Origin of the sequence: Butyrivibrio sp. AE2015 (assembly GCF_000420825.1) — a bacterium.
Taxonomy (GTDB): domain Bacteria; phylum Bacillota; class Clostridia; order Lachnospirales; family Lachnospiraceae; genus Butyrivibrio.
Map to the genome: position 1 here is coordinate 1 of NZ_ATVR01000024.1, position 52,271 is coordinate 52,271.

The 52,271-nt window shown below is 41.6% G+C and carries 51 protein-coding genes and 1 pseudogene; 12 read left to right on the forward strand and 40 right to left on the reverse strand.

What is annotated here, in order from left to right:
• Window positions 1–1,027: 1,027 nt before the first annotated feature.
• The 4 genes from G585_RS0111490 to G585_RS0111505 form a co-directional block, all read right to left on the reverse strand.
• A complete protein-coding gene (locus tag G585_RS0111490; protein WP_022775144.1) occupies window positions 1,028–2,305 on the reverse strand; it encodes an O-acetylhomoserine aminocarboxypropyltransferase/cysteine synthase family protein in 1,278 nt (425 codons plus the stop codon).
• Between the two features lie 11 nt (window positions 2,306–2,316).
• On the reverse strand, window positions 2,317–4,353 hold the full coding sequence (locus G585_RS19020; protein WP_022775146.1) for a SpoIIE family protein phosphatase: 2,037 nt from the start codon (window positions 4,351–4,353) through the stop codon (window positions 2,317–2,319).
• Between the two features lie 15 nt (window positions 4,354–4,368).
• On the reverse strand, window positions 4,369–5,355 hold the full coding sequence (locus tag G585_RS0111500; protein WP_022775147.1) for a diaminopimelate dehydrogenase: 987 nt from the start codon (window positions 5,353–5,355) through the stop codon (window positions 4,369–4,371).
• Between the two features lie 66 nt (window positions 5,356–5,421).
• Entirely contained in the window at window positions 5,422–7,008 is a 1,587-nt protein-coding gene (locus tag G585_RS0111505) for a hypothetical protein (protein WP_022775149.1), read from the reverse strand.
• Between the two features lie 150 nt (window positions 7,009–7,158).
• On the opposite strand from G585_RS0111505, the gene G585_RS0111510 reads away from it, so the two are divergent.
• Complete coding sequence (locus G585_RS0111510) at window positions 7,159–8,070, forward strand: tRNA 2-thiocytidine biosynthesis TtcA family protein (protein WP_022775150.1); 912 nt, start codon at window positions 7,159–7,161, stop codon at window positions 8,068–8,070.
• On the opposite strand, the gene G585_RS0111515 is transcribed toward G585_RS0111510, so the two are convergent.
• A complete protein-coding gene (locus G585_RS0111515) occupies window positions 8,049–11,360 on the reverse strand; it encodes a tetratricopeptide repeat protein (RefSeq protein ID WP_022775151.1) in 3,312 nt (1,103 codons plus the stop codon). The genes G585_RS0111510 and G585_RS0111515 overlap by 22 nt on opposite strands.
• 214 nt (window positions 11,361–11,574) lie before the next feature.
• On the opposite strand from G585_RS0111515, the gene G585_RS19025 reads away from it, so the two are divergent.
• From G585_RS19025 to G585_RS0111530, 3 genes are all read left to right on the forward strand, one after another.
• A complete protein-coding gene (locus tag G585_RS19025; protein WP_022775153.1) occupies window positions 11,575–12,426 on the forward strand; it encodes an AraC family transcriptional regulator in 852 nt (283 codons plus the stop codon).
• The gene (locus tag G585_RS0111525; RefSeq protein WP_022775154.1) at window positions 12,416–15,175 is read left to right on the forward strand and encodes a glycoside hydrolase family 2 TIM barrel-domain containing protein; all 2,760 of its coding nucleotides are present in this window, start codon (window positions 12,416–12,418) and stop codon (window positions 15,173–15,175) included. The genes G585_RS19025 and G585_RS0111525 overlap by 11 nt, the downstream gene beginning before the upstream one ends.
• Before the next feature lie 118 nt (window positions 15,176–15,293).
• The gene (locus G585_RS0111530; RefSeq protein WP_022775155.1) at window positions 15,294–15,890 is read left to right on the forward strand and encodes a 5' nucleotidase, NT5C type; all 597 of its coding nucleotides are present in this window, start codon (window positions 15,294–15,296) and stop codon (window positions 15,888–15,890) included.
• Between the two features lie 65 nt (window positions 15,891–15,955).
• Here the strand turns inward: G585_RS0111530 and G585_RS0111535 are convergent, their stop codons facing one another.
• From G585_RS0111535 to G585_RS0111560, 6 genes are all read right to left on the reverse strand, one after another.
• Window positions 15,956–17,638: a flavocytochrome c gene (locus tag G585_RS0111535; protein WP_022775157.1), complete on the reverse strand. Its 1,683-nt coding sequence runs from the start codon at window positions 17,636–17,638 to the stop codon at window positions 15,956–15,958.
• A gap of 134 nt (window positions 17,639–17,772) precedes the next feature.
• Window positions 17,773–19,308 (reverse strand): GGDEF domain-containing protein, encoded by a 1,536-nt coding sequence (locus G585_RS0111540; protein ID WP_022775158.1) that lies wholly within the window; start codon window positions 19,306–19,308, stop codon window positions 17,773–17,775.
• Window positions 19,309–19,421: 113 nt separating this feature from the next.
• Window positions 19,422–20,843, reverse strand: coding sequence for a carbon starvation CstA family protein (locus G585_RS0111545; protein ID WP_022775160.1), 1,422 nt, complete (start codon window positions 20,841–20,843; stop codon window positions 19,422–19,424).
• A 144-nt stretch (window positions 20,844–20,987) separates the two neighbouring features.
• Window positions 20,988–21,440: a PaaI family thioesterase gene (locus G585_RS0111550; RefSeq protein WP_022775161.1), complete on the reverse strand. Its 453-nt coding sequence runs from the start codon at window positions 21,438–21,440 to the stop codon at window positions 20,988–20,990.
• 176 nt (window positions 21,441–21,616) lie between these two features.
• Window positions 21,617–22,606 carry a DUF4003 family protein gene (locus G585_RS0111555; RefSeq protein ID WP_022775162.1) on the reverse strand — a complete coding sequence of 330 codons (990 nt, stop codon included), beginning with the start codon at window positions 22,604–22,606 and terminating at the stop codon, window positions 21,617–21,619.
• A 49-nt stretch (window positions 22,607–22,655) separates the two neighbouring features.
• Window positions 22,656–22,826 carry a hypothetical protein gene (locus tag G585_RS0111560; RefSeq protein ID WP_022775164.1) on the reverse strand — a complete coding sequence of 57 codons (171 nt, stop codon included), beginning with the start codon at window positions 22,824–22,826 and terminating at the stop codon, window positions 22,656–22,658.
• Between the two features lie 271 nt (window positions 22,827–23,097).
• Between G585_RS0111560 and G585_RS0111565 the strand changes: the two genes are divergently transcribed.
• Complete coding sequence (locus tag G585_RS0111565; protein WP_022775165.1) at window positions 23,098–24,141, forward strand: DMT family transporter; 1,044 nt, start codon at window positions 23,098–23,100, stop codon at window positions 24,139–24,141.
• A 190-nt stretch (window positions 24,142–24,331) separates the two neighbouring features.
• On the opposite strand, the gene G585_RS0111570 is transcribed toward G585_RS0111565, so the two are convergent.
• The 3 genes from G585_RS0111570 to G585_RS0111580 form a co-directional block, all read right to left on the reverse strand.
• Window positions 24,332–24,721: a DUF4342 domain-containing protein gene (locus tag G585_RS0111570; protein ID WP_022775166.1), complete on the reverse strand. Its 390-nt coding sequence runs from the start codon at window positions 24,719–24,721 to the stop codon at window positions 24,332–24,334.
• 166 nt (window positions 24,722–24,887) lie between these two features.
• Window positions 24,888–26,000, reverse strand: coding sequence for a glycoside hydrolase family 88/105 protein (locus G585_RS0111575; RefSeq protein ID WP_022775168.1), 1,113 nt, complete (start codon window positions 25,998–26,000; stop codon window positions 24,888–24,890).
• A 98-nt stretch (window positions 26,001–26,098) separates the two neighbouring features.
• On the reverse strand, window positions 26,099–27,031 hold the full coding sequence (locus G585_RS0111580) for a DUF1848 domain-containing protein (RefSeq protein ID WP_022775169.1): 933 nt from the start codon (window positions 27,029–27,031) through the stop codon (window positions 26,099–26,101).
• 193 nt (window positions 27,032–27,224) lie between these two features.
• Between G585_RS0111580 and G585_RS0111585 the strand changes: the two genes are divergently transcribed.
• Complete coding sequence (locus G585_RS0111585; protein ID WP_022775171.1) at window positions 27,225–29,711, forward strand: EAL domain-containing protein; 2,487 nt, start codon at window positions 27,225–27,227, stop codon at window positions 29,709–29,711.
• Between the two features lie 38 nt (window positions 29,712–29,749).
• Window positions 29,750–30,946, forward strand: a complete 1,197-nt coding sequence (locus G585_RS0111590) for an MFS transporter (protein ID WP_022775172.1) — start codon at window positions 29,750–29,752, stop codon at window positions 30,944–30,946.
• Between the two features lie 12 nt (window positions 30,947–30,958).
• Here G585_RS0111590 and G585_RS0111595 read toward each other — a convergent pair whose 3' ends face one another.
• The 6 genes from G585_RS0111595 to G585_RS0111620 all read right to left on the reverse strand — a co-directional run bounded on the left by G585_RS0111595 (window position 30,959) and on the right by G585_RS0111620 (window position 34,691).
• Window positions 30,959–31,339 (reverse strand): DUF1284 domain-containing protein, encoded by a 381-nt coding sequence (locus G585_RS0111595; protein WP_022775173.1) that lies wholly within the window; start codon window positions 31,337–31,339, stop codon window positions 30,959–30,961.
• Window positions 31,340–31,387: 48 nt separating this feature from the next.
• Complete coding sequence (locus G585_RS0111600; RefSeq protein ID WP_022775175.1) at window positions 31,388–32,800, reverse strand: transglutaminase domain-containing protein; 1,413 nt, start codon at window positions 32,798–32,800, stop codon at window positions 31,388–31,390.
• A 174-nt stretch (window positions 32,801–32,974) separates the two neighbouring features.
• A complete protein-coding gene (locus G585_RS0111605) occupies window positions 32,975–33,559 on the reverse strand; it encodes an SOS response-associated peptidase (RefSeq protein WP_022775176.1) in 585 nt (194 codons plus the stop codon).
• A 17-nt stretch (window positions 33,560–33,576) separates the two neighbouring features.
• Window positions 33,577–33,876, reverse strand: coding sequence for an HNH endonuclease (locus tag G585_RS17985; protein ID WP_022775178.1), 300 nt, complete (start codon window positions 33,874–33,876; stop codon window positions 33,577–33,579).
• Window positions 33,877–33,898: 22 nt separating this feature from the next.
• A complete protein-coding gene (locus tag G585_RS0111615) occupies window positions 33,899–34,162 on the reverse strand; it encodes a hypothetical protein (RefSeq protein WP_155827817.1) in 264 nt (87 codons plus the stop codon).
• On the reverse strand, window positions 34,146–34,691 hold the full coding sequence (locus G585_RS0111620; RefSeq protein ID WP_026663958.1) for a prolyl-tRNA synthetase associated domain-containing protein: 546 nt from the start codon (window positions 34,689–34,691) through the stop codon (window positions 34,146–34,148). The genes G585_RS0111615 and G585_RS0111620 overlap by 17 nt, the downstream gene beginning before the upstream one ends.
• A gap of 191 nt (window positions 34,692–34,882) precedes the next feature.
• Here G585_RS0111620 and G585_RS0111625 point away from each other — a divergent pair, with 191 nt between their 5' ends.
• Window positions 34,883–36,883, forward strand: a complete 2,001-nt coding sequence (locus tag G585_RS0111625) for a glycoside hydrolase family 3 protein (protein ID WP_022775182.1) — start codon at window positions 34,883–34,885, stop codon at window positions 36,881–36,883.
• Window positions 36,884–36,919: 36 nt separating this feature from the next.
• On the opposite strand, the gene G585_RS0111630 is transcribed toward G585_RS0111625, so the two are convergent.
• The 6 genes from G585_RS0111630 to G585_RS0111655 all read right to left on the reverse strand — a co-directional run bounded on the left by G585_RS0111630 (window position 36,920) and on the right by G585_RS0111655 (window position 40,410).
• A complete protein-coding gene (locus G585_RS0111630; RefSeq protein ID WP_022775183.1) occupies window positions 36,920–37,312 on the reverse strand; it encodes a hypothetical protein in 393 nt (130 codons plus the stop codon).
• Between the two features lie 77 nt (window positions 37,313–37,389).
• Window positions 37,390–37,923, reverse strand: a complete 534-nt coding sequence (locus G585_RS17990) for a hypothetical protein (protein WP_022775184.1) — start codon at window positions 37,921–37,923, stop codon at window positions 37,390–37,392.
• Window positions 37,924–38,052: 129 nt separating this feature from the next.
• Entirely contained in the window at window positions 38,053–38,724 is a 672-nt protein-coding gene (locus tag G585_RS0111640; protein ID WP_022775186.1) for an HAD family hydrolase, read from the reverse strand.
• A 26-nt stretch (window positions 38,725–38,750) separates the two neighbouring features.
• On the reverse strand, window positions 38,751–39,080 hold the full coding sequence (locus G585_RS0111645; protein WP_022775187.1) for a putative quinol monooxygenase: 330 nt from the start codon (window positions 39,078–39,080) through the stop codon (window positions 38,751–38,753).
• Window positions 39,081–39,189: 109 nt separating this feature from the next.
• On the reverse strand, window positions 39,190–39,645 hold the full coding sequence (locus G585_RS0111650; RefSeq protein WP_022775189.1) for a flavodoxin family protein: 456 nt from the start codon (window positions 39,643–39,645) through the stop codon (window positions 39,190–39,192).
• A 45-nt stretch (window positions 39,646–39,690) separates the two neighbouring features.
• Entirely contained in the window at window positions 39,691–40,410 is a 720-nt protein-coding gene (locus tag G585_RS0111655) for a sulfite exporter TauE/SafE family protein (protein WP_022775190.1), read from the reverse strand.
• 195 nt (window positions 40,411–40,605) lie between these two features.
• Between G585_RS0111655 and G585_RS0111660 the strand changes: the two genes are divergently transcribed.
• On the forward strand, window positions 40,606–42,099 hold the full coding sequence (locus G585_RS0111660; RefSeq protein WP_022775192.1) for a hypothetical protein: 1,494 nt from the start codon (window positions 40,606–40,608) through the stop codon (window positions 42,097–42,099).
• A gap of 106 nt (window positions 42,100–42,205) precedes the next feature.
• Here the strand turns inward: G585_RS0111660 and G585_RS0111665 are convergent, their stop codons facing one another.
• From G585_RS0111665 to G585_RS0111730, 14 genes and pseudogenes are all read right to left on the reverse strand, one after another.
• Complete coding sequence (locus tag G585_RS0111665) at window positions 42,206–42,559, reverse strand: arsenate reductase family protein (protein WP_022775193.1); 354 nt, start codon at window positions 42,557–42,559, stop codon at window positions 42,206–42,208.
• A 55-nt stretch (window positions 42,560–42,614) separates the two neighbouring features.
• Entirely contained in the window at window positions 42,615–42,956 is a 342-nt protein-coding gene (locus G585_RS0111670; protein ID WP_022775194.1) for an arsenate reductase family protein, read from the reverse strand.
• A gap of 378 nt (window positions 42,957–43,334) precedes the next feature.
• Window positions 43,335–43,838, reverse strand: coding sequence for a GNAT family N-acetyltransferase (locus G585_RS0111675; protein WP_022775196.1), 504 nt, complete (start codon window positions 43,836–43,838; stop codon window positions 43,335–43,337).
• A gap of 42 nt (window positions 43,839–43,880) precedes the next feature.
• On the reverse strand, window positions 43,881–44,426 hold the full coding sequence (locus tag G585_RS0111680; protein ID WP_022775197.1) for a GNAT family N-acetyltransferase: 546 nt from the start codon (window positions 44,424–44,426) through the stop codon (window positions 43,881–43,883).
• Window positions 44,427–44,544: 118 nt separating this feature from the next.
• Entirely contained in the window at window positions 44,545–44,916 is a 372-nt protein-coding gene (locus tag G585_RS0111685) for a YccF domain-containing protein (protein ID WP_022775198.1), read from the reverse strand.
• A gap of 189 nt (window positions 44,917–45,105) precedes the next feature.
• Complete coding sequence (locus G585_RS0111690) at window positions 45,106–45,618, reverse strand: nitroreductase family protein (RefSeq protein WP_022775200.1); 513 nt, start codon at window positions 45,616–45,618, stop codon at window positions 45,106–45,108.
• A gap of 16 nt (window positions 45,619–45,634) precedes the next feature.
• Window positions 45,635–46,114, reverse strand: coding sequence for a YbaK/EbsC family protein (locus G585_RS0111695; RefSeq protein ID WP_022775201.1), 480 nt, complete (start codon window positions 46,112–46,114; stop codon window positions 45,635–45,637).
• A 573-nt stretch (window positions 46,115–46,687) separates the two neighbouring features.
• Window positions 46,688–47,107, reverse strand: coding sequence for a DUF523 domain-containing protein (locus G585_RS0111700; RefSeq protein ID WP_022775202.1), 420 nt, complete (start codon window positions 47,105–47,107; stop codon window positions 46,688–46,690).
• 16 nt (window positions 47,108–47,123) lie between these two features.
• Window positions 47,124–47,603 carry a MazG nucleotide pyrophosphohydrolase domain-containing protein gene (locus tag G585_RS0111705; protein ID WP_022775204.1) on the reverse strand — a complete coding sequence of 160 codons (480 nt, stop codon included), beginning with the start codon at window positions 47,601–47,603 and terminating at the stop codon, window positions 47,124–47,126.
• Between the two features lie 4 nt (window positions 47,604–47,607).
• Window positions 47,608–47,985, reverse strand: a complete 378-nt coding sequence (locus G585_RS0111710) for a zinc ribbon domain-containing protein (RefSeq protein ID WP_022775205.1) — start codon at window positions 47,983–47,985, stop codon at window positions 47,608–47,610.
• Window positions 47,986–48,074: 89 nt separating this feature from the next.
• Window positions 48,075–48,377: a Dabb family protein gene (locus tag G585_RS20120; protein WP_026663959.1), complete on the reverse strand. Its 303-nt coding sequence runs from the start codon at window positions 48,375–48,377 to the stop codon at window positions 48,075–48,077.
• A 27-nt stretch (window positions 48,378–48,404) separates the two neighbouring features.
• A pseudogene (locus G585_RS20125) lies at window positions 48,405–48,671 on the reverse strand (DUF4298 domain-containing protein); the annotation flags it as partial.
• Between the two features lie 29 nt (window positions 48,672–48,700).
• Window positions 48,701–49,801 carry a DNA/RNA non-specific endonuclease gene (locus tag G585_RS0111720; RefSeq protein WP_022775208.1) on the reverse strand — a complete coding sequence of 367 codons (1,101 nt, stop codon included), beginning with the start codon at window positions 49,799–49,801 and terminating at the stop codon, window positions 48,701–48,703.
• A gap of 442 nt (window positions 49,802–50,243) precedes the next feature.
• Complete coding sequence (locus G585_RS0111730; RefSeq protein ID WP_022775210.1) at window positions 50,244–50,444, reverse strand: hypothetical protein; 201 nt, start codon at window positions 50,442–50,444, stop codon at window positions 50,244–50,246.
• 740 nt (window positions 50,445–51,184) lie between these two features.
• Between G585_RS0111730 and G585_RS0111735 the strand changes: the two genes are divergently transcribed.
• The 3 genes from G585_RS0111735 to G585_RS19395 all read left to right on the forward strand — a co-directional run.
• On the forward strand, window positions 51,185–51,403 hold the full coding sequence (locus G585_RS0111735; protein ID WP_022775212.1) for a hypothetical protein: 219 nt from the start codon (window positions 51,185–51,187) through the stop codon (window positions 51,401–51,403).
• A gap of 7 nt (window positions 51,404–51,410) precedes the next feature.
• Window positions 51,411–51,860: a cysteine hydrolase family protein gene (locus tag G585_RS19030; protein ID WP_081644828.1), complete on the forward strand. Its 450-nt coding sequence runs from the start codon at window positions 51,411–51,413 to the stop codon at window positions 51,858–51,860.
• A gap of 187 nt (window positions 51,861–52,047) precedes the next feature.
• Window positions 52,048–52,271: helix-turn-helix domain-containing protein (locus G585_RS19395; protein ID WP_022775214.1), on the forward strand; the 224-nt coding region annotated here is incomplete at its 3' end.

Genomic DNA, 52,271 nt, shown 5'->3' on the forward strand with positions numbered 1-52,271 from the left:
TAAAAATCAGAGGTGGCTGGAAGCTTTATAAAGCGCTATATGCCCAGAATAACTATCTCCATTAAATATGGACTGTTATACGGACGGAATGATATGGATTGAATGAGCATAATGATCCATACAAATGTTTAAGAATTGCAATATATTAGGTAGGATTGAAGGGAAATCGTAATATGAAAGCGTGAGCAGCAATTTACAAGCAATTGATGTCTTATATATATGGGATTATAGCGGGATTAACTGAGATGTGGGATAAGATCAAAAAAACTGTAACGTTTATCCTATTATGTCATAGCGATCATGCTGCGATGTAGGATAACAGCAAAAGATTTGTAATACTTATCCCACTCTATCCAAGCCGAAAAAATAGAACTACACATCCATTGGATGAGTGATTCGAGACAATCAATCATCTATAAAAGGATGTGTAAACTTCAAATATGCCGTATATACCCAAAAGCGCAAGTCAAAAACATTGGCGAGGGATGTGGTAATCTTGGAAAACAGGAAATATGCCCAAATCACGTTTTATTGCGTGGGGCCGAGCTATTTAAAACAAGCTATATGTCAAAGCAATTCTGTAACGCTTTGTATGCAGCATGCGAAAGCTGCGTCCATGGAGCCTTGAAAGTAGCCGCCCCTACTGTTCTCGGATTCAGAGCCTGAGGCAATTAAAAGCAGCCACACCGAAGGTGCTTGCCATTGACGGGTTCTGAGGGAAACGCTAAAATGCTGAATTCGACGGTGCATGAATCTAACTACTGTTCCCATCATCCTCACCGTCGGCGAGGTATAGACGGCGTTTCCATCAGGCTCAGTCAATGGTGGCGTACGGAGCCGCAACTTCAGCTTTTCTAATAAATGAACTATTGCTCCTGATACATATATCTGTTTTCACCAATTTTTTGATCTGTTTAATAAATGATGAACCGACAACTGAAGTATGCTCACACTAATCCACAACATAAAAGCAGCTGTGAAAAATGAGAAAACATTTTTCACAGCTGCTTTTATGTTTTTTCCTTTATCACTCCAGTGCCTGAGCGATGTCTGCGATAAGATCTGCAGAGTCTTCAAGTCCGCAGGAGATTCTGATAAGGCCTGCAGGGATACCTGCTGCCTCAAGCTGTTCATCAGTAAGCTGACGATGTGTAGATGTTGCAGGGTTAAGGCAACATGTTCTTGCATCGGCAACGTGAGTTTCTATTGCAGCTATCTTAAGTTTCTTCATGAAACTTTCTGCTGCAGCTCTTCCGCCTTCAAGTTCAAATGATACTACGCCGCAACCACCGTTTGGTAGATACTTCTTGGCAAGCTCATAGTACTTGTCAGATTCAAGTCCCGGATAATTAACCTTAACGACTTTCTTATGACCTTCAAGGAATTTAGCTACTGCAAGTCCGTTTTCAACATGCTTTGGCATACGAACATGCAAAGACTCAAGTCCAAGGTTAAGGATAAATGCATTCTGTGGAGACTGGATGCATCCAAAGTCTCTCATAAGCTGTGATGTACACTTTGTAATAAATGCGCCTTCTTTTCCGAATTTCTCTGCGTAAACAATTCCGTGATAAGACTCATCAGGCTGTGTAAGACCCGGGAACTTATCTGCATGAGCCATCCAGTCAAACTTGCCGGCATCAACAATTGCTCCTCCAACTGCTGCCCCGTGGCCATCCATATATTTAGTTGTAGAATGTGTTACTATATCAGCTCCCCACTCAATAGGTCTGCAGTTAACAGGAGTTGGGAAAGTATTGTCTACGATAAGTGGCACTCCATGAGCATGTGCAACCTTCGCAAATTTCTCGATATCAAGAACCGTAAGAGCAGGGTTTGCAATTGTCTCTCCAAACATTGCCCTTGTATTTTCCTTAAATGCTGCGTTAAGTTCATCCTCATCAGCATCAGGTGAAACAAAAGTAACTTCAATTCCCATCTTAGCCATTGTTACAGCGATAAGATTAAAAGTTCCGCCATAGATTGAAGATGATGCTACGATGTGGCTTCCGCACTCGCAGATATTGAACAGTGCAAAAAAGTTAGCTGCCTGGCCTGAAGAAGTGAGCATTGCTGCGCTTCCGCCTTCCAAAGCTGCAATCTTGGCAGCAACGTGGTCATTAGTAGGATTCTGAAGTCTTGTATAAAAATATCCTGAAGCCTCAAGATCAAATAACTTACCCATATCTTCGCTTGTGTCATACTTAAATGTTGTTGACTGAATAATAGGTATCTGACGAGGTTCTCCGTTTCCCGGTGTGTAGCCCGCCTGCACACATTTTGTTCCAATTTTCTGGTTGTTCATACTGTCCTCCGTTATTGTTTTCCAAAATATCTAAATGCCAGCATAGTTATGTCATCAAACTGAGGTGCCTCCCCGACAAACTCATCTATCGCCAGCTTCATATTTTCTAATATTTCTGCAGAATTGCTATCTTTATTCCTGTTGAGAGCTTCAAGCATCCGCTCATTTCCAAAGAGTTCATTCTCTGAATTTGTAGCCTCAGGTACTCCATCCGTATACACAAAAATGTTGTCCCCCGGGTGAAGCTCAAATTCATGCTCCTTAAAATGTAAACCTTCAATTGTAGCCACGGCAGGTGAATGTCGATACTCCACAAGCTCGTAGTCACCACCGGCCCTCTTTATGACAGGGTGCTCGTGGCCCGCGTTGGAAGCAATTCCTTTACCTGTGGAAATCTCAATAATAGCTATCCACACAGTAACAAACATCTCCGAATCATTGCTGCTGCAGAGTTGTTCATTGGTATACTCCAGAATCTCTGAAGGAGAACCGCCCATAAATGCCCTGTTCTTGATAAGTGTCTTGGCAATGACCATGAAAAGCGCCGCCGGAACTCCCTTTCCGGAAACATCAGCCATTACCAGAACTATATGATCATCATCCAGTAAAAAGAAATCATAAAAGTCGCCACCTACTTCTTTAGCAGGATCCATGGTAGCATGAAGGTCAAATTCATGCCTGTCAGGAAATGCCGGGAATTTTCTGGGAAGCATGTCTTCCTGGATCTTGGTAGCTACAGAAAGCTCAGCTCCAATCCTCTCTTTTTCTGCGGTCATAGCCGTCAGATTGGCAATGTAATCCTTAAGAGAAACAGCCATGTTGTTAAAACTCACAGCCAGATCTCCGATCTCATCATTACTGTAAATTTTGGCCACATGCTCGAGATTTCCGTTACTGATCTCTTCTGCATCTTTCCTGAGCGCAAAAAGCGGCTCCGTAAAGTTAAGCGCAAAACTTCTCACTATAGCCGTGATCATTAAAATTACCAGGATAAAAATAAGAATAAACCAGACCATGCTTGAAAGAATCTTGGAACTCATATCCTGAACCGGCTCCAAGATCATACTCTGCGGTACTCTGATGCACAATTTCCAATTGGTACTCTCTATTGGAGAATATGCAAAATAGCAATCTGATATTTCAGAATAAGTTACCCCTGTTTCCCCGGACATGATAGCTTCTATGAGTTCATCATTCATCTCTTTGTCATCTCTGATGTTCAGGTCCTTATATTTGGGCAAGACTGCATATCCTTTGCCATCCACAAGGAAAGCATAGTCGCCGTCACCTGCCAAAACATCAAAATCAACAATAGCTGAATACAGATCGTCAATAAGCATATCCATGCACACAACGCCCTTGAACTCACCAAGTTCACTGTAAAAGGGCGCTGCGCATGTGATCATCATGCCTCTGTTATAATCATCCATATAGACATCGGTAAAGCAGACCTGTCCTTTTTCCCTGGCCAGGTCATACCATACTCTGCCGTAATAGTTATAATAAACTTCGCTGCCATCACTATTGGCTGTCATCTCGGAATCAGCATCATAGGATATCTGAATACCTGACTCTGTGCTCAGATAAATAGCTACAATATTGCTTATGTCACTGTTATACACAGGAACAAATATCTGCTCGGCATTTCCCAAAAGACCTATCTCATCCTTAACATCTTCGTAGGAAATCTCCCTTGTAGCCAGATATCTTTTCATCACTTCCTTGTTATTATCAAGGGGCTGGGGAGGTAAAACCTCCCTTGGCTTATATTTCTCCGGCGATCCATAAAGCTCAGATATATAATCCGAAAGAGCTTTTGTATACTCCGCATATCTAAGAAGCTCAGCATTGGCTAAAGTTGCCTTGTTCACTACTGTATTAGAAAGATTTCTTTCCATTCTGGCTTTCAGTATGTCTTTTGCCTGCGACCTGATTCTGAGCATGCTAATTACACTAACTGTGCTAGTTATCAAAAGAGCTACGACAATGATCGCCATGACCATTATCTGTATTTTACTTCTAATAGACAGTCGCTTCTTAGTTTTCATGGTTTATACCCTGCATCAAAGAAGATGTGCTCTAAGCTCTTCTCCACTCTTGTCTGTAAGATAAGCAGGTGGAATATCAAGTATTGTCTTGCATCCCTTAAGACCCTCATCGTTCATACGCTTTGCTGCTCTTGCAACTGCTACGAGAACGCTTGTTGTAAATTCAGGGTTTGAATCAAGCTTCAAGCTGTATTCGATAATGTGGTTGTGCTCTTTGTCAGCGCCTGTCTTGCCGCTTCTGAACACAAATCCGCCGTGTGCCATTCCACTGTGTTTCTTTAAAAGCTCTTCTTCGCTGATGAAATGAACCGTTGTGTCATAATCAGCAAAATAGTTAGGCATTTCCTTGATCTCTTTTTCTACTGCTGCAGCATCTGCGCCTTCCTCAAGAACAACAAAGCACTCTCTTGTGTGCTTCTGTCTTGTTGTAAGCTCAGGATTCTCTCCGTTTCTAACTGCCTCAAGAGCGCTCTCTACAGGGATTGTGTACTGCTTGGCATTCTTAACGCCTTTGATTCTGCGGATAGCATCTGAATGTCCCTGAGATACTCCCTTGCCCCAGAATGTGTAATCTTTTCCATCCGGAAGAATGGCATTTGAATAAACTCTTGCAAGTGAGAACATTCCTGGATCCCAACCACATGAGATAACTGCGATCTTGCCGCTTTCCTTTGCAGAAGCATCTACGTTTGCAAAATGCTCAGGAATTCTTGCGTGTGTGTCAAAGCTGTCAACTACGTTGAAAAGCTTTGCATATTCAGGAGTCTGAACAGGAAGATCTGTTGCACTTCCTCCGCAAAGGATCATAACATCGATCTTATCCTTATAATCAGCAACATCCTTAACAGAAACAACAGGAACTCCTTCTGTTGCTATCTTTAAAGAAGAAGGATCTCTTCTTGTAAACACAGCTACAAGCTCCATGTCTGGAGCAGCCTTAACTGCAAGTTCAACACCTTTACCAAGGTTTCCATAACCCAGGATTCCAATTCTAGTACTCATAAACTCCTCCTTATCGCTTAAAACCTGACCCTAATCTGGCCTAAATTAATTTCGATTATACAACAATCAAAACTCCAGCCAAAGATATTTTTTACCATCGTTTCCAAAAAGAATACACTTGCCTATGGTCTCGCGCTCACTAAGCTGTTCTCGCCAGTAATCACCAAGGGCATTTAACACTTCATCAGGAAGTGAAGAAACCGGAGTATCCGGCAGATACAATGTAAAATTCTTGCCATCGTCATCCACTCCAGGTGGTGTCACAAAATATGTGTGAGTCTTAACTCCGGTCTTTGTCTCCTTTACAACCTCAGTCCCTGCTTCATTCTTGAGGGTAAGGTCAGAAAGAGTGATCGTAAACTCGGTGTCACTAACCTTTTTCTTTAATGAAAATTTGCCTGTAAACTCGTTCTTTTTTGACTCATTTCCATTTTCACTTGAATAATTAGATGAATAGTAGGAACCTTCTATACTGCCATCAGCATTTATATGAAGGATTGTGCTTGCATCCTCATTATTTCTGAGAGAAAGATATATCGGGAAAAAGGCACTTGTTTCAATGAAATTGTCAGAATTGAAGGTCTCAATGTCAGGATCAAAAGTGTACTCAAGTTCCTTCCATTCAACATCCTCAGCGCTTGCAATTTCAGGTGTAAATCCTTCAGCCTCTGCCTTCTCCTTAATGAGTTCATTGAGTTCTTTTATAGAAATAGTCTCAATCCCTACAGCATCATAGAACCTCTTCAGAGGATACTCATCATCATAGATTCCATCGTCTTCAATTAGTTTGCAGTAGAAATATCCACCAAGACCATTATCATTCTCATAATCGCCGCTATATTGCGCGTAACTGAATACATTGTCTTTTTCATCTTCTGTATTATTAAAATCAAAGCTAAAGAAAACAAAGCTTCCGGGAAGCGGCATTTCAAGACTTACATGCTCGCCTTCACCGCCCCAGATATCCCCGGGATATTCCGTATCAGAGCAATCAAAAACAGTGGTCTCATCACCGTAGATATAATGCCAGGTTCCACAGGCATCTATGTAGCTCTTTTCAAAATAATGATTGGAAGCTCCACCTGATCCGTCACCATAAATATATCCGTATTTATTGATGCCAACTCTGCTTCGTGACCATCCCTCGTTGGAATAAATGCACTCAAGCTTTCCATCAATTTCTTTTATAATAAGGTACTCAGCCCAATCATCCAGAGACGGTGTGTGAATGCAGACTGCCAGTTCCTCATTGCCGTCGTTTCCACAGTCCAGGTAGGAATATTCGATTCCTTCAAGCTCAATCTTGGCTCCCTCGAACTGCCCAAGATAATTGGAAATAATTACATTGGTAAGTTCCTCAAGGGTATAATTTAAGTCTTTATCCTTTTCAAAAGAAAAATATGTTCCAAAGTCCCTGTCCTGATTTATATGAACTTTTGCCTTGTTCGCAAGGAAGTTTGCATAAGTAGCCTCAGCTGCATCTGCCTCAGTTTCTGTTTCAGCCAAAGTCTGGACATCTTCCGATGCATCTTTTGACGCCTCTTCTGTTGTAGTTCCTAAAGAAGTGCCCTCACCCGCACTTTTCGAATCAGTCCCGCATGCAGAAACTAAAAATGCACAGGCCAACATGATTCCAATAAGTTTTTTCTTCATATGATCCTCCTCGCAAACTTTTGCATTTGCACATTCTTCCTCAATTATACTTCCTTTAATTATTTCTGGCACCATTGAATAGATAAAAAAAGTATGATAACATTCATAGACACTTTACAGGTTTTTTGATTTATATAATAAGGAAAAGATATGTTTAACTCTATAATAAATGAAGACGCAAACAACGATAAGAATATTGAGATTTGCGAAGAAGACACTATCAGATGCAAAGAGATTGAGCGGAGCATCATCAAAAAGTTCAGGCCTGAGCTTTGGAGCCAGTTTACAAAGGCGATAAACACCTACGAACTTATTCAGGATGGTGATAAGATTGCGGTTTGCATTTCAGGTGGAAAAGATTCCATGCTGATGGCTAAACTTTTTCAGGAGCTCTCAAGGCATGGTAAAAAGAACTTTGAAGTAGAATATCTCGTAATGAATCCGGGATATAACGATGTCAACTATGAAAACATCTTAAACAACGCAAGGATCATGCAGGTTCCTATCACCGTTTTTGAATCAGATATTTTTCAGGTTGTAGATAAAGAGATCACGGGTTCCCCCTGTTATCTTTGTGCCAGAATGCGAAGAGGTGCCCTTTACAGCAAGGCAAAAGAGCTTGGCTGCAACAAGATAGCTTTAGGTCACCACTACGATGACGTCATCACTACTATTCTTATGGGAATGCTCTACGGCGGTCAGATACAGACCATGATGCCCAAACTCCACAGCACAAATTTTGAGGGCATGGAGCTTATAAGACCTCTATACCTCATTAGAGAAGAAGATATTATCAAGTGGATGAATTATAACAATCTTAAATTCATAAATTGCGCCTGCAGAATGACAGAAAGGCTTGCCGACAGTGAAGATGCATCCACTGTCAGCAAACGTGCCGAGGTAAAAGAGCTTATTATGGAGCTTCGCAATAAGAGCCCTTACATAGAAGCAAATATCTTCAAAAGTGTGGAGAATGTTCATCTCAACGCCCTTATTGCCTACAAGACACCTGATGGAAAGCGCCATCATTTCCTTAATAATTACAGTGAATACTCTGAATAAATATATGCATTCTGATGCGTATTATCCAGTTCAATAACCTTTTTAAGGCAGTCCATTGCTTTTTCTTTATCTCCAAGGCCTATGTATCCAAGGCCCATGAGATAATAGCAGTGGGCTTTATTTTTTTTGTCCATATCTGCGTCAAACACTGACATATCCGGCATTGATACAGCAAAATAGTCCATCTTAAACTTATCGTGCAGGTGCTTTTGTCCATAATCAAGGAGCTTATAGAACCTTGAATTGGCTTCTCTTTTATTCCCAAGCTTCTCAAAAGCAAGTCCCTGGTAAAGGATCATATCAGCAGGCTGGTCGTAATAGTACATCATTCCTGCAACTTCCATGGCCCCAAGTGTAGCTTTTTCAAAGCACTCTTTTGCCTTCTCACTGTCACCTGTCATCTCATAGCAGCAGCCAAGGTTGTAATAAATGTGGTTATCCTTTGTGCCTTCAAGCCTGCCTTCACCAAGATTTTCAGGATATGAAAGAGCCTCAAGGAGCTTGTCTTTTGCTTCGCCTGCCTTACCTTCTTTTATCATCTCTTTTGCCGGCTCTAAAAGACACACCTTAAACTGAGTTGTGATCTTTCCTTCTGCGCCTTCCCAGGTCTGGAAGCTGTGGCCTGTGATCCTCTCGTGGGCCTCTTCATGCATCTTAAGCGAATTGAGCAGTGTCACATACTCTGTATAAAGGTCATCTCTCTTCTCGATAAGACCAATGTTTTCCATATATTTCCCAAGTCTCTCCTTCAAAGGTCTGTTGAGCTTTTGATAGAGCTGGTCGAGCTCAAGGAACACTCTTGCATCCTGCCTGTTAAGGGCAAAGGCTTTTTCCAGACACCTAAGTGCTTTCTCAGGATCATTTTTCTTGTTATAGTAGGCAATTGACAGATTTCTTAAAACAGTCGGGAAGGTATCGCATATTTCAAGGGAAGCTTCATACATCTCAATTGCCAGATCATACTGAAGCTTGTCATAGTACAGACATCCCAGATAGTACCTTGCTTTTGAGCCCTCATTATCTGCGGCAATCGCAGCCTTCAATACTGCGATGTCCTCGAGCTTATTAGGGAAGCAGTAGTCAGGAACTGCCTTTTCACCTTTCTTATATGCCAAAAGAGCTTTCTCTTTTTCACCCAGCTTCTCCAAATATGCACCGCGATAATAATGGACCATTGGATTATCACCGTCGTAAATATCAAGGGCGCTTACAGCCTCTTCATAGAATCCGCCTTCAGCAAGGTCCCTTGCCACCATAAGGAAGGTCTCATGGAAGTTCCTTGTGAAATTCCTAAACTCCTTAGTTCCTTCGCCCACAAGTAAAGTTCTGATATAGGCTGACACAAAATCAAATGTATCGTATTTTAAGTTCTCGCAGGTATAGTCGAGGGCCTTGGTTTTTCTTCCAAGTTTGTAGAGAATAGCTGCCCTTAAAGCTCTCGCCTTTGTGCTATGACTGTTCTTTACGAGAGCCTCGTCTATCAGGTCAAGGGCCGTCTCATAGTCTTGCTTTCTTGCTACAATGGCTGCCAAGTAATAGAAAGATTTTTCCTTCTGCTCATCTGACCAGGTTGCCTTATAGAAGGCGTCGTAGGCCTCGTCATATTTTTCCTGGTAAAAGAGGCATAGTCCCAAATTGTAGAAACTCTCTGAATCATAAGGATTGGGATGAAGCCTTGTGAGCCTTTCGATTGCTTTTCTGAAGTACTTCTCCGAAAGGTCAAATCTGCCTCTTTTAAGCAAAAGAAGTCCATAGGCATTGTTGATCCTGATATCCCCGGGATCACGTTTTAAGCCCTCAAGGTAATATGGGTCAGGTAAAAATGTTGCATGTCGATACTGCTCAATGTGATTACCTGCAAGGAACAGCTCTTCATTGGTCTGAATATCGCATGGATCTTTTACAGCCTCTGCAGGCTCAGCAAACTCAGGGTCTTTTTCTTCAAGAATCTTGTATGAAACAAGCTCTTTTCCCGAAATATTATCTGTAACTGTCACCCTGATCCTACTCTTATCAAAGTCCTCTTTAGTCACTTTTCCTGCCAGGATCTTGCCAAGTTCAAGCTCACGCTCGCAGATATCCACAGGAGAAATAGCAACCTTCTCTGAAAAAAGAGTCTCGCCGCCATATAGAACTGAAATGGTTGCGTCATTGTACTTCTCGGTTGCATAAACGCAGATATATAGCGTTTTGTCAGTTTTTACCTCAACGTTAAGCGCCGCATGGATCGTAGCATTTTTTACCTGGCCAACCTTCTTGTAGGGCATAAAGTACTGCTTAAATACCTTCTCCTCATAGGGCTTGAGCCAGGAAAAATCAGGCTGGTTGTCGCAGAACATGCCGGTCATAAGCTCGATATATGGGCCGTCTTCGTCTGTAAGATTTCGGTCCCACGCTTTTCCAAAGTCACCGCAGCCCCATGTCCACTGCTTCTTGCCCGGAGATACGTGATGGTCAGCAACATGCAAAAGACCTGCCTCTTTCTTATAGTCATAGCCTCCAACGAAGTCAAAATCAGACTTCTCAGCCATGTATGAAGTAGGCACAGGAATATTCTTATATCTTGAAATATCCACACCCTCGCTGTAATCATGCTTGTAATACTCACCTGTTGCGATAGGGAATCTTGAAACAGCGCGTTTTCCGTGGTCATACACGTTATGAACATCGGGCGGGAAAATTGACTGTGTGTAGTCATTTACAGAAACCGCAGGATTAGCCCACCACAAAAAAGTCTGAGGAAGCGGTGTTCTGTTGTAGAGCTGCCCTGTGATCTCTATGAAAGCCTTCCCCGGATAAAGGGTAAACTTGGTTATCTCTTTTGTTCCATACATCTGGTCAACATCGCCTGTGATCAGAGTAACGCTGCCGTCGTCATTCTGCGCAAGCTTATAATCCACAGGAGAATAAGTTGTAGGTCTGTGATGCTGAGGCCAGTTAAACTCAATGCCTCCTGAGATCCATGGCCCCGTAAGTCCGACAAGAGCTGGTTTTATCACCTGATTGTAATAGACAAAATCATAGCCGTTTGTCTTGTCATAGGCCCTCTGGATCCTGCCTCCAAGCTGTGGAAGGATCATCACCTTTATGTACTCGTTCTCAAGAAAAACTGCCTTCCAGGCCACATCCTTTTTGGTGCGGCTGATCTCATTGGTTGAAGGATAAGGATATATTTTTCCTGTGCTTCCCTGATACACTCTCTTCTCCAAAAACATTGGATTTATATCAGGCTTTCCGACCTCGTAAGTTGGGATTAGTACGCTCTCTTCCCAGATTTTTGCTTCTATCATATCTCTTCTCCTTTGCGGATACTATTGTTATTTCATTCATAACTATTCAGAAAAAGCCCCGGACTAGTTACTTACATTTTCATTTACCCCAAAGTTATCATCAAGTGAAAAAATTGGTGATTTTTGTTAAAATATTGCTCTATTGTATGAGCTATCTGTCAGTGCTATAATTCCTCTATGTTAAAAGAAATATTTTCAAGCTGAGGAAACGCTTATGAAATCTACAGAAAAGTACGTTTCAAGGGATTCCGAATACTTTTTTCACTATGCCTCTGCCATGGCTCAAAAGCTCTTTTTCTATCCGGTTGTGGCAGGCAGGTTCACATACCTTCCCGGGTATGAACTGAGTCGTGAAAGGTATGACAGTTACCTCATGATAATTGTTGAAACCGGTGAACTTACAGCCCGCATTTCCGGAAAAGAATACATAGTATATCCCGGTCAGATTTTATTGATAAATTGCTATGAGCCTCACTCCTATAAGAGCCTTGTGAAAACCACCATCTCTTGGATCCACTTTGATGGCAACATGAGCAAGGACTTCTACGAAGCCATAATTAATTCCAAAGGAAACATCTTAACCCCACAGAACCTGCAGCCCATAAAGAGTCTTTGCCACAAGATAATTGAGTCCATGAATGAGAGTAAAAACAAATGCTCCGAGGGCGATTACTCGCTGATGATCCACAATCTTTTGAACTTAATGCTGACATCAGAAAACACCCAGATCATCGGAAACAGCGAGAATTTCCAAAAGGTTTTAAGCTACATAAACGATCATTTTTCAGAAAACATTTCAATTGATGAACTATCAGGGATCGCAGGTCTTACAAGCTACTACTTTCTCAGGGCTTTTAAGAAAAAAACAGGCGTGACTCCGCACCAGTTCATTATTGATACAAGGCTTTCGTCCGCCAAATACTACTTATCTTCAACGGATATGAGCATAAGTGATATTGCTGAAAAGGTTGGATTTAGCGACGAGAGCGCATTTTGCCAGTCATTTAAAAAGAAAAACGGCACCACACCGCTTAAATACAGAAGAGGAGAAAATTATGAGATATGATCTAACAGGCAATTGGACGATTACTGCAAACCAGGTTCAAAAGCAAGGGCAGCTTCCCGGAACCCTTGATACCAACGGGATTGGAAATAATGACAAAGTTGCAAAGCCCTGGCATCCGGACATTGAAGACAGAAACAAACACATGGAAAAAGATGCAGAGACTGACCCAAGGATCAACTCCCGATTCACAAGACTCTATACATATGAGGGCGTGGCTACATTTCAGAGAACTTTTGATGAAGAGCCTTCTTCTGACAAAAGACTCTTTATCATAGCAGAAAGAGCCCGCGCTCTTTATCTTAATATCGATGGCACAGACATTCCAAGCGCCAGCGGGTGCCTTAGCACTCCATACGTTTTCGAAGTTACGGGCATCCTTCACAAAGGAAGCACCATCACCTTCACCTGCGACAACTCCTATCAGGGACTTCCTTACAAAGACATTGTCTTTTCCTCAGCAGCCACAGATGAGACCCAGACTAACTGGAACGGAATAATAGGCGACATCTACGTAGAGGAAAGAGATAATATCTTTTTATCTGACATTATGGTCTACCCTCACGGAAACAAACTTGATGTCCGCATTGTTATAGATGTAGCTGAAAACGCTGTAAGCGCCTCAAACATGAGCCTTGTCCTTAGCTGTCCATACCTTGCAGACACCATCGAATCAGCGGTAGACATTGATCCATCCGACGACTGCACTGTCATAGAACTCACAGATCTTGAACTTTCCGATAATTACAGAGACAACCTCTGGGATGAAGGAAAGGGCAATCTCTGCGACCTTACTGTATCCCTTTTGTCTGATACAAAAGAAATAACAAGGAAAAATGTCCGCTTTGGAATAAGGGACTTCTCCTACGATAGCGAGGGAAGACTTACAATAAACGACCGCAGATTTTTCCTTAGAAGCGAAGCCAACTGCGCTGTTTTCCCTGAAACAGGCTTTCCTCCAATGGACAAGGAAAGCTGGACCAATATCCTCAAGACCTACGCTTCATATGGCGTAAACTGCATGCGTTTCCACTCCTGGTGTCCTCCGGAAGCAGCTTTTTCTGCAGCTGACGAGCTTGGTATGATGATGCAGCCTGAGCTCTCCCACTGGAATCCAAGGGACGCTTTTAAAAGCAGCGAAAGCAAGGATTATTATCAGACAGAGCTTCTCGAAATCCTCTGGACCTACGCAAACCACCCTTCTTTTGTCATGCTCTCTCTCGGAAATGAGCTCATAACAGATGAAGAGGGCGTAGACTACATGCACGAACTCTTATCAATCGCCAAAAGAACTGACAACACCCGCCTCTTTGCCTGGGGATCAAACAACTTCTATGGCGCAAACGGAGTTGATAAAGAGAGCGACTTCTACACTTCTGCCCGCTTTAAGGACAAGCACATCCGTCTTTCCGGAGTTAGAGGTCTTTTTAACAAGACTTATCCTAATGCAAAAAACAACTTCTCAGAGATTATGAAGGACCTCAGAAAAGACTATGACAAACCTGTATTTGGTTTCGAAGTTGGTCAGTACGAGGTTTCTCCTGATATTGACGAGATTGATGAGTTCAAAGGTGTTACAAAGCCAGATAATTACAGCATTGTAAAGGATAAATTAAAAGCCCTTGGTATATCAGATAAAGAATGGAAAAAGAGAATCGCCGCAACAGGTGCGCTTGCCTTAATAGGGTATCGCGAAGAGGTTGAAGCTGTCATGAGAACTCCTGAAATGTCAGGCTTATCTCTTCTTGGACTTCAGGACTTCCCGGGACAGGGCACAGCTCTTGTAGGAATGCTCAATTCACACCTTGAAGCAAAAGCATTTCCATTTGCAGAGCCTTCAAGATTCAACAGCTTTTTTACTTCCAAAGCGCTTTTGGTTCTTCTTGACAGATACACTTATGTTGCAGGAGATGTGATAAAAGCAGATGTTTTATTTGCCAATTACAGCCAGGATGATTTCTTTTTACCTGTAAAATATGCCCTCTGCGAGCATTCAGACAGTTCCGCGGCCACCTCTGACAATACCTGCAAAAGCGGAACATTAGATGAAGTTCATTGCCCTGCAGGAACACTAACAAATGTGGGAACAATTGAAATACCATTAGCAGACTACACTTCTCCTAAAAGGCTGGATTTGGTTGTTTATTATGAAAACACCGATATTCGAAACACTTACCCTGTGTGGGTTTACCCAGATGATAAGCCAGTTTGCCCTGACACAATATACGAAACTGAAGTCCTTGATGAAAAGGCAATAAAGATTTTGGAAGGTGGCGGCAAAGTATTCCTTGCTCCCCACTCAACAGAAGAAGCTCTTCCACATTCTGCCAAAGCTCAGTTTTCTACGGACTTTTGGTCAGTTGGAACTTTCCCTAACCAGGAGGGCACCATGGGACAGCTCATTTTAAAGGATCATCCTTTATTTAAGACCTTCCCTACCGAAGAGTTCACCAATTACCAGTGGTGGCCAATGGCTTCACAAAGAGCTTTCATCCTTCCAAGATACATGGACACACTTGTAACTGAAATGGACAGCTATGCTACTCTCCGCCCAATGTCACAGCTTTTTGAAGTGAAGTGCCTTGGCGGCAAGCTTATGGCTTCATCCATGGGCCTTTGGGACCTCCAGGAATATCCTGAAGCAAGAGCTCTTTTGCACAGTATCTACAGCTATATGGATTCAGATGAGTTTAACCCCGTTTCTGAAATGACTGCTGATGACATTGACACGACATTGGGACGGTTCTTTTGACTTATTTTTTCAAATTTCCGCTCCCAAACAGTGGCGTACATGAATTGACCAATTCACTTCATATACGTATACTCTTAATGTGTCATTTTACGGAACAGAAAAACGGAGTAAACGAAGTATGAATATTTATATTGATTTTGACGATTGTTTATGTGAAACTGCCAAGCACTTTTCCATACTTGTAAAAGAAATGTTTAATAAGGAAGTGCCTTACGAAGATATAAAGTTCTTTGATCTCAAAAGATCTTTTGATCTTAATGATAAGGAATATGAAGATATGATGATTGAAGGTCACAGACCTGAGGTTCTTCTTTCTTACGATGAGACACCGGGGGCTGTAGAGACTATCAACAGCTGGATTGACCAGGGACACGATGTATCTATCATCACAGGAAGACCTAGCAGCGCTTATGAAGCTTCAAGACAGTGGCTCGACGAACATGATCTGAAGAGAGTTAAGCTCTTTTGCCTTAATAAATACGGACGCGACAGCTTTATCAAGAACAGCGAATTTAATCTTGAGCTGGAAGATTACTACAAAATGAAATTTGACTATGCCATTGAAGACTCACCTATGGCATTTAAATTTTTTGATCACCTTCCTGACCTTAAGGTAATGGTCGTTGACAGACCATGGAACAGGGAATGTGAATTTCCAAGCAAGGCCTTCACAAGATGCCCTGACTGGAAAACAATAAAAGAACTCGTTAAATAACGAAAAAACTTCCAACACATTTTATATACCCTGTGTTGGAAGTTTTTTTTATTGTTTTTTATCAATCACTTTGATGCGTTCTCACCGGCGATTCTTCCGAATACAACGATATCAGCAACAGCGTTTCCACCAAGTCTGTTTGCTCCGTGGATACCACCTGTAACCTCGCCGCAGGCGTAGAGTCCAGGGATTGGTGTTCCATCTGTTGAGATAACCTGAGCATCTGTATTTATCTTTACACCGCCCATACAGTGGTGAATTCCCGGGCCTACATTAACTGCGTAGTAAGGTCCTGAAGAAAGATCTGTAAGAGGCGTTCCAATATCTCTTGAGAAATCAGCGTCCGTGCCTGAAGCAACATAGGAAGACCAGGTACTTACTGTTTCCTTCAATGCAGCAGTGGCATTTGCATCAAACTCCATGGCCTTTGCAAGTTCATCGAGATCTGCACCTGTCACAAGATATCCGCTCTTATCGAGCTTCTTGATAACTGCTGAGCCTTCATACATTTCCTGGTTGGCAATAAGCCATACATTTCCACCGGTCTGTGAAACTTCTGCAGCAGATACTGCATCTCTTGTTCCGGTTTCATTGGTAAATCTCACGCCTTCTCTATTTACAAGGATGGCACCATCACCTCTTAAAGCCTCACCAACAAGTGCTCCATCAGTAGGAATTACAGTAGGATGAAGCTGAATCTGCTCCATATCCACAAAGTCTGCACCAACTTCGCCCAGGAAGTCAATGGCATCACCATCTGCAGTTGCCACGTTTGTGGAAATATATCCTGCAAGGTCAGGACGAAGGGCTACGATACGATCCATGTTTCCGCCAAATCCACCTGTTGCAATGATAACAGAATTTGCATGAACAGTGATGTTTTCGCCATATGCTCCAACTCCCGATACGCCTACAGCTTTTCCATCTTCCATGATTATCTTATTAACAGCAGCACCGGTCACTACTTCAATTCCAAGCTCATCAAGTCTTACTCCAAGAGCTGATACAAGGAAGTTACCTACGGAAGTAACATTTCCTTCAGCATCCACAGGACGATGAGTTCTCTTTGCACTAAGACCGCCCATTGTTCCCAAAGGACCTGAAAGAGGAGCATTCTCTTTATCAAGCCAGTCAATAGCTTCTGATGTATTCTCAGCAAGAGTCCTTACAAGCTCCGGATCATTTATCTCTTTTCCACTCTTAATAGTATCCTCGATAAAGAGCTCTACAGAGTCTTCAATTCCCTGCTCTTTTTCATAATGAGTCTCTGCTGCATTCATTCCTGAGCTTGCACGGCTTGTATTTCCGCCAAGAATATCACTCTTCTCAAGAAGAATTACACTTTTACCATTTTCAGCTACAGTGATCGCTGCAGTCATTCCGGCTCCGCCGCCTCCGACAACTACAACATCAGCAGTAGCTTCATAATCTTCGGCTGTTCCTGCTCCAGCTCCGCTTCCATCCGCAACTATACCAGCCTCTCCAAGTGCCATTTCCACAGCAGACAAAAAACCTTTTGAGGAATAAGTTGCTCCGGAAATAGTATCGATATTCACATTCTGAGTTTTCAGGATCTTTGTCCTTAGTGCTTTTATGGCACTTCCTCCAATAGATGGCGTCTCGCCCTCTGTCTGATATGTGATATCTGTTATGGTATTTCCTTCGACAAAAACAGAGACCTTGATCTCTCCTGCAAAGCCCTGCGCTGCGCCATCGTATTGATGTCCTTCGCGCTCAACGACATACATGCTTCCGCCAATGCAAAACAAAATTAATGCCACGCATGCTAAACATGATAAAATTCGCTTTGTGAGACTTCCCATATCTTTTCCTTTCCATCAAAAAAAATGATATAACTTGATTTAAAGCAACCTGAAAAACTTCAGGATTCTTTCACTCTTCTCTCATAGCCATTTCTCTGATAATAACGATTCTTATCCTCATACATCAAAGAATCAGCCATTACTTTTAATTTCTCCAATCCCACCTCAGGGTTATCAGCATGGACTGCATAACCTATAGAAATCGCAAGCTTGCCTCCATAGCTTCCAGTCCACGCGGAGACGTTCTTTTTTATTTCATCATCTATAGCAGAAATATCCTTTGTATGAATAACAAGTGTGAACTCGTCTCCACCTGTCCTGTACACTTTTCCTCTGTCCCCAAGTGATTCGGATAAAGCACTTGCAGCTGCACAGATAAGCTCATCTCCCGCAGCATGCCCAAAGGTGTCATTGACATGCTTTAACCTGTTGATATCCACAGAAGCTATAACAAAGTCATCTTCAAGAGGCTTTGAATTATAAACAGAAAGATCGTATTCCAGGCACCTTCTGTTAAATACTTTGGTCAAATCATCGGTGTGAGAAATCTTTATGAGATTCTCTTCCCTTCTTTTGTCCATGTTTATATTCTGGACAGTGTACACTATAAGTAACGGAAACCCCTTTTCGTCCTCTTCAATATTGATATACTGGGCTCTGAACCACCCGGTCTTTACATTTATATATTCTCCGTAGATAAATCTTTTACCATACAACCTGTTCTTGAGGGTTTTCAGATTTGTAAAATCCCAGAAGTCTTCGAGATGGTCTTTTGCCACATTCTCTTTTATATGATGATTCATAAGAGAATGAGCATGGTTCCCCAAACTTAAGGGTTTTGCCTGTTCTCCATCCTTAATGGACAATTCTGTCATTGCCTTAAAATCTATAAGATTTACATAGTCATACACCTCAGACATGGAATAAAGAACGTCCATCTGAGCACGAATCTGCGTAGCATACGTACGAGTCGCACGATTCTTTTGAATGAGATCTGCAAAGTATCCACTTACAATCCTTATGATTGCCAATCCCGAAGCCGTCATAACCGCTGTTTCAATGGTATATCCCATCAGTGTATTGGCAAAAAACTCCAAGTTAGTGCTATAAACAGAAATAATATCAGCATTGTAAAAAGAAATTATGTACGAAGATATGATCATTGCAATGTAATTAGTTGTTACGCTAATAATGAATAATTTCCTTTCACAAAAAAGGGTGCTTAAAAATGGTACAAAGAACCATGTAATATTCACATGAATATGGTTGTAGGTCATTTGAACCAGGAGCACTTCCATGCAAAGAAATGCTATTAGACCTGCAAAACGCGCATAGGGCCATACTCTGATTATCTGTCGATGAAGAAAAGCCACTACGATCATACTCGCAGAGATCACAACGCAGGTGCTGTATGAGGCAGCATTAAACACCCCATAAAAAATGCCCACAGCAATAGCTGGTCCTGTAAAAATACAGAACCAAAGCACCGTGTTAATATAACGGTTTATGATCCTTCGATTTTCTTTCATAAATTCATCATAATCCGTCGCATCAACTACTATATTTGGCGTGTAAATGTCGCTGTTTTTAGCCATAAGCAGCACACCTTAAAATAAACCAATCCATGAATCTTATAACACTAATTCTAATAAAGCCCATAGATAAAATCCACTATAGCTAAAAATATTTAATAATATTTAGAAAACTTTTATCCAATATACTGTTTGTATCTATTTTTCAGTTTCATTAAATAAAAGATAAAAAGAGCAAGTGCAAAGGCTATTCCAATTGGATAGCTTACAGCTGCAGACAGCCTTAATCCCTCTTTTGCCATAAGAATGTATGTCATGCTGACTGCTGACATAAAAGTCGCAGGAAGTGCGGCTATAAGAGAGCTCTTTTTACTCTTACCTTCTTTTAGCAGATATGCTGAAAATGTCCAAAGTGCGATCATTGCCAGAGTCTGATTGGACCAGGAAAAATATCTCCAGAGCACATTAAAATCAAGCTGAGTAAGAACTGCTCCTGCGCCTAACAGCGGAAGCGTGATGATAAGACGATTTTTTATCTTACTCTGATCAAGCTTTGTCATCTCGGCAATAATAAGTCTGGCGCTTCTAAATGCTGTATCTCCTGATGTTATTGGGCATACAACAACGCCAACCACCGCGAGGATTCCACCAACACTTCCAAGCATTGTCCTTGAAATCTCATACACAGTTCCGGACTGGCCCAGATTTGCCAATGCATCGTTTAAAAGCTGTGTTGATCCATAAAATGCAACTCCTGCAGCGGCCCATATCAGTGCAATAACAGCTTCTGATATCATCGCCCCGTAAAAAACAATTTTCCCCTGTTTTTCGCTGGTTATGCACTTGGCTACCATAGGCGATTGAGTAGCGTGAAATCCTGAAATAGCTCCGCAGGCCACAGTTATAAACATAAATGGCCAAATAGGAAGATTCTCCGGATGGAGATCTTTTAGCGTAACCTCAGGAATAGTGTAGTTTCCAAAAATGGTTCCGCCCATAACGCTTGCCGCCATCGCAATGAGGATTATTCCAAATATTGGATAGAGATTACCAATAAGCTTATCGATTGGAAGAAGAGTTGCCAGAATATAATACAAAAGAATAACGATTACCCAAAAACTCGTGCTAAAGATGTCAGGCGTAAGTTTCGCAATAAGAGCTGCCGGACTTGTAACAAATACAGTTCCAGTAAGAAGCAAAAGAACTATTGAAAATACGCGCATTCCGATTCGAACCTTGTTGCCAAGGTACTTTCCTGATAATTCCGCTATTGATGCGCCTTTATTTCTTGATGAAATCATTCCGCACAGATAGTCGTGAACGGCGCCACCAAGAATTGATCCGAATACTATCCATAAAAAGACAACCGGTCCGAAGCATGCTCCCATTAGAGCGCCAAAAATCGGGCCTGTTCCCGCTATATTCAATAGCTGTATCAAAAAGGCCTTGCCCGTTTTTATTGGAACACAGTCTACTCCGTCATTTATCGTAACCGCCGGAGTTTCTCTGTCATCAGGTCCAAAGATTTTCTCAACTATTGTTCCATACACCAAATATCCACATAAAAGTACTACTAAAGAAATCGCTAACGAAATCATTTTTTCTCCTTCCCCCTTACTTTCCCCATTGAGTGTAGTTATCCATATCAATTTTACTATACTGCGTTAGCTTGTTATCTAAAATAAGTATAAAATAAAAGACTCTGCTGTTTCGCAGAGTCTTTTACCCATCTTTTTGTCATATCAAAACTTGAGATTGTCACCCAGAACAGGAACCTTGCTGGCAAAGAATGAAAATTCACCACTGTCCAAAAGATTTCCGTCATCATCAGTAACTCTTATATCAAATACCAAAATGTGCTTACCGGTCTTAAGCTTCATGCATTCGCAGTAAATATACTCTGTATTTACTGCAGGCAATAAAAAGTTTAAGTTTGCGGATACTGTCGTTGCGTAATATCCGCTCATACTTGCAGTAGCTCCCGCCATTGCGTCAACGAAGGAAAGAAGTGCACCTCCGTGTATACTGCCATATGTATTATGAAGCCTTGAGTCACATTTGATCCTCGCTTTACTGTAAGTTGAACTCAGTTCCATAATTTCAAACCCAATGAAGCTGTTATATTTATTCTCATATAACTCGGGAATCATCTTCTCCCTCATTGCGTTTTCTTTTTCTGATCTTGCTTTTCTCAATTCTATTTCCTTGCCTTTCGTACTTATTATCAATGAGTCTGCAATAATATAGGCAGCTGATACAAGCCGTTACGAGTATCAGCTGCCACAAAAAGCAGATTTTATGTGATTATTATATCGCCCAAGGCTCTAAATTTCAATCAGTTGGCAAATCTGTTCCCTGATGCCGCACTCCATCAGTTACTTGATGATGAAGAAACAGAAGCCGCAGACATAACTGCTACGTACATACAAAGCTGCGCAGTAATAACGGCAGAAAGAGCACTGCTTGCGACAGATGCGCTAGTTGCTACATTTCCGTCAGAATAAATTCCTGAAACTATCATAGTTCCAAGCATAAGCCTTGTATGTCTATCCATATCCAGTATTCCAAAGCCTTTTTTGCCATTAAGATATTCTGCTACTTCCACAACCTCAGAAACAAGTTCTTCTGTATTCCTGTCGATTCCCACAAGAATTCCAAGAGAAGCCAGCTCATAGCCTTTACCATACTTTGCTCCGGCATTTTTGAAGGCCTCAAAAAGCTCCATTACTTTTTCGCTCTTTACCTCTGCTTGTCCATCAAATGTTGCAAGCACCTGACTAAGTGAGTATGCAGCATCTTCATGGAATGCAAAGTTCTTTTTAATAAGCTGGTAAATAGCCTCCAGTTCTTCCAATATCTCTTCTGTACTCTTATTTTTCATTGCTAAAAGGACTGCAAGGCTTGTATCCTCATCCGTAGTAAGAAATGGATGATCTTTTCTCATGCCCTTCATAAGCTCATAGGTCTTCTCCACAAGCTCTTTTGCCTCGGATGCCCTTCCTGTATCGCAGATTGAAGCTGCAGCAAGGACTCTGTAAGATGAACCAAGGATCTTACCCTTCTGAAATTCCTTATACACATCTATCAGCTTATCCAGATACCCTTCAGGATTACCACTGGCAGCCATCTTGGCTGCAATGATCAGCTCATTGTTTCCCCTGATTTCTGAAAATATTCCCTGCTTTTTTCTGATAAGCTTTTTACAATCTTTAAGCTCCTCAACATCAGCCGTCTTGTCTTTTTCTGTAAAAAAAGAAGCGGCTACAACTTTCATAAGACCGTGATCCAATAAAGAAGCCTTCCCCGCAAGCTTCCTGTTTTCCACCAACAATTCACATCTTCTCTCAATTTCACTTCTCATACACTTTTCTCCCCAAATTTAATTTTTTCTTTAATCAGCCATTACCGGATCATACGATTGAATACTGCATAAACTCATATTTAAGCTGAGTTCCCTCTGCTATTCCTTCCGGCAAAAGAGCTCTCGCAACGAGCTTTAGATCCTCAGATTCAATATCCGTCCTCTTTAAATTAGCATAATCGCCGTCAATACTTTCAACTACGTAATACCAAGTTTCCATGACAAACCTCCTGTTTATCTGCCACAACGCATATGTATATGATAATACTACAGAAACCCGCAGGTATAAATGAATTCTTTTGACTATTTACCATAATTTTTAAAATGTAAGAAATGAGTTGTCTTTTTTAACCTTAATTATCAATGAAATAATTATTATTCATTTGACTAATTATTTAGATGGTTTTTATTATTGTTTATATCAAATGATGTTATTTTATATTATTTCTAAAAAGGTGTAACTTATCAGAATCGGCGCAGGAGAAGCAACGATGGAAAAAGTAAAAATACGGGCGATCACATATGCACTTTTGGCAGCGGTTTTTTATGCAATAAATGTCCCGATGTCAAAGTTACTCTTAAATAATGTCGAACCTACGATGATGGCGGCATTTCTGTATTTGGGTGCGGGAATAGGAATAAGCTGTATTTCTTTTATGAGTAAAAGAGAAAGTGAAGACCGGCTCACAAGAAAGGATCTTCCTTTCGTAATAGGGATGATCGTGCTGGATATAGCAGCGCCTGTATTTCTTATGCTTGGACTGGATTATGGGACATCATCGAATGCGTCTCTTTTGGGCAATTTCGAGATTGTGGCAACGACTGTAATAGCGCTGATATTATTTAAGGAAGACGTCTCAAAAAGGCTTTGGGCAGCAATTGGACTTATCTCACTATCGAGCATATTGCTTTCTTTTGAAGGGAGTCTTTCTTTTAAGTTTTCCTATGGCTCACTTTTGGTGCTTCTTGCCACAGTCTGCTGGGGACTTGAAAACAATTGTACCCGCAGCATTGCGTCCAAAAGCACTTACGAGATTGTGACTCTCAAAGGCATTTTTTCAGGACTTGGAGCATTGGGAATTGCTTTTATTAAACATGAATCTTTCCCGCAGATCAGATATATTCTCCCAGCCCTTATTTTAGGTTTTGTTGCATATGGACTGAGTATTTTTCTATATATCAGAGCGCAGAGCGTACTCGGTGCAGCCAAAACCAGCGCATATTATGCGGTTGCACCTTTTATGGGAGCACTTTTATCATTTATTATTTTGCATGAAAAGCTCACCGGAATGTACGCTGTGGCATTTTTGATCATGGCAGCAGGTGCCAGCCTTGTTGTGGTGGATACTTTGATAAGGCAGCATGCTCATGTTCATGTGCATACTTTCACCCATACTCACGATGGGTATACGCATACGCATACAGTAACGCATTCCCATGAGCACAATCATTATGTGACTGATGGAAAACATGGCCATCATCACACTAAGGAAGAACTGGAGAATCTTTCGAAAGCTGAGCATGACCACACCTGAGTAAAAAGAACTCATTCATGCAGGCAGGAAATGCAAATAATCACATTTTAAAAATTATTTCAAAATACAGTCTACCCTGCATAAAAATTTCTCCAATAAAAACTGGCTCCATTTAAAACTTATCCAAATAAAAAAGATATAGTGGCAATAACTTTATCACCACTATATCTTTCATCCGTTCATAAAATGTTTATTTTATCTCATCTGTAGTTCCGTCTTTTTTTACAACTTCAAGTCGGCATCCAAGTCCGAATGCTGCAACTGATCCTGCGATCAGTGCCCAAGGAGCTGCTGCCAGTCCAAGAATTCCACCGACAATTCCTACATTAACAGGTACGCTGAATACTACCTCGTTGCCCTTCTTGATCTGAATTCTGTCAACATTTCCTTCTTCAACTTTCTTCTTAAGCTTGTCCATTGCTTCCTTGATGTCATCGCTGACATCCTTTGAATCCGGTTGGATCAGTTTGATCGCTGCATCAACATCTCCGTCAGTTTTAACGAGAGCTTCCTTTGCAGCTTTGTAATCAACGCCTGTCTGCTCCATTACTTTTTCAACAGCTTCCAATGTAATATTCATAATTCTCACCAACATCCTTTCTAAAAAACATTGTTATCAGTTGCTTGTACTATGAATACATTGTATTGCCGTCATCGTTTCAATTACATGTTTTCTTTAGCAAAAAAATCTACGTTATTTTGCTATTTTTGAGAAACAGCAGGAAAGCAGCTTTCTTTTATCCAAATTACAGCGCTTCGCAGAGGGCAACCAGCGTAAGTGACTGACCATAGGCCATCGGACGGATCTGAATGTTCTTGTAATGCTGTGCATCCATGCCCATAGCTGTGCCTGCTGACACGTTAAGCACTGTGCCGTCAGCATCCACATTGTCGCATATAGCTGTGATAGCCTTTGCCGCACAGTCTTTGTAATCCTCTGATAGAATTCCAAGCTTTATTCCGCGAAGAAGTCCTGCTGCCATGGCAGCTGTTCCGGAAACTTCCTCGTAAGAAGTCTCGTCATCTATAACCGTGTGGAAAAGTCCGCTCGCACCCTGATATTTCCTCAAAGCTTCTGCATGATCAACAAATGTATCCACAATAAACTGTCTTACTCCGCCATCAAGATAATCCGCGTCCTCAAGGAAAAGAGTAACTCCAAGAGTGAACCATGAATTGCCTCTGCACCAGTATATTCCACCGAAGTTATCGTTTCTCTCAAAGCTGAATCCATGGTAAAAAAGCCCAGTCTGCTTGGAGTAAAGATACTTGATATGTACCAGGAACTGATGGGTTGCCTCATCTCTCCAGGCAGCATTGTCATACTTTATGCCCATTTTCTGTAGGAAAAGAACTGCCATAAACAGGGTATCAGCCCAGATCTGGCCATTGTTTAACATAACACCGTTTCTGTCGCCGATAGCACTTGTCACATGCTGGAATCCGCCGTCCTTTGTCTTTGGAAGCTCCTCCATAAGAAACTTTGCCTGATCAAGGCATAACTTCTCATATTTTTCCTTGTTTGGCATCTTATCAAGAATGCTCACAAGGGTAAGATATGGGCATGATGTATTTATATTCCTTGATGGAAGCCCGATCTCAAGATTTCTTTCATACCAGTTCACAAAGAAATCCATATACTCGTCGCTCTTCCTGTAATTTTGCAAAAGATAAAGGCCATAAAGACCTACTCCCTGCGGCCAGTCCCACTCCTCGATGCCATAGTCTCTGGCGCACTTTCCGGACTTGATAATTTCCTCAACCGACATCTTCTTGTCCTGCTCATAGTCAGCTCCTCCAAGATTAAGAAGCTTATCCACAACCAGTTCAATTTTCTTCTCTAAAAAAGACTTATCCATAGCCACCTCCAAAATCATTATATTATTTTACCCCAAAAACAAACTGTAAATATTGCTTATCCGCTGATATTACTGGTATTTTCCCTCCAGTCTCCATCTCACAGAAAATCAAATGATAACTGCCCGTCGATCCAGCTCTTTTGCTCTGCCTGATGTATCTCGTCCTCAGGCCTGACATGCCCGATAAGGAGCGGCGAAAGCGGGTCGTGATTCTCATTATTATCCATCACTGTCTTCGCATCATAATTGGCATAACAGTACCTGCACATGTGAAGGCACGTGTTATACATGCCTATGTCATTCGCAAGATAGCACGCGCAGGAAGCTCGCGCATTCTTCACCTTTGGGAAATTCATGCTGTTATGAACCGCCTTTTCATACATTGGCTGAGTCATGCAGCCACTGCAGTCTGCGCCGAACACTTCCAGTTCATTTCCCTCAGCGCAGGGCCGAAGCGTCATCCCATGCTCCTTGGCAATCTGAGCCATCTTTTCACCAAGGTACATCCTGTCTGCTTTTTCTAAAGGCTTGGCCTCGGGAAAGTTCTTTTTCACTTTCTGATACATATCTATAAAACTGATAACTGCCGTCTGCGTGCAGCCATCAAGGGCCGATGCGATTTCCTCGAACTTCTCAAGATGATAATCCTTCGTATATTTGTCATCCAGGAAAATCGGGTCGTACCTCCATCCCATTGAATCCACGCCAGCAAAGTCAGATAGCCTTTTGAAGTTTTCTATGACATCCGGGATGTCCGGAACATTGGGCTCTATGTCCCTTCCGTAGCCCGTGATCGTCACATACCAGTACAATCCATATGGTTTCAAAAGATCCAGATATTTAAGCATGGGTTTTGGATTCTTTGAACAAAAACAGATTATGTCAACCACCGAAGGATTTAGCAAATACTTTGTAATATATGTCATATTGTAAGGATTTCGCACATAAACAAAGCCCTCTTTTAGCCTGTTTGCAAACCAGTCAGCATAAAAAGCCGGAATATCTGTGCGAGACCCGGTCTGAATTATCATACTTATATCCTTTCAAATACTTAAAGCTCCATAATTATATTACGCGGTAACTACCACTTATTGCAAACGGCTTATTTGGAAACAATAATTAAATTTGTCATATTTATGTTCATTTTATAAATATTATTTACCATCGGTACTCAACTTATGTTATGCTCAATATAGCAATAATTTTTTCACGGAGATTACGTTCATGCCACTTGCCTTGGACAATAGTCAGGAACGCAAAAAAATCGCGGAATACGTGGTTGCTAATATTGAGAAAGCACTGGAAAATGGCTGGGTAAAAGTATATTACCAGCCTGTTGTTCGCGCGCTCACCGGGCAGCTTTGCGGCGCTGAATCTCTGGCAAGATGGATTGACCCTGAAATGGGATTTCTTTCACCTGATAAATTCATAGGCGCTCTCGAAGAGAGCAGGCAGATCCACAAGCTTGACTGCTGGATGGTTAAAAAAGTCTGCTCAGACATATCAGAGCGTATTCATAATGGTCTCGATGCCATTCCGGTATCGATCAATTTCTCGCGCCTTGACCTTGAAGCCACTGACATGCTCAAGGTTTTGGAGGATGCGGTGGACGAGTACGATATTCCCAGGGACTACATTCATGTTGAGATCACTGAAAGCATGATCGTATCCGACGCCGATCTGATGAGTGGGATGATTGAGCGCTTCAGAAGCACCGGCTATGAGGTGTGGATGGATGACTTTGGAAGCGGTTATTCCTCTCTTACTGTCCTTAAGGACTATCATTTTGACACCCTTAAGCTCGATATGTCATTTCTTCGCTCCTTTGACGACAAATCCAAGGCCATAATTACTTCTACAGTCATCATGGCAAAAGAAATTGATATCATGACGCTGGCAGAAGGCGTGGAAAACCAGGAGCAGGTGGAGTTTCTAAAAAACATCGGCTGTGGCCGACTCCAGGGCTATTACTACGGCAAACCAATGCCCATAAATGACTTTTTTGACCATATCAAAGAGAGCAAAATTGAGATTGAAAAGAGGCAGTGGCGCCATTTCTACGATGTGGCCAGCTTCCATGCAAGGCATACTGATGAACCTTTGGCCGTTTTAGAAGATGACAACGGAGTTCTCAGAACTCTTTTCATGAATGACATCTACAAAATACAGGCTTTTGGCAGATCCTACGACCAGGAAGATATCGATCAGAAAGTATTCCATTCCAACTCTCCCATTAATTCTCAGCTCAGAAAATTCGCTGATACTGTTGAGCAGAGTAAGAACCTTGAAACCTTCTACTTTACTGTTGATGGAAACATTCTTTGTCTTAAGGGAAAAGAGATTGCAGAAAACGCCGGAAGCCATATCCTTATAAGCTCCATTCGCAATATATCTTCTGATGTAAATATTGAAAAGAGAAACAGCCTTGACTTCAGGTTAAAAGAAATAAATCACATGTTTGACACTGTGGCTCAGATCAATCCATCTAATAACACAATTATTCCATTGGTTGGAAAATTCCGTTATATGAAGGGCAGTTCCAGCGATGGCATGGATCTTAATACCTATACCCAAAAGTTCAAAGAGGAATATATTGCGCTGGCTGACGCCAAGAAGTTTGATGTTTTCTGCGACTGGTCTACACTTAACAGCCGCATAGAAAATAGTTTCAAAGGCTATGTCGAGAATATGTTCAGGATCAAGCAAAGTGACGGTAATTATGAGTGGAAAGGCCTGGCGCTCATGCTTATTCCAGGAACAGAGGAAAAAGAATTCCTCATGTGCACAAAGCCAACTCCTGACGATACCGACACAATACTTAGCAAGATCCAGGAATTATATAACCGCGAAGACTACGGGCTTAAGTCAGATGACTCACAAATATATGCAAAAATGTGGGAAAACACTGTAACTGCCTCTCATCTTAAATTCTTTTGGAAGGATAAAAACAGGAGGTTTTTGGGCGCCAGCAAAGCTTTTCTTGACTTCTACGGCTTTACCATCGACGATATCCTCGGTAAAGATGATGAGGACATGGGCTGGCATACCGACGGCAAAGCGTACAGAGACGACGAGCTTGACGTTCTATCAAAGGGCTCGGTTGTATCAGGCGTTCCGGGATACTGCATCGTAAAAGGCGTTGTCCATAACATCATGTGTTTCAAGGCTCCTATATATGACGGCAACGAGATTATCGGCCTGATGGGCTATTTCTTTGATGTTGATGAGGAGATGGCCAGAATAGACAAACTTTATAACGTTAAAAGAACTGACACCATTACCGGTTGTATGAATAAAAAAGGCTTCCTTGATGCCCTTATAGATTATTCCCAGAACTACCATAATCTGGGGCGTGATTTTGCGCTTATTATACTTAGAGACACAAAGCATGCCAGAGTTGTTGCTGACTATGGAGAAGACTTTATCAAAAAGCTCTTACATCGAATGGGGCAGGAAATACTGAATGTCACAAAGGACAAATGCGCTGTAGCAAGAATGATACAGGCAGAATTTGCGCTGCTTTTATATACTGACAAGCAGTCTGAAGTTGATGAATTGTGCAGTCAGTTAAAAGAAGCAATTGAATCTATCAGAGAACTTGATGGTAACAAAATGACATTAAAGGTTAGTACTTCCTATATGTTCAGATCTGATGAGAGCGCCACCGATGAAAACATGTACTCAAGGGTCCTTGATCGGTTGCAACAGTAATCCTTAACTCAAAAAGCATATCTGCTCAGGAGGTTTCTATGAACAGTAATGATAAATCTGAAAAGTTCGACTTTTTATGGCTTGTGCTTTTTTTGATCATATTCATTAACGGCTTTGAAGCAGGCGGCTATCAGGCCAGTCTTCGAAGCATCGGGCAAAACTACGATCTTTCCGAGACCTCCAAAGGCCTCTTTGCGGCAACTGAGCTCTTTGCCACAATGCTTGCACCGCTTATACTCGGGGCGTGGGCTGACGCCAACATCAAAACAAAGTGTATAAAGATCCTGCTGGTGATCCAGTTTGTGGCCGCCGCAGGAATCCAGATAATTGGTCTACAAAGTGCATTTGTTGTAGGTGTGTTCTTTCTTGGCCTAACCACCAGTGCACTTCAGTTCATATCCATCGCTGCTCTTGCAGACTCCTATCCCATAAGCGGTAGCAAGAAAATCGGATTCATGACTTCCATGTATGCCCTCGGGGCTTTGGTGGCTCCGCTTGTTGTGGAATATTACCTTGGACTTGGCCTTACCTGGAAAGTTCTTTTTGCCATTCTCGCAGTGGGAAGCCTCATTTCTTTTGCCGGAATCATGGCATCAGGAGAGGGGAAAAGAGAAGCTGCTGCCAGGGGAGCTTCAGCAGATGGGTCCACAAAAAAAGAAACAGAATTCTTCCTTATGGGAATCCTGCTTCTTTGCGTTATCATGTGCATCTATGTTGGATTTGAAAACGGCTTCGCGTACTTTGTAGAAACTCTGTTCGCGGACGTTTTGGACTCAGGCCTCGGCCGCTACGCCCTCTCAGTGTTCTGGGCGATGATGATCCCTTCGAGAGTATTCGTGGGCTATTTTGCCAAAAGAGCCAGAGCCATCCTGCTTACTGCCCTTGTGGCAATTCCACTTCTCACCGTCCTTGTAGCTCTTATGGATAACAGCCTCGTGGTATTTGCGCTATGCATCCCTCTTGGGTTTGCCAGCGGCGCCATCTACCCTTGCGTCCTCAATATGATGATTCCTTTCGCCGGAAAAAACACCGCCTTTTCAACAGGAATGATCACCACTGCAACTGGCATCGGCGGTGTTGTTTTCACAGCCCTCACCGGCTTCAATGCAGAACACCTGGGAATGAGAATGGCCATTGGAATTCTGGCCGCCTTTTATATCTTCTCAATTGCCGCAGCTATCTGCGCCGGAAGGATGTACCTGAAGAGGAGCCAAGGCACAAATGGTGCCTCTTAAACCTCGTCTCGGCTACTCCTTACTCCTGCAGATGTAATCCCAGCTACAATCGCCGCAGATATCACCTCGGATACCTGCATCGATTATTCTATTCTTCACAAGTCCCTTGAACTCCGCAAAAGAAATCTCGCATCCATCACTGAGTCCGCAAGCCTTCAGCACTTCTTTGTCATATCTGATAACCTTGTCCTGAGAGCTGCACAGGCCACCATCATTGTTCGGGCAATTTTTGCAGACAATATCTGTCTGAGCCTTCAGCACCACCTTCTGCTCCGGGGCAGCCTCTAGTTCTTTTATCACGCGTCCCATATGGTCTGTAAAATCAGCACTGTAGCCCTTGCCTTCATAGAACTGAAAGCACATCCCATGATGGGGCCTTAAACATTTTTCCATGATATAAATCTTCTTTCCGTTTATTACTTACCTAAGCCCTGCGCTAGCTTAATTGCCAGACGAAACAGATGATTCAGCCTTAATTGTGATTGTCGACCCGTTATTTTCCACTTCTATTGAAATATTAGTATTCCCATTGTTCGCAGCGGAACTTGCTTCCGAACCAGCATCGATAGTTTTCTGCCCTGACGCAGGCTTGTAATCGGATGAAACGCATGGAGGAAGATAAACCGAAAACTCCATTCTTCTATGGCTCTTGTTTTCCGAATCACTAAGATTGAAATAATCATAACCAGCCAGCGAATCATCCCAGGTGCAATCCACATTGTGAAAACCATCATCAAGCTTAATTATGTTCCAGGCGTGGCGCTCGCTTCCGCCCCAACCATGGCAATTGTAAGTTGGAACCTCAACCAGCTGCATCAGATACTGGAAGCAGCGGGCATAGCCCGCACATACAGTATAGTTCTGAACCACTGAACTATAGGCGCTCTGATCCAGGGAATTGTACTGATAATTGAGCTTATCCACTATCAGATCATGAATATACAGCTCTTTTTCATAAGGAGTGCTTAAATTCCGGGCGCCTACTGCCAGGCCTTGAGCCGTAGCCTCAAATTTGCTTCTTGCTGAAGCGATATCATTGAAGTTTTTGTAAAAATCAAAGTCAAACTCTATAACATTGCCATTGTAGTCATACTGGAAATAATAGGATATATCCACCCAAAAGAGCTCCGGATGGTCATCCAGAAGGCAGCAGAAAGCGCTCTCAACCTCTTTATTGGTGGTTTTTTCATTTATGGGCGCAAACTTCTTGTTAAGGGCAACAGCATTGGCATACATCTGTCTGTACAAAGCCTTGCACCTGTCATTTAACATATGATAATAAGGATAGTAAAGTTCATCAAACTCCAGGCCTTCACCGGTTTCCCCCTTATCAACGCTGTCAATGATCTCCTGCGCCTCTTTTTCATCTTCAATATCGACAATCTCAGGTTGCGGCGAAAGCATATGGGAACTGTCTTTCGGGTAATCCCCTTCAGACGTATCTTCCGAAGGATTTATGAAAGCATCCACAAACTCCTTATAATCAGGATTGTTTTTGCTCTCTTCGTCAACCACGCTGTCGTCCCACGCATCAACATAATCCTTGTATGTCAAATCAAAATTATAGGGATGTGCTGTCTCCGGCCCATCCGTGCTGACTTCTTCTGTTTCAGACTCTTTTTCTGTTCCCTCTTCCAAAGAGCTCTCTGTAGCTGCCGCTTCTGAACTTGTTGCAGCTGCGCTTGCTTCAGCCGCACTTTCTGCACTGATTCTCTTTTTCTCCTCAATGTCAGCCACAACTTTCTTTAGAGGCTCCGACAAAGCAGGATTGACTGCGCACAGTCCAATATACACACACATCAAAATGATCAATGCCAGTATGAAATACAGTATCTTTGCAATAAAATCTTTCATCGCCACCTTCTCCTCTCATCCATGATCCTTAAGGTGTTCATTTTTTTAAGCAAAAAGAGGCCTATTCAGCCTCCCCAAGCGCATTATAACACTGACAAATTATTATTTTGGAATATTCCCATAAAATTTTTTTAAAAAATTTTGCCATTTCTTTTCCAGGGTTCTTATAAATAATCAGAACAGGCTCAGCTGTTCATAGTCACTTTTTCTGTCAAGCTCTGGCATAGACTCTTTTAACATTTCAAGGGCTGCAGCCGGATCTTTTAAGTAATCCCTGACATTTCCCGTATCAATCATTACCGGCATTCTGTCGTGAACAGGCTTCATTGATGCATTTGCCGCGGTCGTCAGAATCACAAAAGAGTCCTTGTTATCGCTAAGGTCATAGAAACCTGCAAGGTAAATTGGCTTCTCATCAGCTCTTTTGAACATAAACTTCGTCTTACTTGCATCCCACTCATAGAAGCCCGCAGCAGGCAGAATGCATCTACGATTACGAATGCTGTCAGCAAACATCGACTTTTTTGTCACCGATTCAGCCCTGGCATTGATGATGAGCTTTCTGTCTTTGGAAGTTATTCCCCAAAACAGATCCTCCAGCGCAAGGTCTTCGTTTGTGCCCTTGTTCCAGATGATTCCCGGAGTCGCCATCCCAGGAGTAATGTCTCCAGCCCTGGTAGCAAGCGCTCCTTTGGTTAGCTTTAAGTCGCTCTCAACCTTATATGCAGCTTTGTCACTAAAGTAATATCTACAGCACAAATATCCATCCTCCTTGCTTAAGGCACAGGCCTTTCCAGTTCATCCCTATATTCACTAGCCATTTCGCAATATCTTTTTCCAAGAAATCGATAATAGTCCTCAGCCACCACCATTCTGGATGATTTCTGCCTGTTGCAATTTCTGCACAAAGGCAAAAGATTTCTTTCATCATCCGTGCCACCATGGTACTTGGGGACATAATGGTCTATCGTAACTTTCTGCCTCTCAAGTTGTTTCCCGCACGCTGCGCACACCCCGCCTGTCTTTGCCATAATCCGGTCCTTTAGCTGCAACTTATGATTCTTGATCCCCCGCATAACTGCCCCCCTGTGCATTAGTTCATCTATTTTCCTTATCTTTTATCAGGGCCTCTCTGATGGCCATGGCAATGACTTCATCAGGCGCCTTTTTCATGGCATCTGCCTTTGGATTGCTTTTTAATTTTATCTCTGGACGAGCAGCTGTTTCCGACTTGTTTTTATCTGTATTCTTTTTGTTAGGCATTGTTTCTCCTCTGTGCTTGGCTGTTGCCTTCTCACTGCGCTTCGCTGCTGTAGGATAAAAGCCTGCACAAGCCATTATCCTCTCAGTCTTCTCCAACAAGATAGACGATTTCTGCCTCATGACCAACTGCCGGCAAAAACTTCCCAAAGATATCCTCAGTCTTTATCTTCAAGCTTGATGTGTTAACGCAAGGATGGCAGCCTATGTACTCTCCAGCCTTAACGTCTTCATCCACAAGAAGTTTTACATCATGCCCCTTGTCATTCATAAGGCCCATGACGCTCACTGCCCCGGGCTCAATATCCAGATACTTAAGCATGTCTTCAGCTTCTGCAAAAGAGAGCCTTGCTGAGTTTATCTGACTAGACAATTCCTTTGTTTTAAACTTCTTGTCTCCAGGCATTAAGAGCAGATAAAACGTCGTTTTCTGCCTGTTACATAAAAAGAGATTTTTGCACATGGTCGTTCCAAGTGCCACATCCACTGCTTCACAGGCCTCCATAGTCATGGCCGCTTCATGATCTACTCTCTGGTATTCTATTCCAAGGTCATCCAAAAAATCATAGACTCTTATCTCTCTTGAAAGTCTGCCTTCAGTGTTTTCCGGTCTCCCATTGTGTATTTCCATTTCCACTCCCATTACCAACATTTCCTTTTCCAAAACATCTTTTTATTTCATTATAAGAAATTCTAATAAATAAAAAAATCTCTAAAATTTATCTAAAAATATGCCATCCCCATGATGAAATGAAAGTTATGGATGTTAAAATGATTATTAGCTCACAATATTGCAAAACCATTCTTTTGGGGGTTCTTAAAATGATATCTAAATTTTCCAAATTTATCTCAATTATTCTTACGATTACTCTTTTAATCAGCACTTATATGCTGAGCGGATGTGGCGCTGTAAAGGGCGACGCCAAGATATCCAAATTGGTAAAAAAGATGTCCCTGGATGAAAAAATTTCGCAAATGATAATCCCGGCTTTCCGAACCTGGAACGAAGAAAATGTAACAGACCTTAATTCTTTCCTAGAGCTTAGCGAGGCTTTAAGGCGCCATCAGTACGGAGGCGTGATATTGTTTGGTTCAAATATTACCGGAAATGAGCAGGTGACAAAGCTCCTGCACGAGCTTCAGGACAATAATAAACAGATAGAGGGCGTTTCTGCGCATATTCCATATCTGACCCCTGTGGATGAAGAAGGTGGAATCGTGATAAGACTGACCTCGGGGACACGTATGACCGGAAATATGGCTATTGGAGCCACGACAGATTCAGAAAAAAATGCAAAGAAAACCGGAAATATACTTGGTGAGGAGCTCGCTGCTCTTGGCTTTAATGCTGACTTTGCGCCGGACATTGATGTGAACAATAATCCGTCAAACCCTGTTATTGGCACAAGGTCTTTTTCCGACGATCCAGCCCTGGTGGCTAAGCTCGGCAACGCTTATGCGAAGGGCCTTGCCCAGAACAATATCATTGCGACCTATAAGCACTTCCCCGGCCACGGAGACACCAGTGTAGACAGCCACATCGGTACGCCTTCTGTTGAAAAGACCTATGACGAGATCAAGGAGACCGAGCTTGTACCATTTAAAGCAGCTATCGAAAACGGCGCAGAAATGATAATGACAGCCCACATAACTTTTCCTCTTATCGACGAGCAAAAGACATTTGGAGATGGTGTAACTACCGGCTTTTTCCCTGCTACCATGTCCAAAAAGATTATAACTGACATCCTCAGAACAGACATGGGCTATAACGGCGTTGTTGTAACCGATGCTCTTGAAATGGATGCCATTGCTGATGCGGGCCTTGTTCCAGGTGAAAAAGACTCCTCTGAATACTTCGTAAACATCGCTAAAGAAGTAATCAACAGCGGCGTTGATATCCTGCTCCTTCCTATGGATTTGAAAAATGCAGAGGCCGCAACTTTCTATGATGAATACATTGCCGGGATTGCGTCTTTAGTTTCTTCCGGAGAGATAAGCCAGGCCAGGATCGATGAGAGCGTAACCCGTATCCTCTCTCTGAAAGCAAGACACGGAATGCTGGACGAGACTGAAGAATCTGATATAGAAAAAAATGTGTCTGACAGTACCGCGATTGTCGGCTCCAAGGAGCATCACGATGCTGAAATGGACATGGCCAGACAGGCAATTACAGTGGTAAAAAATGATGACAGCACTCTTCCTGTCGCAAAAGAGACAACGAATATCTTCGTTCTTGGCAGACAAAATGCTGATGCCACAACTTTGCAGTATGCTATAGATGAACTGAAAAAGGGAAATTACATAGATTCAAAGCCAAACATAAATATTGATTATTATTACGATTCCTCCGCCGATGTCAAACGCCACTACACTGACGAAATGAAGGAAAAGATATCCGGCTCAGATGTTGTGATCGGCTTTTCCTATGCATCCGGCAATGGCGCTCTGGATAAGAGCAGCCCTCAGTACATCGGAATTACCAGCGCTATCAATGACATTCACGCTGCAGGCGGAAAGTTCATTCTTGTAAGCGAAAACCTACCATATGACGCCGCTATTTATAAGGATGCAGATGCTATTGTTCTTGCCTACATGGGCTCAGCCCTTGGCACAGATCCCACAGATAAAACCGACAGCGGCTCCGGACAAAAGGCCACAAACGCCAATATCGTAGCAGCTATCGAAACAGTATTTGGCTCAAACAAACCGCAGGGCCATCTTCCTGTAAACATCCCTGATGTTACAGAAAATGCCGATGGCTCCTTAAGCTATAGCACTACTTATCTTTATGAAAGAGGCTTTGGTGTCACTGACTTAGAGTGACACCAAAGCTGACATTTAAAGAGATTGAAATTTCTTTTACCTGGGTATAAAGAACCTGCGGATGGCGGATTCTGCCACGTAGGCCACATATCCACCGATGTAGATGACAATGATCACGAAAAAGTAAATAAATGGAGTGAGGCCGTAGAAGCCTTCGGCCGCGTTGCTGATCGCGCCGGCGACCTTAACTCCTATGATGTAGCCCACCACAAAGACTATGACTGTGATAAAAAAAGCCATTTTCCCAAATCTACTGTGAAGCCAGTCCTGAAAGAGATAGTCCGCAAAAAATCCCGTCGCACAGCAAAAAGCGAACGAAGGAATAAACTTCATATTCGGATGAGTGATGTAATCTATCAGATATATAGCCATTCCAATGGCTATGTATATCAGATAACGCATTAAATATGCTTTTAAATTTGGATTCATTTGTCCCCCACATTTGTTTGTTTTTTTACATAGCACAATAAACAAAGTCACATAATACGCACAGTTGACAGCTTTTCTCAATAAAGATCTTTTAACGTCTCAAATATAGTCCTTGCTGCGAGCATAGAGCCTGCAGGTGAGGCGTGCCTTCTGTCCTCAAAATACAGATCTGTCTCAGGATGTGCATGAATGTGCTCCCACCATCTCTCGCCTACAGGAGCCACAAGGCATCCATATTTTTCAGCAAGCCTTCTGTATCTTGCTGACATCTCAGGCTGAAATGCCTCGTTTCCTTCCTCTGTCCATGTCATGTAGAAGCAGGCTTTTGCCTTGGTCTGCCCAATCCATTCCATTATCCTGTCCGCAGCGTCTTCCATCACGGAAAACTCGCCCATTGGATGAGCTACATGCTGAAGTATTATGAAATCATAGTCCCCATAAAGAATATTAAACCTGGTCTGCTCATTATCTGCATGATAATCAAGTCCCATGCCGCCTTTAGTGAGCATCGTCACCTGCATATCAATGCCATTTTCTTTGCAAATGTCTTTGAACAGCTTGGGCATATCATTGTAATACGTGTGGCTGTTTCCGATAAAAAGTGTTCTCATTTCTCCCTCCAATACTCTGGTTGCTTCGTCAGCTCTTTTTCATTTGGATTATTGGTTTCTCACAGCATTGAGTTTCCACGGAACTAATCTATTAACTTTCCGCTTGTACTCCACATATTCATCGCCATCTCAATCTGCGATATTTTTAAAATAATCAATAACATCCATAAGGCTCTCGCAGACTGTATCTGCAAGCTCTCTCATCTCATTATCTGCGGGGATCATGTCCGGAACCATGATTGGCTTCATTCCGGCCGCATTGGCTGACCTGATCCCGTTATATGAATCCTCGATGGCAAAAGAGTCTTTGGGATTTACTTTAAGTTTGTCGCAGGCAATGAGGTATATCTCGGGGTCTGGTTTTGATACCTTTACTGAGTCCCCGCCAACTATTTCTTCAAAATAGTCTAAAAGCCCTGCATCTTTAAGTTCCGCCTCCACGACCGCTTTCCTTGTGGAGGATGCCACTGCACATCTCACATTCTCTGCCTTTAGGTACTCCAGGATTTCTTTTACGCCAGCCTTTATTGGGAGTCTGCCTCCATCATATTTCTCATGGAAGAGTCTGCTGCTCTCAGAAAGAAGTTTATCCGCAATACCTTCGCCAAAGTCTTTTGAATAGGCATCCTCAACAATTTGCCTGGTCTGATTCATATTTGTTCCAATGCATCTGTCGAACACCTCGCGCACATTAGTTATTCCATAGCCGGACGCCGCCTCTGTCCATGTATAAAGACATGCCCTCTCCGAATCGAAGATAACGCCATCCATATCAAATATCACACTATATCTGTTGTTCATTCTTGCTGTTCCTTACTCTAATAGCCTTATTTTCTGATAAAATCGGCATCCCTCTCAGGCATGCTATCATCGGATCTGTATCTTTCTACAGTCATATGCAGATCATACTTTTCACGAAGTTCCATGATTGTTTTCATCATTGGTGAAGCATGGTGAACATCAATAGATTTCTGGTCTTCCCAGCTGTCTATCAAAAGAATTGTTTCCGGGTCATCCAGAGATTGAAAATACTCGTATCTGAGATTTCCTGCCTCATTCCGGATCTTGTCGACTGTGCCACTACTGATCATCTCTTCTGCAAATCTTTTTGCAGCGCCATCCGTTCCTCTGTAACGCAAATTAACTGTAATGCTCATCATAACCTCCAATCATCCAGCATGCACTATACCAACGCCTTTTTATATTTTACTTCACATGATTCCATAAAAAAAGGTGTCTGCTCTAAAGCAAACACCTAAATTACGTTCATTCCGCTCTACCAACTCTAATAAGATTTCTGAAAAACTCAACTGCATCAGTCAGATCATTTTCATCAGGATGTCCCTTGCTTGTGCCACCGACCAACTTAAATGGTCCAAAAGTGTTATATCCGTGGCATGTGAACTTACCAACAACCTCAGCGTTCTTGTCTTTGACTGATTCTGCCATGGATTTTGAAAAATCTTTATTCATAGCACTGGTCATTATGTAAAAAATCTTCTTATCCTGCGGAAGATTTTCATGGGCAAAATTCTTCACCTGCTGATGGAACTGCGCAGCATAAATGCCTGAAGCAAAGCCTATCAAATCGTATTCAGACAAATCTTTCTTCTGCACCTGTGTGGCGTCGATCAACTCCACATCAAACTCTTTAGCAATGGCATCTACCACTTTCTTTGTGTTTCCGTGATGTGTTGAAGCATAAACAATACAGCATTTCATTTCAAAACCCCTCCCACCATATTTAGTCAATTTCTATTTATTATATCATGTAACATTTGTAAAAATCAGTACCACACCTGATAAGATCAAAAGAACTATCACAATCTTTTTAACTACCATCTCATTTATTTTACCGGCGCTGTACATTCCAAGACCAAGCCCAATCAGCATAAATGGTGAGAGTAGCAATGCTTTCTTTAACATATCTATAGTCAGGATTCCGTAAAAGAGATACAGTCCAAGCCTAAATGTGTTCTCAATAATAAATACTGTGCAAATATTCGCTTTAAAAGATCTTGTATTCTCTGTTGTTCGCCCGATATAAGCACCAAGAAGCGCCCCAACTCCGTAGAGTCCGCACAGAAATCCTGATAAAATACCGATAATTATAAGCAGAACTTTTGAGTTCTTAGATTTCTTTTTAGCCAATTCTCTGATCAGCATCTCTATGCCAACAAAAATAACCAATATTCCGAAGATTATTTTTATTACGGTAACATCTGTGTTTTTTAACAGAAAAGCTCCGACAGTGCTACCAATAATTACCATAATGGCCAGAGGCACTACTACCTTTAGATCAATTGATCTTCGTTCCTTCCAGCTTATGATCAAGTTTGTTGGTAGGCCAAGAATCAGCTCCACCGGTGATATTTCTATGTTCGCAACAGCAAAACTCATTATTGAAGTAAAAACAAGCGTGTTTGCAAAGCCGCACAGTCCCTTTACATAAAACGCCGCCAATGAAGCAAGTATCCAAAAAAACATTAATCTCTGCCATCCTCTATTCCAACTTACTCTATTATACGCAAAAAGGACACTCCATGCTATTCTGAATAACAAAATGGCCCATTAACCCCGTCCCTGGGTATCATTCTGAATTTATACTTTTTTTATAATCCTTGTGCAAACTCAGTCGTATCATTAAATAGTGTAAAAAAAATCAGAATATGGGAGAGAATTATGAAAAGAATAGCTACATTACTTTTATCAACAGCAATTGCCATTTCAGCATTGGCAGGATGTGGAAATGCCACTACAGAAACTACCGGCAAAACTTCACAGTATGAGCAGCTCATCACCTCTCTCCACGCAGGACAGTCATATGCATATGCTCCTGTCTGCGAGGGAGAAAATGCTCTTTTAGTAACAAGTTATATTTTTGATGACGCCATGGGACATTTGGCAACCTATGATGCCACCATTTACATAGAAAAAAATGGTTCTATCGAGAAGGTCACTTCTGTCCAAAGCGGCGGGACAGCATATCCGATTGCTGTAACCGATGACAACAGCCTCATAATATCAATGCGTAACTCTATAGCTAAAGGATATGTAAGTAAAGATACGGGCAAGTTCGTTATTACAGAAGAATCAAATATCGATTATCTAGCTGCTAAAGATGGTGTTTACCATAACTACAAAGACGGCACCGTAGATATCTCAGCAGACCCTTCATTATATGATGAACTTAGTGAAAAATATTCAAACTCAGAGGTACTTAATTTCACAAAAGCAGGCCTTTCATCTGATGGTTATCCACAGCTTTCAGGAGCTGTATACGCAGCATACAAAGGAGATGACCTTTACAACATATCAAGCTACTATGTTTTTGACAGCGAAACTTCCGGTTCTACCCAGACAACAGATGGCTTATCAGGGATTCCTTTCACCTATGAAATTGATGGTGAGAACATTACCTTCCATTTCGCTTCAGCAGATGATAATACACAAGCCAGGTTCAGCTGGGATAGCGGCGCTTTTCCTACTTTAGAATTTGCAGGCAACAATGAAACCATCTCTTTTTCATGCATCGGAAATGCAAAAGCTGACACCTTTGATGCCGTTAAGTATTATGACAATGACAGCAACCTTTATATGATAGTAAAAAAGTTTGATGAAACAACACTTACCGGCGATCTGTACCGCGAAGAAAAGATCAAAACAGAATACGTCGATAACGCAGAAGAAAACAGCTATATCTTCTCTGAAAACGGGACTCAATTCTCAGTTGTTTCTTTTGAGGAAGTAAATAAAGAACTTGAATATGGAACAGATGAAGAATTCAAAAAAGATGTTATAGGCTCCAGCAGATTCGACCGTTTCCTCGTAAAATGCAGTGATGATGGTGCTTATTATGCGCTTGAAAAAGAGGACTATGAGCCGGTATATCATGTTGTTTATATGCTGAATGAGGGGAATGTAAGAAAACTGATCGAAGAAAATGTTTCTTTTAAGATCAAAGAAAACTGTGAAATCTATCTTCAGAAATTTGTTGATGATGGTGAGTTTGCAAATCTCGAGGAAGAATACATTGTTGGAAGAGAGTTTAAGGGAGACAATTACCCCGGCTGGTCAGCAGATGCTAAAGAGTATTATATGACCAGTGACATGCTTGTCGCATTAGGTGTTATTGACGGTGAACTTTACAATTTTAATCAGATTTATGTTCCTTAAAAAATTTTTAACCGGTGGTCAAAACGACCACCGGTTTTTTTTGCCCCACTGATTGGGATTTCCGTGCTCGTCATACTGTCCTATCATGTGTTCTTTCATTGCATGGTCATAAGCAAGCCTCTTCCCAATCAGCCTCTTTAAATCCAGCAAGCACTCTCTTATCTGTGACCAGCAATGGTCTTTTTACAAGCATTCCATCTGACGCCAGCAGATCCAGCATCTCGTCATCACTCATATTAGGAAGTTTTTTTGACAGTTCCATTTCTCTATACAGCTGTCCGCTGGTGTTAAAAAACTTTTTCAAAGGAAGTCCACTTTTAGCATTGAGTTTCTTTATCGTATCACGGTCAGGATGTTGCCCCTTTATATCAAGGCTCTCGTATTTAATGCTATTGTCATCAAGCCATTTCAGCGCCTTCTTGCAAGTAGTGCATTTAGAATAACAATAAACTTTTACCATGATTTATGCCTCCTATCTTATATTTGCAAAACTAAGTTTCTGTGACGCCCGTCTATTATTGCCACTTCTTCCAAACATCCGGCTGGTAGCCAAGAGTTGCCTGCTTGCCGTTTCTGACCACAGGTGTCTTGATGATCTGCTGATTTTCCAGAAGCTTGTCGAACTTGTCCTCATCAGCAATATACTGGATCAGAGCTACAGTGTCTTTATCCTTGGCATCGGTGTTGACCATGTCCATTACACTTCCAACAGCGCTGACAACAGAGTTCAGTTCACCCTTGCTCATTTCTTTTTCCTTCAGGTCTATGAACTGAAACTTTATATTGCGCTCTTTGAAGAAGCGCTCCGCTTTCTTTGTATCATTGCACTTTTTGGTGCCCCAGATCTGTATATTCATCTCTTTTCATAACTCCTTGTGTTAAAGCATCTGAAAACTTTTTATAAACGATTATCCCCAAAATTATTCTATCTACCATTCGGGTGTCAGATCAAGCCTGTCTTTCTGCCTCTATCGTACTATTCACATATATAGGCAGTTCTTTTGGCCTTAGATATTCTGCCTATATCACATATATCTCAAAAGAGGCAGAATTTCAATTCAAATTTCAACTGCCTATATCAATAGCACTCAAAATATAGGCAGAAATCATCCCGAATAATCAACTGCCCACATCTACATTACTCGTGATATAGGCAGAACTACGACCGCAATTTGAACTGCCACTATTTGAAACATACTGGATAGTGGCAGTTTTACACCAGCTATCTCTTTAAATTAGTACTTTTTTATCCTCATAAAGTAATGATCCTCGTCTTCACCTGCTCTGTATGCCCCATTATTCAGCATTACCTTTTGAGATGCGATGTTGTCTTTATTGACACGAAGGAAAATCTCATCCTCGGGGATAATCTTATTGGCCTCGGAAAGAGTAAGCTTTAAGCCGGCTGTACCATACCCTTTTCCTCTTTCATCCCTCTTGATGCTGTAACCAATATGTCCCGCGCCGTTCCTAAGAGTATCTGTAAGATGATGTCTGATACGAAACTCTCCAACCAGCTTTCCTTCGTTCCATAAGTAGTAATAAGTTTCAGGTACAAACCAGTCTGGCATATTTACAGGATGCTCATAAGATATGAGAGTCGGAAGTACATTTGCTATATATTCATCATATGAAACGCCGTGATATGGATTAGTTAACCCGTTCTCATCGGTAGGTAGCTCTGTTGTGTATTCCCATTGTGATCTGGCATCGTCAACGTTTATTCTTCGAAGTTCCATTACTGCTCCTCACTTTCCCGGATAACTGCTTATCCTGAATTATTACAGTTCCTTAACCATATGAATATCATCTGCATAAGTACCGTCCTGATACTTGTTTGCCTTCGGTATCCTTCCGCACTCCTTAAAGCCAAGGCTCTCATAGAGGTGATATGCCCTGTCATTACCACCAACTACCGTAAGTTCTGCCTGCTCATATCCCAGCTCTTTTATTGTAAAAAGAAGCTGCTCCAGCATGAGACGTCCCAGTCCAAATCCAGTGTACTTCTGATAAAGAGCAATTCCGATATCTACACGATGTCTGGCCCTGCGTCTGCTTCCTATAGGCTGAAATGAACAGTTGCCCGCATATTCTCCATCAACAAAAGCAAGCATCAGCATGGAATCCTCAGATGAATTCTTGGCATTGATAAACTCTACCTCAGACTCTGCCGTGTACTTTACTTCATCAGGGTCGCAGAGAAGAAACCTTGTTTCTCCGCAAACAGTTTTCAGATAATCAACCAAAAGCTGCGCTTCCTCCGGCTTAGCGCTTCGAAGCAATATTTTCTTTTCCCCGAGCATATACTTTTTTTCTTCAAAAACCATTTTCCACCTCTTCTTTCTATATGTGCCTCTGCTAAAAAAAGCCCCATCAAACGACTGTCTGATGAGGCTCACATATCATAATTACAATACAGCTATGCTCTATTGTAATATTTGACCATTAATAATGAACCCTAACAACCTTTGCCCCAAATGGGAAAAGAGCTACTCTCGCAATCTTAAAGAACTGCTTACCAAAAGGGATTCCGATGATGGTAACACATAACAAACATCCAATAATTGCGTTTCCAATTGCAAGTTCAAATCCGGAGAGGCAGAGCCAAAGAATGTTAAGAAGCAGAGATACCGCTCCGCCTTCATCCACAACTTCTTTTCCGAAAGGATTCAGTGATATTGAGGACAACTTAAAGCACTGAAGTCCCACAGGGATCCCAACAACTGTGCAACACCAGAGCAGTCCTACAAGCCACCATCCTAGGGCACTAAGAAGCCCTCCGCATAATATCCAGATGACATTTCCTATAAACCTCATAATTCCTCCTTAAAAAAACCATTTTAATCATTATAAATAATTTTTATTACATTCGCTTTATTTTCTTGGTCAAAAAAATAAAAAAGTACGGATAAGTCAGCTCATTAAAGCCAATCTTATCCGTAATCTAAGAAATCCTGATAATCCAGAAAGTCCATCTCTGAATTCATTGCTGATTCTCTACTTTTCTCAAATATAACTTACTGTTTCTGTAAGATCTTTCCTACTATTATGATTATTAAGAGGTCCTGCGCCATCTGCCGCATATCCAAGGTCAAGAAGCATCAAAATCTCTTCATTCTCAGGTAAGCCAAGGTCCTCAGCGAGTTTATCAGGGTCAAAGAAATTTAGCCAACAGCTATCTACCCCAGCATCAGCGGCAGCCAGCATTAGATGCGTTGCCACTATTGAAGCATCCTCCACTCCGGAATCTCTCTTGCCACCCGGATATGTAAATACATTGTTTTTATCGAATGTTACAACAAGAACAGTCGGTGCTCCATAACGGCAAGGTGTTGCCTTGTCGATTTTAGCCAGGTTCTCATCAGTCTCAACAACATATATATGCTGTTCCTGAAGATTCTTTGCCGTAGGTGCAAGCCTTCCGGCTTCAAGGATGTCATTAAGTCTTGCCCTGTCTACTTTTCTTTCGCTGTATTTCTTACATGAATAACGGCTCTTTACTACTTCTTTAAATTCCATGGTAAAACCCCTTTCTTTACTCGTCTTCTTCCCATCCTTTACATACATCGCACCAGCCCTCGGCTCCGGTAACAGCTTCAAGTTCTGAAGGTGTCACTTTGACTGAAGTGAACTCATTACCTCCTGCAGGGTGGACATATTCAAATCTCCTCATGGATACATCAAGCCAGATAGGGATGTTATTAGCCACAGCAAAAGGACAGACTCCACCTGGCTGGAATCCCGTGATGCTCTCCACCTGATCTCTGGGAATCATGTGTGGCTTAGTGTGAAATAGCGATTTGAACTTAGAACTGTTAACCTTACCATCGCCTGCCATTACCACAATTACAGGCTTTTCATCTACTACAAAAGACAATGTTTTTGCAATCTCCGATTCGGTACAGCCTATCTGCTGTGCAGCATGCTCAACTGTATCAATCGTTTCTGTATGCTCTGTAAGCCTGTCACCAAGGTTATTGGATATAAGAAACTCTTTTACCTTTTCATTGACCATTTTTGCCCTCCACGGAAACAATCATTTTATGTTACCATTATAGGCACAATAGCGCTTATTCTGCGTATGTATTTTCCTATAGCCGGTGATAGTTTGGGGTTATATCAGAATTTCTTGGATTACAGATCGTACGGATAAGATTGGCTTTTATGAACCGATTTATCCGTACTTTTTCTAGGTTTTTGCTATTTATACTGTACAAAAGAGATTTTAACTGCTGGTACAGTAATTATTTATTCCCACTACTGCACCAACGCAAAAAATATTATTGATACAGTATTATTTTTCTTTTATTGATTAGTCCTGCCAGATTTACTACTGCAGGAATAAGATAATTTAGAGATCTACAGTAATTATTTTTTACATTTACTGTAGAATTTTGAAAACCAAGATAATTACAGTAATCACGTTACTGTATGAATACAGTTCTTTTAAATGATACAGTATTCAAAAGAAAGCACTACTGCACATTCTAGGATTTCATTTAATATGCAGTAATGCCCTTGTTCTCTTTAGGTTTTTGGTGATTTTGATTCTTGGTTTACGGACAAGGTGCCTTTAGCATTATCTTAATCAGTCCAAATCCTCCACATCAATTAGCTTAATCGATGTTTCACTAACCATCTGAGCAAACACTCCCATTCCGGGGATTTTCTTTCCGGTAAAAGAGCCATCGTAAACCTCTTTTACTCCGCAGCTTGGGCTTCTTGACTGAAGAATACAAACTTCAGCACCAGAATCCATAATCTTCTTAAAGGCTGCCTCTGCTCCGGATCTGAACTCTTTATCAACAATCTTGCCTTCTTTATTGGTGACAACTCCGTTCACTATCTCAGCAGGAACCCTTGGTGTAGGAAGGCCTCCCATCACTTCAGGACATATAGGAATCACCTCGTGCCCTTCACAGAAAGCCCTGACCTTCTCGCTGTAGTTATTCCCACCATTGTATTTGCAGTTTTCACCTAAAAGACATGCGCTAACAGCTATGACCATTACAGTTTTCCATCCTTCATTTGCTATTAACTCCTTTACGCTCCTTAGCTTTTTCAATGAGCTCAGATGCCTCATTGAAAGCCTCTTCAAGGTAATCTGCTTCCCACTCTCTGCCTTTCTTCTCTTCCTTCTTTATCGCAGCCCAGGCTTCGTGAAGTTCTTCTTCTGAAGCATATTTCACGCCCTCAAAAACATTGGGATGTCTCCTGACCATCTTATCTGAAATGGTCTTTGCAACATCTTCAAAAGTAAATAGCCCCTCTTCCTCTGCGATTACAGAGTGAAACATTACCTGCAACAGCAGATCCCCAAGCTCTTCCCTTAGGTTTGCCGCATCCCCAGTCTTTTCGAGAATATTGATTCCTCCAACAACTTCCGCTGCTTCCTCTATGCACGCAGCTTTCAAGCTGGAATGTGTCTGCACCTTATCCCAGGAACAGCCGTTTTCACTTCGAAGCGTCTCTACTATACTTTTCAGCCTGCTTATCTCTGTCATTCTATCAAAACCTCGTTCCACATTTCGGACAAAAATCAAAATCCTCAGTTGTCTCATATCCGCACTGCCTGCATCTCTTATAGCCAGTAGTAAATCCTCTTCCACTGCTTACCTGAGTCAGATGGCTTGGCAGGATTTCTACTTCCTCGCCCCTGGCAATCATCTTACCAATCTCCGGATCAAGCTCATAAACAGTTCCGCAGCAGCTAGTCTGCACATAGTAATGTCTGTTCCACTTGAAAGTCGGTATAAAGAAAAGAGACAGTACTGTATATGTCATAAACACGTTGAAACGTCCATATTTTCCGCAGATGGAACAGGTGATCAGCTGATTAAAGTTAAAATCTTTCCTGCCATCTGTGATTCCCATGATAAAAAACATTTATCTCTTCACCCCTGTTTTATATATTTTGCAAGCTCAGAGTTTTGCTGTAAAAAGAACTGATCTCTGACTATCTGCTTAACCATGCCTTAAACCTCATAATCCAGACAACTTCTGATCTTGGTATAAGGTCTTACCTTGGAATCAGCCACTGCTACATGCTCAGGATGTACAGAATATCCCTTAAGTGCCTCAGCACTTTCAAAAGTAGAATCCAGCATCAGGTCTGCGTTAGAGGACTCAAGGCCATTTATGTTAACCTTGATATCAACGATCCCGGGGACCTTGCCCTTTAACCCCTCAAGCCCTTCTTTGATTCCCTGCTTGATAGTCACCTTCTCCTCTGCAGAAAGCTCGTCTTTTAGTGTCCATAAAATCACATGCTTAACCATTCTCGTTCCCTTTATCCTTTCCATTAATTCCTTATTCCGCTCAAGCGCATCATAGATTCCATCTTCAGAAAGAACTCCACGCTTCAAATCTTTTGGTAAACGCCCATCTTCATCCAAGGCAAGATCATCTTTCCAATCCTTGCTGGAGTAATACTCATCAAGCTTCTTTATCTCTGACTGATAGGCCAAAAGAGCTTTTGGTACCTCCTCAGCCATATCCATTCTTCTCAATGCCTCTTCCAGAATTGATTCCATTTCAGTAATGCGCTTTACAACAATATCAATCGTATCCATTACCAAATATCCCTCTTAACACCCTTTCCCTACGGATTGCACCTCTTGCAGGGACTCTTTCCTTCACTTATCAGCTCATCCCTGGTCTTGGTGCTGTATTCCTTATTTTTCTCTTTCATATCATTTACACTGTCGCAGCTTGGATAATGGAACTTACCTGAATTCTTGTTTACCACATATGTTGTTCCTGCCGGAATACCAGAAACATCACTTCCTGCCGAAGATCTTACTGAACCATTCCCGGAATCTCCGCCAGTTATAATAAAAGAATTCCTGTCAGCCACCACGCCTGCGTCAGACGCAAGCTTGTTACTGCCATCCTCATAACTTATCTCTATTCCAGGCTGAACGTTGTAACAGAACACGTTAAAAGAAATACCTTTGCCCTTATCCTCTGCTGAATAAGCTTCAATCTGCACTCCATCGCAGAGAAGATTGTTTCCGGTAAATACCGGCGTAACTCTGTACATTACATGCCTTCCGGTACTCTTCACATACTCAGCTACCTGATTCTCATATGGCAGCATGCCTTCCACGTTCAGATAACGTGTTCCGGTGATCAGATTCTTTTCATTGGCATTCTCACCTGTCAGCTGGAATCCAATCAAATGACACCTGTTATACAGATACGGAGGATCTGTATCCACGACTCCGGGATACTTGTTCTGCTTCCATCCTGTAGGTCTGACATCAACGATCGACTGACGCTCCTCAGTAGGCATCAGATCTTTTCCGACACACGCTATTGCAGCCGTGCATCTCCCCAGCTCATCAAGCTCTCCATATTTTTCAAAAGAGCTTGTGGTGATCTCATCTGCTGTGAAATCAGGCACATTTTTGCTAAGTTCTACGGAAGCATTCCCGCTATATGCTGGAATCTCATTCTCTGCATGGGTCTGAACGCCCCAGAACAAAAATGCAGTCCCAGCTACACAAAGAGTTAGCATCAATGCGAATATTCTATTTAAGAAGCCTTTCTTATCAGTTTCGTAATATTGAACTTTAGGTGAATATGCTTTCATTTTCCATCCACTCTTTAAAAGAAATCTTTCTGTTTTACTACTGCCCTCGTCAATTATCTCGAAATATATTCCAATTGAACTTTCTAGTAGCTTTTGTTCTGCTACCATTCATATTCTTGTAATATAGGCAGTGTGTTTAAGAGGCATAGCTCTGCCTATATCGCATTTTTTTAAATAGAGGCAGTGCTTTTTAGACGTCCGGTTCTGCCTCTATTATACTTTTTATAAATATAGGCAGAGAATTTTAGCCCTATTTTTCTGCCTCCCTAGCGCTTTTTACAATATAGGCAGAACAATTACTGCAAAATCAACTGCCTCTATTCCCTATCCCTTTAATATAGGCAGAGCACCAACCCAAAAATCAACTGCTCTATTCACAAATTCCTTGATATAGGCAGTTTTTTTCCATTTATCCCTTCCGCCGGCTCTTCCTCAAGGAGCTTTATCGATGGTTTCCTTTTCATATGCGCTTCCTGTGGCAAAAGAGCTCCAGTCACCATAAACTTTCTCGGCTCCATTCCCACGAAAAGTCCTTACCTTTATTCTGAAATCAAAGTAATTCCTCCAAATACTTCACTTCCTTGCCGTGATTCTTAGCATACTCTATCTCAGATCTGGTACTATCTCCGATATATCCACCTACATTGATAACGATGTTGCCTTCCAATGTAAGTCTCTTCTGCGCTTCCATAAATTCATTCTTAAAACGTGTGCTACCACACAAAGTTATTACTGGATATTTACCAACCATAGCCTTTTCCTCACTTATCTACCATTATATTAAATCCCACTTGTATTTGCTTTATTTTTCTTTCATAACATTTTTAATTTCAATTAAAGTTCAAATCGTAGTATAAAGACATCAAGAAGAACACAACTTCTTGACCCCCACAAAATAATACTTTTTCATAACACACACCCCTTCGGAGAATGTCCGAAGGGTCCTCCCTAAAACAACGCCGCTACATTTCCTAATTAAAGAAATATAGCGGCTTAATATATTTACATGTTAAAAAAACTTACGCTTAATTTGGATTTCTTCTAGCCAAGCATCACACATGCCTCCTTAAAGCTCCCTTCCATCTGCATCAATTACTTCAATACGCTCATGGGTATCCTCCTTTCGCAACCGCCGTATTTTTGATTTCTTTATAGACACATTGTATCCCGCAAGGTTGTGTGAATATATCACATTTTTAGCGTATTTGAAGTTCCTATTCTTCGATTTTAGGAAAAATCCGCTAAAAAAGGAGAATAAAGTCCGTTATCCTTCTCAATAAGTGATGTTACTATCTGCCCTGTTTCTTTAAGATATCATTAACACTTAATACTATACAAGCATACGAAATGACTTAAAGAGAATGTTGTAAAAGTGATTTTATGGATACTTTATATTTTAGAAACATTTCAAACACACAAAGCCGATAAGCTGTTTATATCGACCAGAGTAATATCTGCCGATAATAAAAGCACACAAAGGGGATTACAATAATGGGAATACTTGAAACAAAAATAGCAGAATACGTTGGAAATCACTCAAGAAGATGGGGCTATCCTCCAACTGTTGAGGAACTTGTAAGTACATTTGGATTTATAAGCATCATGAAATCGATGTTTTATGTATTTAACCTCTTCAGGATAGGTATGATACGAAATTCACTGTTCTTTGGGACCAGTGATCTAAGACTTATTTCTGTAAAAACAAAATAATTATCATATGAAAATACTACTAGTGATCGATATTCAAGAAAAATATCTAAACTACTACGACGCTGATCTGCTGCCAAGGATCAACGCTAAGATTGCTGCGGCTAAATCAACTGGAACCCAAGTTTTCTACGTCCGCAACATAGGTATTAATGGAGATGATGATAGCTATGCACTTGCAAAATATCTCCTCATAGTCTCAGATAATATCTATGAAAAGAAATTTCCAAGCGCCTTTACAAATGATTCTTTTGTAAAAGAGCTACAGATTCAGAACGTTACTGAGCTTGAGATAATAGGTGTGGATGGCAACAGCTGCATAAAGAAAACATACCTGGATGCTGCCAATGCAGGCTACAAAGTAACTCTTAACCTGCATTGCACAGCCGCTAGGAATGAAAAGATATTTGAAAAGACGCTTAACGAATTGAGAAATGCTGGCGTAATAATCACCGTTTAATATGACTATTGGTGATTCCACTCTTCATTCCAAGTAAAGATGCAGAATAAGTCTTCCCTCGTAGAGTGAAATTTTAAATTCAGCTATTTCAGGTCAAAAACATGGCGATGTAGAAGTTAGTCTTGCACATGCCATTTTTATCTCTTATCCTACTCAAGGTCATCTGTCTGTCAGGAAGGAGTTCCTTATGAGTGAATCGATAAGAGGTAACCACTCCCATCTGTTACTGTCAGATAGGATTTATATAGAACAGGAGCTTAACCAAGGCTCTACTTTTTATTCCATTGCAAAGGTTCTGCACAAGGATCCTACTACCATTTCAAAAGAAGTTAAAAGATCCAGAAGTATTGAATCCCCATATCAGTGGTGGGATAAATGCAGACTTTGCTGGGACTACAAAACCTGTAGGGA

Bases quoted from the DNA above. Each gene is read 5' to 3' on its own strand.
- G585_RS0111490 (WP_022775144.1), bottom strand. From the start codon at position 2,305: ATGAACAACCAGAAAATTGGAACAAAATGTGTGCAGGCGGGCTACACA.
- G585_RS19020 (WP_022775146.1), bottom strand. From the start codon at position 4,353: ATGAAAACTAAGAAGCGACTGTCTATTAGAAGTAAAATACAGATAATG.
- G585_RS0111500 (WP_022775147.1), bottom strand. From the start codon at position 5,355: ATGAGTACTAGAATTGGAATCCTGGGTTATGGAAACCTTGGTAAAGGT.
- G585_RS0111505 (WP_022775149.1), bottom strand. From the start codon at position 7,008: ATGAAGAAAAAACTTATTGGAATCATGTTGGCCTGTGCATTTTTAGTT.
- G585_RS0111510 (WP_022775150.1), top strand. From the start codon at position 7,159: ATGTTTAACTCTATAATAAATGAAGACGCAAACAACGATAAGAATATT.
- G585_RS0111515 (WP_022775151.1), bottom strand. From the start codon at position 11,360: ATGATAGAAGCAAAAATCTGGGAAGAGAGCGTACTAATCCCAACTTAC.
- G585_RS19025 (WP_022775153.1), top strand. From the start codon at position 11,575: ATGAAATCTACAGAAAAGTACGTTTCAAGGGATTCCGAATACTTTTTT.
- G585_RS0111525 (WP_022775154.1), top strand. From the start codon at position 12,416: ATGAGATATGATCTAACAGGCAATTGGACGATTACTGCAAACCAGGTT.
- G585_RS0111530 (WP_022775155.1), top strand. From the start codon at position 15,294: ATGAATATTTATATTGATTTTGACGATTGTTTATGTGAAACTGCCAAG.
- G585_RS0111535 (WP_022775157.1), bottom strand. From the start codon at position 17,638: ATGTATGTCGTTGAGCGCGAAGGACATCAATACGATGGCGCAGCGCAG.
- G585_RS0111540 (WP_022775158.1), bottom strand. From the start codon at position 19,308: ATGGCTAAAAACAGCGACATTTACACGCCAAATATAGTAGTTGATGCG.
- G585_RS0111545 (WP_022775160.1), bottom strand. From the start codon at position 20,843: ATGATTTCGTTAGCGATTTCTTTAGTAGTACTTTTATGTGGATATTTG.
- G585_RS0111555 (WP_022775162.1), bottom strand. From the start codon at position 22,606: ATGAGAAGTGAAATTGAGAGAAGATGTGAATTGTTGGTGGAAAACAGG.
- G585_RS0111560 (WP_022775164.1), bottom strand. From the start codon at position 22,826: ATGGAAACTTGGTATTACGTAGTTGAAAGTATTGACGGCGATTATGCT.
- G585_RS0111565 (WP_022775165.1), top strand. From the start codon at position 23,098: ATGGAAAAAGTAAAAATACGGGCGATCACATATGCACTTTTGGCAGCG.
- G585_RS0111570 (WP_022775166.1), bottom strand. From the start codon at position 24,721: ATGAATATTACATTGGAAGCTGTTGAAAAAGTAATGGAGCAGACAGGC.
- G585_RS0111575 (WP_022775168.1), bottom strand. From the start codon at position 26,000: ATGGATAAGTCTTTTTTAGAGAAGAAAATTGAACTGGTTGTGGATAAG.
- G585_RS0111580 (WP_022775169.1), bottom strand. From the start codon at position 27,031: ATGATAATTCAGACCGGGTCTCGCACAGATATTCCGGCTTTTTATGCT.
- G585_RS0111585 (WP_022775171.1), top strand. From the start codon at position 27,225: ATGCCACTTGCCTTGGACAATAGTCAGGAACGCAAAAAAATCGCGGAA.
- G585_RS0111590 (WP_022775172.1), top strand. From the start codon at position 29,750: ATGAACAGTAATGATAAATCTGAAAAGTTCGACTTTTTATGGCTTGTG.
- G585_RS0111595 (WP_022775173.1), bottom strand. From the start codon at position 31,339: ATGGAAAAATGTTTAAGGCCCCATCATGGGATGTGCTTTCAGTTCTAT.
- G585_RS0111600 (WP_022775175.1), bottom strand. From the start codon at position 32,800: ATGAAAGATTTTATTGCAAAGATACTGTATTTCATACTGGCATTGATC.
- G585_RS17985 (WP_022775178.1), bottom strand. From the start codon at position 33,876: ATGCGGGGGATCAAGAATCATAAGTTGCAGCTAAAGGACCGGATTATG.
- G585_RS0111620 (WP_026663958.1), bottom strand. From the start codon at position 34,691: ATGGAAATACACAATGGGAGACCGGAAAACACTGAAGGCAGACTTTCA.
- G585_RS0111625 (WP_022775182.1), top strand. From the start codon at position 34,883: ATGATATCTAAATTTTCCAAATTTATCTCAATTATTCTTACGATTACT.
- G585_RS0111630 (WP_022775183.1), bottom strand. From the start codon at position 37,312: ATGAATCCAAATTTAAAAGCATATTTAATGCGTTATCTGATATACATA.
- G585_RS17990 (WP_022775184.1), bottom strand. From the start codon at position 37,923: ATGAGAACACTTTTTATCGGAAACAGCCACACGTATTACAATGATATG.
- G585_RS0111640 (WP_022775186.1), bottom strand. From the start codon at position 38,724: ATGAACAACAGATATAGTGTGATATTTGATATGGATGGCGTTATCTTC.
- G585_RS0111645 (WP_022775187.1), bottom strand. From the start codon at position 39,080: ATGAGCATTACAGTTAATTTGCGTTACAGAGGAACGGATGGCGCTGCA.
- G585_RS0111650 (WP_022775189.1), bottom strand. From the start codon at position 39,645: ATGAAATGCTGTATTGTTTATGCTTCAACACATCACGGAAACACAAAG.
- G585_RS0111655 (WP_022775190.1), bottom strand. From the start codon at position 40,410: ATGTTTTTTTGGATACTTGCTTCATTGGCGGCGTTTTATGTAAAGGGA.
- G585_RS0111660 (WP_022775192.1), top strand. From the start codon at position 40,606: ATGAAAAGAATAGCTACATTACTTTTATCAACAGCAATTGCCATTTCA.
- G585_RS0111665 (WP_022775193.1), bottom strand. From the start codon at position 42,559: ATGGTAAAAGTTTATTGTTATTCTAAATGCACTACTTGCAAGAAGGCG.
- G585_RS0111670 (WP_022775194.1), bottom strand. From the start codon at position 42,956: ATGAATATACAGATCTGGGGCACCAAAAAGTGCAATGATACAAAGAAA.
- G585_RS0111675 (WP_022775196.1), bottom strand. From the start codon at position 43,838: ATGGAACTTCGAAGAATAAACGTTGACGATGCCAGATCACAATGGGAA.
- G585_RS0111680 (WP_022775197.1), bottom strand. From the start codon at position 44,426: ATGGTTTTTGAAGAAAAAAAGTATATGCTCGGGGAAAAGAAAATATTG.
- G585_RS0111685 (WP_022775198.1), bottom strand. From the start codon at position 44,916: ATGAGGTTTATAGGAAATGTCATCTGGATATTATGCGGAGGGCTTCTT.
- G585_RS0111690 (WP_022775200.1), bottom strand. From the start codon at position 45,618: ATGGAATTTAAAGAAGTAGTAAAGAGCCGTTATTCATGTAAGAAATAC.
- G585_RS0111695 (WP_022775201.1), bottom strand. From the start codon at position 46,114: ATGGTCAATGAAAAGGTAAAAGAGTTTCTTATATCCAATAACCTTGGT.
- G585_RS0111700 (WP_022775202.1), bottom strand. From the start codon at position 47,107: ATGGTCATAGCTGTTAGCGCATGTCTTTTAGGTGAAAACTGCAAATAC.
- G585_RS0111705 (WP_022775204.1), bottom strand. From the start codon at position 47,603: ATGACAGAGATAAGCAGGCTGAAAAGTATAGTAGAGACGCTTCGAAGT.
- G585_RS0111710 (WP_022775205.1), bottom strand. From the start codon at position 47,985: ATGTTTTTTATCATGGGAATCACAGATGGCAGGAAAGATTTTAACTTT.
- G585_RS20120 (WP_026663959.1), bottom strand. From the start codon at position 48,377: ATGGTTAAGCATGTGATTTTATGGACACTAAAAGACGAGCTTTCTGCA.
- G585_RS0111720 (WP_022775208.1), bottom strand. From the start codon at position 49,801: ATGGTAGCAGAACAAAAGCTACTAGAAAGTTCAATTGGAATATATTTC.
- G585_RS0111730 (WP_022775210.1), bottom strand. From the start codon at position 50,444: ATGGTTGGTAAATATCCAGTAATAACTTTGTGTGGTAGCACACGTTTT.
- G585_RS0111735 (WP_022775212.1), top strand. From the start codon at position 51,185: ATGGGAATACTTGAAACAAAAATAGCAGAATACGTTGGAAATCACTCA.
- G585_RS19030 (WP_081644828.1), top strand. From the start codon at position 51,411: ATGAAAATACTACTAGTGATCGATATTCAAGAAAAATATCTAAACTAC.